Origin of the sequence: Bacillus cereus group sp. MYBK95-2, from assembly GCF_051915225.1 — a bacterium.
GTDB classification, from domain to species: Bacteria; Bacillota; Bacilli; order Bacillales; family Bacillaceae_G; genus Bacillus_A; species Bacillus_A cereus.
In genome coordinates, this window is record NZ_JBQAEH010000002.1 from 513,961 (window position 1) to 571,631 (window position 57,671).

The following is a 57,671-nucleotide window of genomic DNA, read 5'->3' on the forward strand; positions in this document are numbered from 1 at the left end:
TAGCATTTCCGATTGTACTTATGCTTGTGTTAGGAACAGCGTTAAGTAATGCATTTAATAGCGATAGTCATACTATTAAAGATATACAAGTGATATACAAAGATGAAGCAAATGGTACGTTTTCTCAATCATTTGAAGCATTTGCAAAAGAAGTAAGTAAATCTGGTATTCACTTTAAGAAAGTTTCTGAAGAGGTAGATGGAAAAGAAAAAGTAAAACAAAACAAATACGCTGCGTATGTAGAATTGAATAAGGACGGGGTAAAGTTTTACGGAAGTGATAGAAGTAGTATTGAAAGTAGCATAGTTGAAGGAATGATGACTACATTTGTTGATAAGTACAATGTAGTAGTTGAGATTGAGAAAGTAGACCCTAGTAAAATTAGCACAATAATTCCGAATGGAGAACGTAATGAGTATATTAAAGAAACGGCATTACAAGCGACTAAAAAACCAGGTTCTATGGATTACTATGCAATTGTAATGACAACGATGGTTGCTTTGTATGGTGCGATGGGAGCAAGTAATTTAATTAGAGGCGAACGAATACGTAAAACAGGAGATCGTCTCATTGCTGCACCTATAACGAAAGCGGAAATTTTTATCGGGAAAATATTGGGTAATATGGTGGCGAATGCACTGTGCATACTACTTGTCGTTTTATTTAGTAAATTTGTTTTTCAAGCTAACTGGGGCGATCATCTTGGAGTTGTCTTACTTATTTTACTAACAGAAGTCCTTTTAGCAACTAGCATCGGCATCGGCATCGGATATATTACAAAAACAGGTGAAGCATCTAGAGCAATTATTTTAGTTATCGTACAACTAGCTTCTATTTTTGGCGGGGCATACTTCGTAGTAGAAGAAAATTTCGTTACGAATTTATCACCATTAACGTGGGCAAACACTGCCGTTATGAAAATTATTTATGCAAATGATGTAGGGGCGGCACTACCAGTCATCTCTTTAAATATCGGAATCTCAGCACTCTTTTTATTCATATCGATTATCGCATTACGCAGACGGGAGGGGCTATAGTATGAAAGATATTTTATGGCTTATGCAAAAAACATTATCAGTCCTTTTGAAAAATAAAAAAGGGTTACTCATTATTATTAGCTTGCCGATAATAGGAACGTTAATCTCCTTTTCAATATATGGAAATGCGGGGCAAGGGACGTTAAATATCGGAGTTATAAATAAAGAAAATGAGTCGATAGCAAATGATACGGTGAAATTTTTAGAAGAAATCAATCATGTAAAAGTAAGTAAAGTGAAAGAATCTGAAGTAGAAGATAAACTCACTTCAAAAAAACTTGATGGAGTGATTACGTTACAGTCTGGTTTTTCAGAAAGTGTCCGAGAAGGAAAAACAAGCAATATTGAAATTTCATCGATTAAAGGTGATCAAGTAACAGCGTTTATTAAGTCATATTTGTACAATTATATTGATAATGTAGCAGCGATAAGTAAAGTAGCAGGAACAGATCAAAGTGCATTTGATACGATGTACGCAGGATATCAAAAAAGTTCATTTAAAGTGAAGACTGAGATGTTAGAAGATACTTCGAAAAATAAAGATATGACGAACCAAACGATGGGTTATCTTATTATGTTTATGTTATTTTCAGCAGTGAACTTATCAGGCTATATTTTAAAAGAAAAAGAGAATAGAACGTACTTTAGATTATTATCCACGCCGATAGATGGAAAGAAATTTATATTATCTAACGTCGGGGTAAATATGATTATATTAACAGTACAAATTATGATTACAATCCTATTCTTAACGAATGTTTTTCATACGAATATCAATATGCCCTTCATCGTTATGGTTGGTGTACTGATGATATTTGCTTTAATAGCGATTGGAATGTCGTTAGTAATTGTTGCTTTTTCAAAAAACTCATCATCGGCAAATGCGATGCAAAACATGGTCATTGTACCAACATGCTTACTAGCGGGTTGTTATTTCCCATATGACATTATGCCAAGTGCAGTACAAAAAGTAGCTAATTTTCTTCCACAGCGCTGGTTGTTAGACACAGTATCGAAACTACAACAAGGAATACCATTCTCGGAGTTGTATTTAAACATTTTAATTTTATTCGCTTTCGCAATTGCATTCTTCTTAATTGCTATTTATAAGTTTGGAAGAAATAATGATGCGAGAAATTTTGTTTAATGTGAAAAGGATGTGACGTTAAGTCACATCCTTTTTTGTATGAAGCATGAAATCTAAATTTGAATGACAAAATAGAAAGGTGGAAAGAAAATGATCGGAAGGAAATCAAAATGATTAAAAAAATATTGCGAGTTACTTCTATTGCTATTGCTATTTTCGTTTTTATTTTAATTTGGGTTCATATTGACGTTACACTCGGAAGAAAAATGGAAGCCGGGAAAAACATGCCGACAGAGTATGCGCCTCATTATAGTGACTTTCAATTATATGTAGAAGGGAAGTCTTTTTATAAACAATTATTTACTGATATAAGAGAAGCGAAAAGCTCCATTTACACGTATTTCTTCATTTTGTCGGATGATAAAAGTAGCCATACTTTTTTAAACTTATTAAAAGAGAAGGCAAAAGAAGGAGTAAACGTCTATTTATCCGTTGATCGCATTAATGATTTATCATTTGAAAGAAAGATGAAAAATGAATTGCAGGAAAATGGTGTGCATTTTACATATAGTAGAAAACCTGAATTACCATTCGGCTTTTATTCTCTTCATCATCGTAATCATCGCCGTATTACGACGATTGATGGGGAGATTGGCTATACAGGCGGATTTAATATAGGAGATGAGTACTTAGGGAAAGATAAGCGATTTGGATATTGGCGTGATTATCATGTACGACTTAAAGGAGAAGGAGCAAAAGATTTAGAACAGCAATTCGCTTTAGACTGGAAACGAGATACGAAAGAAGAGATAAAGAGAAGTACGAATAAAGCTAGTAAAGGGAATACATTACATACTATGACTAGTTACAATGGGCATTACGTTGCTGAAAAATATATAGAGCTCATAAAACAAGCTCAGCACTCCATTGTAATTGCAACACCGTATTTTATAGCGAAAAATAAAGAATCTATGAATGCTTTAATCGCGGCGCAAAAGCGTGGTGTTACAGTAAAAATACTTTGGTCATATAAACCGGATCTACCTCTTATAAAAGAAGCGGCGTATCCATACATACGTCAAGCTGTTAATAATGGGATTACTGTATATGGTTATAAAAAAGGAATGTTCCATGGTAAATTAATGCTTATTGATAATGAATTAACCGTTATTGGTACAACAAACTTTACTTCGCGTAGCTTCAATATAAATGATGAAATGAATTTTTATATTTATGGTGGTCCTATTGTAGGACAAGTTAATAAGGCGTTAACAGAGGATTTTCATGATTCGAAAGAAATGACGAAAGAGTTTTTTGAAAAGTTATCTTTTTGGGAGCGTTGTAAGGAGAAAGTGGCGGGATTGGTTGACTTCTATTTGTGATGATGAATTAGGAAAGGGTGCCTACAAAAGGCACCCTTTTTTGGTGGGAAATCATTATTTTTCATGCACCAGCATCGTAACATCATCATTAATCAACGTCCCCACATGTTCGCCTAAACATATTTTCTTCATGACACCAGGCTCATCAAAGTTAAAGACGTGTGCTGGTAAATTGTAGTCCCGGGCAAGCAGTAATGCCGCTTGATCCATGACTTGTATATTTTGTCTAACGACATCATTATAGTTTAGTTTGCTGTACATTTTTGCTGATTTATTATGCTTTGGATCACTTGTAAAGACGCCATCGACCCCTTGTTTTGCGACTAATATGGCATCACTATTCATCTCGATGGCTCTTTGTACACTTGGATAATCTGTCGTCACGAACGGTTGGCCGTTTCCGCCTCCAAAGATAACGATATAACCGTTATCTAAATGGTGGACTGCACGCAAGCGAATGTATGGTTCAGCTACTGCATTAAATGGAATGGAAGTCATAACGCGTACTTCTCTATTTGTTTTACTTGTTAAAACACCGCGAAGCATTAAGCTGTTAATGATTGTACCTAACGTACCGATATTATCAGCTTCTACTCGATCGATTCCCCATTCTTCAGCTAGATGCCCCCTAAAAATGTTACCGCCACCGATGACGATGGATACTTCTATACCTAAATCAACAATGGATAAAATTTCGTTTGCGATATGTTCTAATCGTTTGGAGTTAAAGCTATTTCCAGTTTGATCGGCAAGTGCACCGCCGCTTAATTTAATTAAAACACGTTTATATGGTCTCATAACAATTCCCCCTATATAGATCGCAATAAAAAAGGAACAAAGGCGAATGCCTTTGTTCCTTTTTAAGAAAATGAAAAAGAAAAGAAGAAGATAGAACGAATTGCTTTGTATAGTTTTTCATAACATCCACTCCTTTTCATTTTGATTTGTTTTAAGTATATATCTTTTTGATTATACGAAACAATCTGATTACTTATCAAGTTTATTTTATCGTTTTTTAACAAAATGGTGTCAATGAAAAAAAAGAAGAAAAATATTTGAATTTTTTGTGACGAACTTGTAGGTTTTTGTATGATTTTGTAGGTTCGCTTATAAGATGTGTGAGTAGCTTTTATAAATTCAAATTGAAAGCGTTCGCATGAAGGGGATGAACATAAATGAAAAAATTCGGATTGGCAACACAAATTTTTGTCGCGCTTGTTTTAGGGATTGTAGTAGGGGCAGTCTTTTATGGCAATAAAACGGCGATTTCTTATATCACACCAATTGGGGATATGTTTATTCACTTAATTAAGATGATTGTAGTACCAATTGTTATTTCAGCATTAATTGTTGCAGTAGCTGGTGTAGGAGATATGAAGAAGCTTGGGAAACTGGGTGGTAAGACAATTCTTTATTTCGAAATTATTACGACGATTGCTATTTTAATGGGATTACTTGCAGCGAATATATTCCAACCAGGTACTGGTGTTGATATGAGTAATTTACAGCAAAGTGATATTTCTTCTTATAAACAAACTGCAGATGCAACAGAGAAGAAAGGTTTTGCTGAGACAATTGTTCACATTGTACCGAAAAACGTATTTGAATCGATTGCACAAGGTGACCTATTACCGATTATATTCTTCTCAGTATTGTTCGGCTTAGGAGTTGCGGCAATTGGGGAAAAAGGAAAGCCTGTTTTTAACTTTTTTGAAGGCGTACTCGAAGCCATGTTTTGGGTTACAAATCAAGTTATGAAATTTGCACCATTTGGTGTATTCGCATTAATTGCCGTTACGGTTGCAAAATTTGGTGTAGCGACATTACTTCCGCTAGGAAAACTAGTGCTAGCTGTATACGTAACTGTTATACTATTCGTTGTGATTGTATTAGGTATTAATGCACGAATGGTTGGAGTAAACATTTTTACATTAATGAAAATTTTAAAAGAAGAATTGATTCTTTCGTTTACGACAGCAAGTTCAGAAGCTGTTTTACCTAATATAATGAGAAAAATGGAAGAGTTCGGTTGTCCAAAGGCAGTTGCCTCTTTCGTAATTCCGACAGGTTATACATTTAACTTGACTGGATCGGCTATTTATCAAGCGTTAGCGGCATTGTTTGTTGCACAAATGTACGGTGTGCACATGTCACTAACGGAGCAAATAACGTTATTATTCGTTCTCATGTTAACATCCAAAGGTATGGCGGGAGTTCCAGGTGCATCGTTCGTTGTTGTATTAGCAACGTTAGGTTCGATGGGGTTACCACTAGAAGGTATCGCGTTAATTGCGGGAATTGACCGCATTTTAGATATGATTCGCTCATCTGTCAATGTATTAGGAAATGCATTAGCGGCCATTGTTATGTCGAAGTGGGAAGGCGAATTCGATAATGAGAAAGCAAAACAATATGTAGAAACAGTCAAAGAAACAAAAGCAGCATAAGAAATCGTTAAGGAGTGAATAATCATGGCAACATTAACTGAAGTTAAAAATGGTGTTCGAATTGAAAAAGATTTTTTAGGTGAAAAAGAAGTACCAAACTATGCATACTACGGCGTACAAACAATGCGTGCAGTTGAAAACTTCCCGATTACAGGATACAAAATCCATGAAGGCTTAATTAGAGCGTTCGCAATTGTAAAAAAAGCAGCAGCGCTTGCTAATACAGATGTAGGAAGATTGGAATTGAACAAGGGTGGTGCGATCGCAGAGGCTGCTCAAGAAATTCTTGATGGAAAATGGCATGATCATTTCATCGTAGATCCAATTCAGGGCGGAGCAGGTACTTCAATGAACATGAATGCAAATGAAGTCATTGCCAATCGTGCTCTTGAATTATTAGGAATGGAAAAGGGAGACTATCACTATATTAGTCCAAATAGTCATGTAAACATGGCGCAATCCACAAACGATGCATTCCCAACGGCGATTCATATCGCTACATTAAACGCATTAGAAGGTTTATTACAAACGATGGGCTATATGCACGATGTATTTGAATTAAAAGCAGAACAGTTCGATCATGTAATTAAAATGGGTCGTACACATTTACAAGACGCTGTGCCAATTCGTCTTGGGCAAGAATTTAAAGCATACTCTCGTGTGCTTGAACGTGATATGAAACGAATTCAGCAATCACGTCAACACTTATATGAAGTGAACATGGGAGCAACTGCAGTTGGTACAGGCTTAAATGCAGATCCAGAATATATTGAAGCGGTTGTAAAACATTTAGCTGCAATTAGTGAACTGCCACTTGTTGGTGCAGAAGACTTAGTAGATGCAACGCAAAATACGGATGCATACACAGAAGTATCAGCAGCACTTAAAGTATGTATGATGAATATGTCTAAAATTGCGAATGACCTTCGCTTAATGGCATCAGGTCCACGCGTTGGTTTAGCGGAAATTATGCTACCAGCTCGTCAACCAGGTTCATCTATTATGCCAGGGAAAGTAAATCCTGTTATGCCAGAAGTAATTAATCAAATTGCGTTCCAAGTCATTGGTAACGACCATACAATTTGCCTTGCTTCAGAAGCAGGACAATTAGAATTAAACGTTATGGAACCAGTACTTGTTTTCAACTTACTTCAATCAATTAGCATTATGAATAACGGTTTCCGTGCCTTTACAGATAATTGCTTAAAAGGAATTGAAGCGAATGAAGATCGCTTAAAAGAGTATGTTGAGAAGAGTGTAGGAATTATTACAGCCGTGAACCCTCATATCGGTTATGAAGCAGCAGCTCGCGTTGCGAAAGAAGCAATCGCGACAGGGCAATCCGTTCGAGAACTTTGTGTGAAAAATGGTGTACTGTCACAAGAAGACTTAGAATTAATTCTAGATCCATTCGAAATGACACACCCAGGGATTGCAGGAGCAACTCTTTTAAAGAAAAATTAAAAGAAGAGGGGGGACAAGCCCCTCTTCTTTGTTTACAATATAGAAATGCTATATATGAATAGAGGTAGGGATGTTATGAGCAAGTTTACAGTAGCTTCTAATGGTGCATTAGAAACAACATTAAGAGGAGCAGAAGTATTATCAACACCACTTTTAAATAAAGGGGTAGCTTTCACACAAAATGAAAGAGAAGAGTTAGGTTTAAAAGGGTTATTACCGCCAGCGGTTTTAACGTTAGAAGAACAGGCACGCCGAGCATACGAACAATTTAGTTCTCAGCCGGATGATTTATTAAAGAATGTATACTTAACTGCGTTACATGATCGAAATGAAGTATTATTTTATCGTATATTAACAGATCATTTACGTGAAATGTTACCGATTGTATATACACCAACTGTCGGTGTAGCAATTCAAAGATATAGTCATGAATATCGTAAACCACGTGGCGTTTATTTATCAATTAACGATTCATCAGGTATCGAAGAAGCATTTACCAATATCGGTGCAACAGCTGAGAACATTGATTTAGTCGTTGTAACAGATGGAGAAGGCATATTAGGAATTGGTGACTGGGGCGTTGGTGGTATTAACATCGCAATCGGAAAATTAGCTGTTTACACTGCTGCAGTTGGAATCGATCCTAGTCGTGTATTACCAGTAATTTTAGATGTAGGTACAAACCGTGAGGAGCTATTAAACAATCCATTTTATATTGGAAATCGTCACCCTCGTATAACAGGTGAAGCTTACGATGAATTTATTGATACGTTTGTACAAGCGGTAAACAAACAATTCCCGAAAGCACTTTTACATTGGGAAGACTTTAGCTCTCGTAACGCACGAAAAATTTTAGATAAATATCGTCATGATGTTTGTACATTTAATGATGATATTCAAGGTACAGGTGCAGTTTCACTTGCGGCAGTATTATCGGCAGTGAAAGCTTCTGGTGTACCGCTAAGTGAACACCGCGTTGTTGTATTTGGTGCTGGTACGGCTGGAATCGGTATCGCAGATCAAGTTAGAGATGCGATGGTCCGCGTAGGCGTATCTGAAGAAGAATCATATAAGCGTTTCTGGTGTATTGATCGTAACGGGTTAGTTACAGATAATATGGAAGATCTTCTTGATTTCCAAATTCCGTACGCAAGAAAAGAAGCAGAAGTAAGTGAGTGGAAAGAAAATGATGTGATCGGACTTGCTGAAGTTGTGAAACATGTAAAACCGACAATTTTAATTGGTACATCTACTGTTGCAGGTGCATTTAAAGAAGAGATTATTAAAGAAATGGCTTCTCACGTAGAAAGACCAATCATTTTACCAATGTCGAATCCAACGCCACTTGCTGAAGCAAAACCAACAGATTTAATCGAGTGGACAGAAGGAAGAGCGTTAGTTGCAACAGGAAGTCCATTTGAACCAGTTACATATAACGGTGTAACGTATGTGATTGGACAATCAAATAATGCACTTATTTTCCCAGGGCTTGGTCTTGGAACAATTGTAGTACGAGCAAGCGTCATGACGGATGGAATGTTCGCAGCGGCTGCTGAAGCAGTTGCAAGTATGGTAGATACAAGTCAGCCAGGAGCACCTATTTTACCAGAGGTCGAAGAATTACGTAATATCTCAGAAATGGTTGCAATTGAAGTAGCGAAAGTTGCAGTTGCAGAAGGTGTTGCAAGAGTGAACTTAAGTGATAACGATATCAAGATGGCAGTGCAAGAAGCAATGTGGAAGCCAGAGTATCGCCAAATAAAAGCGGTAGAAAAGGTTAGAATATAGAAAAAAAGCCCGTTTATAACAATAAGCGGGCTTTCACTTTTACTACTGAAAAAAAGTATAGGAAGTGTCACCTTTGAATTGGAATCAATTATGGAAGAAAGATATGTCCCTTTTAATTATATTAATGGTCGTTGTTCCGATTGCTGGGGAGCTGAACTTTCATCCCTTTAATGATACGTTTCGAGTTAGCTTCGGTACACCGCTATTCTTCTTTTTATTATTATTTTTAAGAAGAGTACCAGCAGGAGTTGCAGGTATTCTTGTTGGTATATCTGTAGTCTTATTCCGAGTATGTCTTGACTGGATCATGCAAGGTTCATTTCATATGACAGAATCATTTTATTTGCGTTATCCTGTGTTCTTCTATTATTTTATTTATGGCAGTTTTTTTTCGCTTTGTAGGGTAAATAAGTTCCATCAGAAACCAATCATTATTGGATGCCTTGGAATTTCAATTGAAATTGTTGCAAGTATGTCAGAACTTGCGTTTTATCACATGTTAGTACTAGGTACAACAATAACGATTTCTGAAGTGAATAAACTTATTATTATTGCTATTTTTCGTAGTTTCTTTGCACTTGGTTTTTTAAATATGATGAATTTATATGAAACGAAATTAAAAGAATCGCAAGTTCGAAAAGAAAATGAAAATATGTTAATGCATCTTTCTAATTTATATGTGGAATCTGTTCATTTGAAAAAGACGTTACAAAATGCGGAGTTAATTACACAAGAAGCATATCAACTATATCGAAATTTACAAGTAAGCGCTGATTCAAGTAGTAAAACAGCATTGAAAATAGCGGGGGAAGTGCATGAAATAAAAAAGGATAATCAAAGGATATTTGCAGGATTATCTAAACTGTTATTAGATAAAAATGTGGCTGAATATGTAGAAGGACATGAGTTAGCAGAGATGATTGTTAGAATAAACGAGAAGTATGCTGAAATGCTAGAAAAGGATATACGTTTTTCTAAACATATAGAAGGTGAGCATGCTGCATACCACGTGTATACAGTGCTATCAATTTTTAATAACTTAGTTGCAAATGCAGTTGAAGCAATTGAAGATAAAGGTTTCGTTATTATTAAGCTATATAAAAGAAATCAGCATATATTTTTTGAAGTAATTGACGATGGGCCTGGTATTACACAAAAGTATAAGAAATTAGTATTTAAGCCAGGATTTACTTCCAAGTATGATCAAACGGGAACACCGTCAACTGGTATTGGGCTTTCTTACATAAATGAAATGGTAACAGAGCTAGGCGGAGAAGTGAAATTAGAAGACCGAGAAAATAAAAGAGGATGTAAGTTTATCGTTTGTTTACCAGAGGATAGTTTAAAGCAGGAAGGGGAATAGATTTGTTTTATTATATCGTAGACGATGATGAAGTTTTCCGTTCGATGCTTTCGCAAATTATTGAAGATGGAGATCTTGGAGAAGTAATTGGTGAGGCGGATGACGGAGCTTTTATTGAAGCGGATCAACTAAATTTTAAAAAAGTAGATATTTTATTTATTGATTTGTTGATGCCGATGAGGGACGGAATTGAAACAGTTCGTCACATTGCGTCAACTTTCACGGGGAAAATCATTATGATTTCTCAAGTGGAATCGAAGCAGCTTATAGGTGAGGCATATACACTTGGTGTAGAATATTATATTACAAAACCATTAAACAAAATCGAAGTTGTATCTGTTGTACGCAAAGTGATGGAGCGTATTAGATTGGAGCGTTCTATACATGATATTCAAAAATCATTGAATAACGTGTTTCAGTGGGAAAAGCCGCAATTGCGTACTGAACCAGTGCAAGAAGGAAAAAAGATAGGGGATTTAGGACGCTTTTTACTATCAGAACTCGGTATTGCGGGAGAGAATGGAAGTAAAGATTTACTTAGTATGCTGGAATATTTATATGGTCAAGAAAAGGCACAGACATTTGAGTTTGGCTTTCCTGCGTTAAAAGAAATTTTTCATCATATTACGATAAGGAAATTAGGGGATCTAGCTTTAGAGGCGGATATTGATAAAGAGAAAAAAGCGTCTGAACAAAGAGTACGTCGAGCTATTTATCAGTCGTTAAATCATTTGGCTTCTTTAGGATTAACAGACTTTTCAAATCCAAAATTTGAAAGCTATGCTCCAAAATTTTTCGATTTTACCGTAGTTAGAAAACGGATGACAGAAATGACGAAAGATGAACTCGCATCTTCTGGTCATACGCGAATTAATACGAAGAAGTTTATTCAAGTGTTGTATTTTGAGGCGAAGAGGTTGATGGAGATAGAGTGAAGAAGATGCTTATAAATAAGCATCTTCTTTTGTTAAATCAACATTTTATATTTTCTCGTGGAGCATGTAAAATGTTAAGTAAGAGAAAATGGTTTTATATTAAGGAAGTGTCAAAGCGATGAGTTTCACATTGAATAAATCGATTATTAAAGAAGTGTGCGGAGAGACCTCATATAAAAGAGGTGAAGCCTATTATAAATCAAATAAAGTGATAATAGATCATTACGATGAAAATAAAGAAATTTGTGAGGCGACAGTAAAAGGGAACGAGGATTTCCATGTTACAGTAGCAAAAGCCAAAAAGGGTGATGTTGTTGCAAAATGTAGTTGTCCTTCATTAGCGTCTTTTCAAACGTACTGTCAACATGTTGCAGCAGTATTAATACAAATAAACTATAATCAACAAACAGGTGGAATGAGCTCCACTAGTAGCAGAAATGATCAATTGACAAGTGGTATGTTTCAGCTGTTTGCAGACAAACCACTGAGGCCAAAAAGTAAACAACACCGTTTTGATACACGTGAAATATTAGATATTGAGTTTATATGTACACCAGTTGCTACGAGAAGTGGTGGGGCTCTTCTTGGAATTCAATTGAAACTTGCCAAAGTGTATTTCATAAATCATATTAGAGAATTTCTTTCTAAGGTGGAGAAAAGAGAGTCTTTTCATTGTTCAAATGAATTTACATATACACCAGATGTACATAGTTTTAAACAAGAAACGGATGCGATTATTCAGCAGCTCATTAAAATGTATCATAACGAAAAAATGTATGAAGATACGCTAGAAGTACATGCGAAACAAGATGAAAGTATGATATTTATACCACCAGCTTCATGGAAAGATATGCTCTTTTCACTTTCTAAAGCTGAATATGTACAGCTGAAACAAAATGAACAACTGTTTCAGGGATTACAAGTTTCAAAAGGGTTGTTGCCGTTACACTTTGAATTTACGAAGGGAAATAATGGCGGATTTACACTTCATATAGAGGGTTTAAATCGTGTACAAGTTATGGATATGTATAACAATGCACTTTACGATGGGAAATTATATCACTTACACATTGAAGATTGTATGCGACTTATTGAATTACAAAAGATGATGAGTCGCTCAAATAGTAATCAGTTTTATATTCCAGAAAGTAAGATGGAACATTTCGTCGCGAAAGTTGTACCAGGATTAATGAAGCTCGGAACTGTACACATTGATGAAGTAATATCGGATCGTGTTGAAACACCTTCGCTAAAAGCGAAATTGTATTTAGACCGCGTGAAAAATCGCTTATTAGCAGGTCTTGAATTTCACTATGGGAACGTCATGATTAATCCGCTAGAAGAGGATGGACAGCCGTCTGTTTTTAATCGTGATGAGAAAAAGGAAAAAGAGATTTTAGACATTATGAGTGAAAGTGCTTTTGCAAAAACAGAAGGCGGTTACTTTATGCATAATGAAGAAGCTGAGTATAACTTTTTATATCACGTTGTGCCAACATTAAAAGGTTTAGTTGATATTTATGCGACAACAGCAATCAAATTGCGAATTAGTAAAGGGGATGCAGTTCCTCTTATTAGAGTGAGAAGGAAAGAAAGAATTGATTGGTTGTCATTTCGTTTTGATATAAAAGGAATACCAGAAGCAGAAATTAAAGGTGTATTAGCGGCCCTTGAAGAGAAACGTAAATATTATCGATTGGCGAATGGTTCGTTTTTATCGCTAGAGAGTAAAGAGTTTAATGAAATTAATCAGTTTATAAAAGAATCAGGTATTCGGAAAGAATTTTTACATGGAGAAGAGGTAAATGTTCCGCTTATTCGGAGTGTAAAATGGATGAACGGACTTCATGAAGGCAATGTTTTAAGTTTGGATGATTCTGTTCAAGAGTTAGTAGAAAACATTCAAAACCCGAAAAAATTAAAGTTTGCTGTGCCAAATACTTTAAATGCAGAAATGAGAAAGTATCAAGTATATGGGTTCGAATGGATGAAAACACTTGCTCATTACCGTTTTGGCGGTATTTTAGCAGATGATATGGGACTTGGAAAAACGTTGCAAAGCATTGCTTTTATAGATTCTGTTTTGACTGAGATTCGAGAAAAGAAACTGCCAATATTAGTCGTTTCACCATCATCTCTTGTTTATAATTGGTTTAGTGAATTGAAAAAATTCGCCCCGCATATTAGAGCAGTTATTGCAGATGGAATTCAAGCAGAGCGCCGGAAAATTTTGAAAGATATAACGGAATTTGATGTTGTAATTACGTCATATCCATTACTGAGAAGAGATATAAGATTGTATGCAAGACCATTTCATACACTATTCCTTGATGAAGCGCAGGCGTTTAAAAACCCTACAACGCAAACGGCAAGAGCTGTGAAAACAATTCAAGCTGAATACCGTTTTGGGCTAACGGGTACACCTGTAGAAAATTCATTAGAAGAGCTATGGTCTATCTTCCATGTCGTCTTCCCAGAATTATTACCAGGAAGAAAAGAGTTCGGTGATTTAAGGCGTGAAGATATAGCGAAGCGAGTGAAACCATTCGTATTAAGACGATTAAAAGGGGACGTATTAAATGAGTTGCCAGAGAAAATAGAGCACTTACAATCATCGGAGTTATTACCCGATCAAAAGAGTCTTTATGCTGCTTATTTAGCGAAGTTAAGGGAAGAAACGTTAAAGCATTTAGACAAAGATACGTTACGTAAAAATAAAATTAGAATTTTAGCTGGTTTAACGAGATTGCGACAAATTTGTTGCCATCCTGCTTTATTTGTTGATGATTACAAAGGAAGTTCAGCTAAATTTGAACAACTGTTAGAGATTTTAGAGGAATGTAGAAGTACAGGGAAGAGAATATTAATTTTTTCTCAATTTACGAAGATGCTTTCCATTATTGGTCGTGAGTTAAATCGACAAGCAATTCCATACTTTTATTTAGACGGGAGTACACCAGCGCAGGATCGTGTAGAGCTGTGCGATCGGTTTAACGAAGGAGAAGGAGATCTATTTCTCATTTCTTTAAAAGCTGGTGGTACCGGACTTAATTTAACTGGTGCAGATACAGTAATATTATATGATTTATGGTGGAATCCAGCTGTTGAACAACAAGCGGCCGATAGGGCGTATCGAATGGGACAAAAAAATACAGTGCAAGTTATAAAGCTAGTAGCTCAGGGAACAATTGAGGAGAAAATGCATGAACTGCAAGAAAGTAAGAAAAATTTAATCGCTGAAGTGATTGAGCCGGGAGAAGAGAAATTGTCCTCAATCACAGAGGAAGAAATTCGAGATATTTTAATGATTTAATATAAAAAAGCTATGCCTTCAAATTTATGAGGGCATAGCTTTTTGGTTGTAATAATTATATTTTGTTTTGTACAAAGTAAAGAAATCAAATGTTATTTAAATTACTTCTTTGTACCTTTACTTTTGTAGGGTTTGGCAGCTGCCTTTTTCTTTGCACTTGATTGCCAACGGTTCCATCCTTTACTTCCTGTACCTTGTCCTACACCTTTTTTCGGTTTTGCTTTCGTTTTACTCATATGATCACTCCGTTATATAAAAAATCTTATTTAATAATAGCCAATGTTTTAGAAAAATATTCTGGATAAATGACTATGTTTGTTTTAAGTAAAAACAAACTGCTTGAATGCTATAGTATATCATGAAATTGCAAGTAAACTGAAAGGAATTATAAAGAAAATGAAAATAATAAGAAATACTGCGGATTCTATATTCCGAACGATCACATTAATTATTGTGTATACGTTAGTTTCGGTCAGTGAAACATTTTTTGGATTGACGAGGCAGAAAAAGTAAAGATGTTAAATTAACAACAATCAATAAAGCCGTAAAATAAAGAATTGAAAAATATTTTAAAACTTTTTGTTGACTTTCTTTATTTTTTGTATAGAATAATCATTAATAAAATGTTTCAGAGATGTGACAACAAAACGACTATGAAAGGACGAGTAGTAGTAGGACGTAGTTTAAGCGAGTCAGGGGTGGTGTGAGCCTGATACGAAGCCTATTATGAAGAACCTCCTGGAGTTGCTAACCGAAATCCTTTATAGGAAAGTAGACTTAGCCGGGAACTTCGCCGTTACAAGAAGAACAGTATCGAGATATTTCATCTCCGTATTGTATAAGTGAGCAACCTCTGTTGCTAATTTGGGTGGTACCGCGGAACCAAAGCCTTTCGTCCCAGTTTTTTGGGAAAGAAGGGCTTTTTTTGTTGGCTTCTTTTCACAACATCCAAACATTTTAGGAGGAAACCACCATGTATCAATCATTAATGACAGTAAGAGAGACTCAAATTGCAATTAAGGAAGTTAAAACATTTTTCGAGGACCAATTAGCAAAACGCCTTGAACTATTCCGCGTATCTGCACCATTATTCGTAACGAAAAAATCAGGATTAAACGATCACCTAAACGGTGTAGAACGTCCAATTGAATTTGATATGTTACATTCAGGAGAAGAATTAGAAATTGTTCATTCACTAGCGAAATGGAAACGATTTGCATTACATGAATACGGATATGAAGCTGGTGAAGGTTTATATACAAACATGAACGCGATTCGTCGTGATGAAGAACTTGATGCAACGCATTCCATTTATGTTGACCAATGGGATTGGGAAAAAATCGTTCAAAAAGAATGGCGTACTGTTGAATACTTACAAAAAACAGTACAAACAATTTATGGAATATTCAAAGATTTAGAAGATCACTTATTTGAAAAATATCCGTTCCTTGGAAAGTATTTACCGGAAGAAATTGTTTTCGTTACTTCTCAAGAATTAGAAGATAAATATCCAGAATTAACACCGAAAGATCGTGAACATGCAATTGCAAAAGAACACGGTGCAGTCTTCATTATCGGAATTGGTGATGCACTTCGTTCAGGTGAAAAGCATGACGGACGCGCAGCTGATTATGACGATTGGAAATTAAACGGTGACATTTTATTCTGGCACCCAGTACTACAATCTTCATTTGAGTTATCATCAATGGGAATTCGTGTTGATAGTAAATCACTTGATGAGCAGTTAACGAAAACTGGTGAAGACTTCAAACGTGAGTATGATTTCCATAAAGGTATACTAGAAGACGTACTACCATTAACAATCGGCGGTGGCATTGGACAATCAAGAATGTGCATGTACTTCTTACGTAAAGCACATATCGGTGAAGTTCAATCTTCTGTATGGCCTGACGATTTACGTGAAGCTTGCAAGAAAGAAAACATTCATCTGTTTTAATAGAAGTAAGGGAATAGCTTAAATATAGAGCTATTCCCTCTTTTTTATAAAACTTCACTTGCTTATTTATTACCGAGTTCTTCCGCCAAACCGATTAAAATTCCTTCGACTCCACGAATGTAGCAGAGACGATACGAGTTCTCGTACTGAACTACTTCGCCAACGAGCTCTGCACCATGCTTAGTGAGTCTGGATACCATTTCGTCAATATCCTCGACAGTGAACATGACGCGTAGATAACCGAGGGCGTTTACAGGAGCTGTTCGGTGATCTGCTATAGTAGGAGGGGTGAGAAATCGCGAAAGTTCAATTCGGCTGTGGCCATCTGGAGTGACCATCATAGCGATTTCTACGCACTGAGAACCGAGTCCAGTTACGCGACCAGCCCATTCACCTTCGACATTTGCTCGACCTTCGAGATTCAAGCCAATCTCCTCAAAGAAAGAGATTGCGTTATCAAGGGATTCTACAACGATGCTGACATTGTCCATTCGTAGTAATTTGTTTTTTGCCATAGTCTTATCTCCTTATGTATAAAAGTTTATTATTTAATTATCCTCATAATTATACTACTAAGTAGTTACAAATTCCTTTCAGTCAAAAACACCTTGTCACAGTATAGGAAAATGTGACAAGGTGTTTTTTAATATATCATATAGCATCTTGTTAACGAATAGCTTTTTATTTAATAGGAAGGAAGTAGATTAATATGTTTTTTTTATAAGCGTTACTAAACATATCAAATTAGCTCATTTGCACGAAAGGCTCAATTTTCGCCATAAATGATTGATGCAGCGCCTCAACGCCTGTTACTAAATGAAGGCGGTCAATAACGACAGACACTTTAATTTCTGATGTACTTACCATTTTAATATGAATATCTTCTTCTTTTAAAGTAGTGAACATATTTGCAGCGACACCTGGGTTAGATACCATGCCAGATCCTACGATTGATACTTTTGCTAAGTGATTTTCATGTTCTACAGATTCGTAGTGAAGAGTTTCTTGATTTTGTTCCAATACTTTTAATGTTTCTCTTAAATCATTCGAGTGAATGGAGAAGGAGAGATGAACAGTTCCTTCATTTGTAATACTTTGAATGATGATATCTACATTAATATGTGCCGCTGCTAATGTAGAGAAAACAGTTGAAAGTGAACCTTGTTCTAATCCTTTCACTGTGATGCGTGTAATATTATCTTCAAATGCAATACCTTTAACGATTGATTGTTGTTCCATGTTACATTCTCCTTTTACAATTGTTCCGTTTTCTTGTTCCATACTTGAGCGAACTTCTAAAACTACGTTATGATTTTTAGCAAACTCAACAGCACGCGGGTGTAATACGCCAGCACCGAGGTTTGCAAGTTCTAACATTTCGTCATAAGAAATTTCATCTAATTTATAAGCATCTTTTACAACTCGTGGATCCGTCGTATATACGCCGGTCACATCTGTGTAAATATCACATTTTTTTGCGTTTAGTGCAGCAGCTAATGCGACAGCAGTTGTATCAGAACCGCCTCGTCCAAGCGTTGTAATTTCAAAATCTTCACTGACTCCTTGGAAACCAGCTACAATAACAATCGTACCTTCAGCAAGATAAGATTGAATACGATCTGTATGAATGTCAGTAATCCGTGCACTACTATGTACAGATTCTGTCGTAATACCAGCTTGCCACCCTGTTAATGAAATTGCATGATAGCCTTTTGCTTGCAGTGCCATCGTTAATAATGAAATAGTTACTTGTTCTCCTGTAGATAGAAGCATATCCATTTCACGTTTACTTGGATTTTCTGTGATAGCGTTAGCGAGTGCGACAAGTTCATCTGTGCTTTTTCCCATTGCTGAAACGACAGAGACAATGCTATGACCTCGTTCATATTCTTCAATAATTAAATTTGCTACATGTTGAATGCGTTCGACGCTTCCGACAGAAGTGCCACCGAATTTTTGAACAATTGTTTCCATTACAGATTCCTTCTTTCGTCTATTTTTAAGAATAGATTAGGAAATATATAAATCCCAATACTCCTGTAGTTACCAGAAAGACAAACAAAAAACACCATCTCAAATAAGTGAGGATGGTGCTGTTACAGGAAAAGGGAAACAGAAAACGGAGCTAATAAAAAAACCGCCAAAAAAGGAATATCATAAAAAATGATATCTCTTTTTTGTAGATAGCTCTTCATACGTACACGTCTGTACATATGACAGTTCTGTTTCTATTCGAAAACAGCCCCAATTGATAAATGCAGAGAAACTTATCAATTTCGGCAATACTTCCTTTCATCTAAGTTCATAGACATCTCTGTGTCTCCATTAGAATACTCATAAGTATCGCAACCTCTATCTCACGTTTTAGGCGAGAGTGTTTGATTTATGAAGTTGTTGGTAACATTTGTTTTATAATAATTTAAATTTTTCGGGGAATCAAGTGTTTTATATATATTTTAAAAATTCTTTCTTTTTTCTGAGGAAGTTTGTGAAAAATGTAGCAAAATAAATTCATTGCATGTACATTAAACTTATAGTGCATAGGAGGTGGGAGAATGAAAAGGAAACAGCCTATTTATGTTGCGACAAAAATGAACACGACGATGGGAAAATTATGGGGATATACGCAAGAACCAGATATACATACAGAGTGGGATGCTCGCTTTACTGAAATTTCGTATTTAGAGAAAAAAGAAGGAGAACCACAGAAGTTTTTGTATAAAACAAAGATTGGATTTGGGTTTGAAATAGCTGGAGAAGGGGAATCAATAGGTGAAATAAGAAAAGATATTTTAACGCAGTTATGCAATTGGATGGAAACGAAAATGAAATTGTAGATTATTTTGGCGAACCACATTTACTCGTTTCTACACTGCATTTTCATATCGATGAGTTAGGGGCAATGCATATTTCTTCAAAGAAACAATGGTTTTATATGTTTGGAAGAAAAATGCCGTTACCAAAATTTTTGTATGGTGAAGCAAAAATTGTTGAAAGTTATGATGCAACACTACAGTGTTTTCGAATTCATGTACAAGTACGAAACCCGTTAATTGGCTCGCTTTTTTCATATAAGGGAACATTTGTGGAAAGGAAATAAACGATATGAAAAATATAATATTTGGGCTTGCTTGTTATGTTGTTTTTCTAATATATGAGTGGTCGAATATAAATCCTGTTGAAGCAATTATATTATTGTCTGTTTTATTATTTATACCAATGTCACTTTGTATTATTGATAAAAGAAAAAGAGATGGATCGTATTTATTATTTTATAAATTCGTATCGTTTTTATATCCAATCGCAGCAATTTGTGCAATGCTAGCTTTCGTCACAAATTACAATGTATTTGCGCTAGTTTGGTTTGTATATACAGGAATTGTTGCGTTATTTGGTGTAAGTAGATTGCTAGAAAGAGGATGGAAGCCGTTAGAAGAAATCGCCATAGATAGTGCGTTTATTTATTTGTTTTTAGGTGGTTTTTGGTTTTTTGCTTCAGTAGCAAAACTTTCAATTATGCATTTTAGCTCTGACATTGTTTTACTCACAGCAGCGCATTTTCATTATTCGGCGTTTCTATTGCCATTATCAGCTGGTTTAATAGGGAGAAAAAGAGAAAAGAGAAGTAAAGTATATGATGCTATTATGTTTATCATCATGATTTCACCTATGACAGTTGCAATAGGAATTACATACTCGAGAATATTTGAATTTTTTGCAGTGCTCCTATATTTATGTGCCATTTATGGATATGGATTTTACGTTTGGAGAGCAAAATTTAATGCTATCAGTGCAAAGATTCTTTTAATCGTTTCGTCTAGTACACTCATGGTTACAATTATGTCCTCACTTATATATTCATACGGAAATTTGAAGCATGTAATGACGATTACAATTGCTCAAATGGTTTGGATTCACGGTGTTGTCAACGGAATTGGAGTAGCGTTACCGGCATTTGTCGGCTGGATGATCGAAAAGAGTGTTCCGAATTATAAATACTATGGGAAACCAATGAGTAAATTAAGAGGAAGTGTGGCAATTGGTGAGGCTTTTTTATATAGCGGCAATTTAGTAGGCAGTAAGGAATACAACGGTTTAGTTGATCAAATAACTGATTTTCATAGTGAGTCATTTGACGTGACGAAGGTACCTTTAAGTATTATTCGTTTTTATGAAAATACAACAGAGTATGAGTTGCAATCAAATATTAAATGGGCTCGTTGGTTCCGCCTATTTGCATTTTGTTATGAGAAAATGAGCAAGCATGTAGGACAAATACATTTAGGGATGGGCGGCAATTGGGAAACGATGCATGGCTCTATCATTAGTGTAATAGATGAGAAAGATGGAAGAGAGAATGTAAGGGCTTGGATAAGGAAAAATGAAGCAGGTGAATCTATTTTTGTAGCTCTTTATTCAAAGCATACAAATAAGAATGAGACATATATGAATATCGCCTTACCTTTACCTTATTCGAATATGACTGGTATTTTGAAACTATATAATGATAATCATGATTTAATCATTACTAGTAAGTTAAGAGAAAATGGCCAGGGAGATGAGGGGATTTATTTACATACTCGGTTCTTAACAATCCGTTTACCGTTAGCAGAGACTTTCATCATTACAGAGGGTAAGGATAAAATGTTAACAGCTCATCATAGCATGTGGCTATTTGGACTTGAATTTTTACATATTCATTATAAGATTGAAAAAATTGCACAGAAGTAAGAAAGGCTTGGATGGGTTTCCAAGCTTTTTTATGTATGGGTAATTGTCATAGAAATTTGTTTATTTAGCTCATTATCCCAAACACGTTGAATTTCAAAAGTGCCTGTTTCAAAAAATAATGGGAATCTTTCTTTAAACCAAGTTTGCATAGGTAGCTTTAGTGCTGTATTGATTGGTATCCATAATAATTCACCCTCAGGAGGATTCAAAAGAAGTTCACCTTCAAATGAGTCTGTCCAATAGTTAAATACCATATATCGAACATTACCTTTCGGATTGACATATTCATCTAATCCTTTAAAAGTTAAATTGGAAACAAGTAATCCAGTTTCTTCTTTTACTTCTCTTATAGCGGCTTGAACGATACTTTCGGGGAAATCTACTTTGCCGCCAGGAGCGATGTAGCCAGGGAAACCTCGATGGCTGGGGCGTTTTATGAGTAAAATTTCATTGTTACGTTGGATCATACACATTGTATAGATCTGATGTTCGATGTTATGTGAATTTGGAGGCATAATGATGTATTCTCCTTTATATTTTTTTGATAATTTTACCATAACATAATTGTTTCTTATATAATTAGAAATGGAATGTTATAAATTTTCAGTTATATATTATAAATTCTATAGTCATTCGAAAAGAGGGGAGAGACATGCAAGGAGAAATACAAAAGGAGAAAAGTTTAGGTTATATTGGAAAATTATTATTACCAGTTAAAGTATCAACGCACTTTAAGTTTTTATGGATTGGACAATTACTCTCGGCCTTAGGTAGTTCGATAACTATGGTCATACTTCCAGTTGTTGTGTATTCATTAACTGGTTCAACAGTTGTAATGGGGATGACGATGGCAATGTACATGCTACCTAATATTCTTGCTTTACCGTTTGCGGGTTTAATTGTAGACCGAATTGATCGGGTTAGGTTAATGTTATTTACGGATATAATCCGCTGTATATTAATGCTATTACTTGCATCGCTTATATTTATGGATTTATTAACAATTACGATTTTATATATTCTCGTTGCCATATACGGACTTATGGAAGGGATATTCCAACCAGCATATTCTGCTGTAAGGGCGAAAGTATTCGTCCCTGAAATTCGTAATGCAGCTAACGCACTCACTCAAATGAGTAATCAAGGTATACGATTAATTGGGCCAGCACTTGGTGGGTTAATCGTATCGGTTGCATCTGCAGGGATAGGTTTCGGACTAGATGCAGCAACGTACTTATTATCATTTTTATGTTTATTATTTTTAAAAGAAATTAAGTTTAAAAAAGTAAAACCCATTGAAAAGAGTAAGCTTAATTACAAACAAGAGTTTATGGAAGGTGTTTTAGTTTTAAAAAGTCATCCGTGGCTGTGGATTACAATTTTAGTTTTTTCTTTTATAAATATTTGTTATGCCGGCATTATCGTCGTATTAATTCCATGGTTATTTAATGTTCATCATCATTTTGAAGCTTACGTGTATGGACTTGGCATGGCCTTTTCTGGTGGTGGGGCTGTAATTGCCGCATTAATATTTGGTGGGAAAGAGCTGTGGCATAAGAGAGGATTACTGGCTTATGGAGGTGTTTTAATGAGTGGCATTGCTTTATTAATTATGCCATTCATTTCTTGGGCACCCGCTTTAATATTCTTAATGGCAATTGAAGGATTTGGCATGATGATATTTGGACTCATTTGGGAAACGAGTTTACAGGAGCTTGTACCAGAAGAAGCATTCGGAAGAGTGGCAAGCCTTGATATGTTGGGTTCTTTTGCTTTATTGCCATTAGGATACGTAGTTGTAGGCTGGTTAGCTACTGTCATAGGTGGCGAGATAACTATTATAACACTAGCTAGTTTAGTAATTTTAACAATTGGAATAGCATTGTCTGTACCGAGTATTCGTCGATTTAATTGATTATATGGGAAAAGAGGGCTAGACCTATATAGAAAATAACTTAGCATATAATCAACTAGTATTAATAAAACATCTTTGTAATGAAAAGCCTTCCATACACATTTGGCACAAAAAAATTAGTATGGAAGCAACAAAATTAGAAATCACAAAAGAAGTGACGGAAGCGATACAAGCAGGTTTCAAAAAAGAAGACTAAGCCCTAAAGAAATTAGGACTTAGTCTTCATTAAATACAAATGTTTGTTTCATTTTTTTACCTTCATTTACCGGATGGCCGTTATAAGAGAAATTCTTTTCTTCCCAAGTGATTACAACTTTAAAATTATGACTATTAAAGTCTAATGGGAATACCATGTAGTCAAAGCTTGTATGACTTTTAGAAATATTTTCATTAGGTGTAGTAGGTTTAAAGGTAGCCTTAGAGGTAGGATTGTTATCAAGTATTTCCACAGATACATTTGATACATCATGACCGATGTTTTTTACGAGTAAACTATACGTATCAAATACACCTTGTTTCGGCTGGATTGCTTGCTTGTTTGAGTTATGAGATTTATCAATTTCGACATACCATTGTTTAGACTTTGACGCAATCGGTAGTGACTGAAATGTGTAAGCACTAGCTTGCATTGGTAGTGCTAAACATATAAGCGTAAAGAGAGTTAATATTTTTCGTTTCATTTTTTAAGAGCTCCCATTCTTTAATGGATTTACTTGTTATTATCTTCTTTTTACGAGTAAATATACCATATAATGTAAAGTGGTTATTGTGAGTAGTGAATTAATATATTATTCACTACTCTTATAGCTGGCATAATTACGTATGTAGTAAGAAAGAATAAATTTGTTTTTTCTATACTTAGATTGCTACCCTTTTTAAAAGGGCTATTTTTATGTTTTAATAAAAAGAATATACTAAGAGTTCCGTATAAATTATTTATTTTAATGTAGTTAAATGTGCTTGTATATGTGAAATTAGAGAGGGAAGCTGTGTAGAGATGTTTCTACACAGCTTTTTAGGATATGAAAAAATTGCCAAAAATATGTTAAAATAACATTGTCATACAACAAGGGGGATTTGTTTTATGGAAAATGGACATCTTGCTAAAGTAGACTTAACGAAAAAAATTGAATCAAAATCTAAGTACAATAAGAAACTCGAAAAATATCAAAGGCGCTTATTAGCATTACAACAAATTTTGAAAGAAGAAAAAATCGCGGTTATGCTTGTTATGGAAGGATGGGATGCGGCTGGTAAAGGTGGGGCAATTAAGCGGGTGACGGAACATCTTGACCCACGTGGGTTCCAAGTAGATCCAATTGGAGCGCCTGCACCTCATGAAAAACGTTACCATTATTTGCAACGTTTCTGGCGCAAAATTCCACAGTACGGGCAAATTACTATTTTTGATCGCTCATGGTACGGTCGTGTGTTAGTTGAGCGTGTTGAAGGTTTTGCTACAAAGGAAGAGTGGATGAGAGCATATGATGAGATTAATGATTTTGAAAAACTACTAACAGATGACCATTACATAATGGGGAAGTTCTTCTACCATATAAGTAAAGAGGAACAGTTAAAGAGATTTAAAGATAGAGAGAAAAATCCTTTGAAAAGATGGAAAATTACAGACGAAGATTGGCGTAATCGTGAAAAATGGGATGAATATGTTGAAGCGATGGAAGACATGTTTGAAAAAACAAGTAAGCCAAATGCGAAGTGGCATATTATTGAAAGTAACGATAAATTGTATGCTCGTGTGAAAACGTTAAAAATTATTATTTCATTCATTGAGGATTATTTCTTAGAACATGGTATAGAATTGCCTTCTTATTATTATGAAATGAAAGAGGATATTGAAGTTTTGCAAGATGTAGGTGTGAAAGAGTAAAAAAGAAAATGGCCCTGTGAATTGGTGAAACCAAATTATGGGGCTTTTTTATTTAGAAACATTTTACAATTAACAGAATAAGGTATATAATCAATAATCATATTAACGTTGTTAATATAATTATTGATTATATAATGTGTGGGGGTTTTACTTTGAAGGGAAGAGATGTTGTTTTAGGTTTATTAATGGAAAAGGAATTGTCTGGTTACGATATTAAAATTGTGTTTGAAGACGTATTTACTCATTTTTTTGATGGAAGTTTTGGAATGATTTATCCAACGTTACGACAATTGGAGAATGAAGGGAAAATAAAAAAAGAGGTTGTCATGCAAGAGGGGAAACCGAATAAGAAAATGTACTTTATTACAGATGAAGGACGTGAAGAGTTTTATCAATACATGCAGACGCCTGTAGAGAAGGATGTTTTACGTTCGGATTTTTTAATGAGAATGTATTTTGGTAACTATAGTGATGATGTAACAATAAAAAAATGGATTAAAGATGAAATTGAAAGAAAAGAAGCGTACATTGCAGATCTTCGATTGAAATATGAAAAGTGGAGAGTAGGTATTACTTTCGTCGAAGAAATTTCACTAGATGTAGGTATTGCATCGTATAGTGCACAAGTGGAGACTTTGAAGAAAAAATTAGAAGAGTTAGAGGCGAAAGAAAACAATAAAACAGAAGAATGAAAAACGCGTTCACAATAAATAAAGGGGTATATAAAGATGGAGCAATCAAAGGGTATTAAGATTGTCTTTTTAATGTGTCTAGGTATCTTTCTTTGTATGATTGATACGACAATTATGAATATAGCTTTACCGGCAATACAATCGAGTGTAAATACTTCGTTAGAAAATATGTCTTGGGTATTAAATGTTTATACAATGACGATTGCAGTACTTGCCATTCCGTTAGGGCGGATAGCTGATATCTTTGGAAAAGCAAAGATGTATATTCTGGGTCTGGTGATTTTTGGTGGTGGATCGGTACTTTGCGCTTTTGCTAATACAGGTGATTTTCTTATTTTTTCTCGTTTTATACAAAGTATTGGGGCAGCGATTTTATTTCCAACAAGTATGGTAATTGGTGTATCAGCTATGCCATTAGCTAAAAGGCATGTTGCGCTTGCGATTTTAGGAGTAACACAAGGATTGTCAGCTGCTATGGGACCAGTAATAGGTGGAATTATTACGCAAAATTTAGGATGGAGATGGGTGTTCTTCGTTAATGTTCCGGTTTGTATAATAGGAATCGTGTTATGTTGCATCATGCTACAAATAAAAAATGAAGAACGTATTATCTCAAAAATAGATTGGATAGGACTACTATTAAGTAGCACAGCAATTTTTTCATTTACTCTCATATTAGTAAAAGGTAATACATGGGGATGGCAAAGTAATATTGCTTTGTCTTGTTATGCAATTAGCACTATTTCTCTTATTCTATTTATTTTAGTAGAACGAAAGATTCATAACCCAATGGTGAATTTAAAGTTATTTCAAGATCGAATGTTTGTCGGAGCGTCGATCGTTGTTATATTGAGTAATTTATTTTTAATTGGAGTTACTGTATTGCTTCCAACGTTCTTGACGAAACTACAGGGTCGAACGGAAATTGAAGCGGCTTTTTTAGTGACACCTATTTCAGCAATGATATTTTTTGTCTCACCAGTTGCAGCAACTTTAATTAAAAAACTCGGAAAAGTAACTATTATTTTGTCAGGATTTCTTGTTATGGGGCTTTCCTACTATTGGTTGCAAATGATTGATGTTCATTCAACAAATATAGAAATTATTATTCCATGTATGATATTAGGTGTTGGATATGGTTTAGTAGTGGGGCCAATTACAGTTTTAAGTGCGTCTTCGTTTGAAGGAGAATTGTTAACTGCTTCTCAAAGTGTTGTATCAATGTTACGACAAGTCGGAATTGTATTGGCAGTCGCAATATTTGTCTCTAACTTAACTCACAATTTAACTGTAAATAAAGAAAAAGTATATCGTTATGCAGAAGAAAAGGTGCGTACTATTCATGTGAATAGTACTGGGCAAACTGAAATTTTACAAATGACTAAAGAGAAAATAGAGAATCAAAGTTTAGAGTCGAATATAAATAAGAAACAAAATGCAATGACAATGGGATTAAGTAAAGAGAAAAAGGAAGAATTGATTCGCGACAAGACGGATGAAATATTAAGAAAAGTTCCAGTAGAATATAGAGATGTAAAAAGAGAAGAAGTTATGAGGAAAGTGACAAAAGAAGTTGAAAAACAAGAGGAAAGTATAAAGAAAGAGGTACTCACATTTTCAAATGATGTGAATCATTATGCCAAGAATCAGATGGCTATGAGTTTTACAGATTTATATAAAGCAAGTGTGCCAATTATTTTAATTTGTGCTTTCGTAAGTTTGTCGTTTTGGGAAGGGAAAGCTTTGAGTAAAAAGAGAAGGGGAAGATTAGTAGAAGAAGCGTAAAGAAAAACAGGCTATAGCAGCCTGTTTTTTTCATTGTTTTCTCCTTGCATATTGTGAATGGTAGTATTTTTAATATAGCATGGGATAAGTCGAGTATGATTAGAAAGTTTTTTAGAATGAAAGGAAGGAATGGAAAATGCCATTGAATATGTAACGTTATACATAGTACATTAACAAGAGGGATTAATTTTAAAAGGAGGATGGGGAATTGCTAGATAAGGCAGGGGCTTTAATAGATAATCATGTGTACACAGAAGAAGAGCAACAAAAACTATACAAACGAACGTTAATAATCGTCAGCATTTCACAAATGTTTGGCGGTGCAGGACTAGCTGCTGGTATTACAGTGGGCGCACTTCTTGCGCAGCAAATGCTTGGAACAGATGCGTTTGCAGGATTACCAACTGCTATGTTTACATTAGGATCGGCATTAGCAGCTTTCATAGTAGGGAAGCTTTCGCAACGATATGGACGCCGGATAGGTCTTGCAACAGGGTTTATAGTAGGTGGATTTGGAGCAATTGGTGTTGTAATGGCAGCTTTAACAAATAGTATTATTCTTTTACTTATTTCTTTACTTATATATGGTGCTGGTACAGCCACGAATCTACAAGCTCGTTATGCAGGTACAGATTTAGCAGATAAGAAGCAGAGAGCAACGGCTGTTAGTATTACGATGGTAATGACGACTTTCGGTGCAGTTGCAGGACCAAATTTAGTAGGGGTAATGGGAAGTTTTGCTCATTCAATTGGAGTTCCTAAACTTGCAGGTCCGTTCATACTATCGGCAGCAGCATTTATACTGGCGGGTCTAGTTCTTTTTGTTATGCTTCGTCCAGATCCTTTGATTATTGCTAACATAATAGAAAGATATAAACAGGAACATACATATAAAGGACAACCAATAATAGAAGAAGCGAAAGAAAATAAACGAGGTATTACAGTTGGAGCAATCGTAATGATACTTACGCAAATCGTGATGGTTGCGATTATGACGATGACGCCAGTTCATATGGGACACCACGGTCACGGTTTAAGTGCAGTAGGACTTGTGATAGGTTTTCATGTAGGTGCAATGTATCTTCCATCTCTCGTTACAGGAATGTTAATTGATAAAATTGGCCGAACTACAATGAGCATAGCTGGTGGAGTGATTTTACTTGCAGCGGGTGTCATAGCTGCGATAGCGCCAAGTGATTCTTTATTATTATTAATCGTTGCTCTGTCTTTACTTGGGCTAGGATGGAACCTCGGATTGATAAGTGGTACAGCACAAATCGTTGATTCCACAACACCGTCTACACGTGCTAAAACACAAGGGAAAATAGATGTTTTTATTGCGCTAGCTGGAGCTTCTGGTGGAGCAATGTCAGGTATGGTAGTAGCGAATTCAAGTTATGCGGCATTGTCATTGGCTGGAGGCGTGTTAGCGTTATTACTTATTCCTGTTGTGATATGGTCTCGAAAAGGGGCAAGAAATTAAATGAAAAAGAGGTTCTAGTTACTGACTAGAACCTCTTTTTATACACTTAAATTAAATTCCACTCTACAATAAGCCCTAAATGCGTAAGTCCGCCACCAAATCCGTATAGTAAAAGTGTGTCTCCGTTATTTAATTTCCCTTCTTTTATAGCTAAATTTAAAGCGAGTGGAATGGTGACTGAAGAGGTATTCCCCATATATTCCACGCTCGTTAATGTTTTTTGTATTGGAATTTGAGATTTTTCGCAAATAGATTCGATCATTCGTAAGTTAGCGCTGTGGGGTATGAACCAGTCTATATCATCTACTTGCATATTTACGGTATGTAATAAATTTTTTATGCCTTTTGGTACTGTGCGTGTTGCCCATTTATATACTTCTCTTCCATTTTGAACGATTTTTTCATTTGTTTGCAGTGGTGTGCTATTCATAGTAGTAGATAAGTTTGTTCTATATAGATGAATGCCGCCATCACCGTTTGTTCCCATGTGAGCAGCGATAAAGCTTGGGGTGTTTTCATCTCTTTCTAATAAAATAGCTCCAGCACCATCACCGAATAAAATACAGGTCGTTCTATCGGTATAATCAGTAACTTTAGATAATGTCTCTGTCGCTACGACAAGTACTTTTTCATGTGATCCAGAAGTGATTAAGCTATTACCGACGTGTAGTCCATATGTAAAACCAGCACAAGTTGCATTTAAATCAAAAGCTAGTGTATGAGGTATGTTGAAGTATTGTTGTATTTGGCAAGCAACACTAGGGAAAACGTAATCAGCAGTAGTAGTAGCGACAATGATACAGTCGACATCTTCTAAGTTTTTCTTATATGTTGTACATAAATTTTCAATTGCTTTAATGGCTAAGTTTGAGGAGTATTCTTCGCCGCTAGCGATTCTTCTTTCCTTCATTCCTGTTCTTTGTACAATCCATTCATCATTCGTATGGACCATCTTTTCTAAATCGTTATTAGACAATATTTGATCTGGAACATAAGTACCAATTGCAGTAATACGAGATTTAGAATGCATAGGAACATCTCCTAACTTTTATTTTTATAACCTGATACTAATATTAGGTTATAAAAATGTCAATAAAGATTTTTTTTGTATTAAAACGATAATACTTAACTTACTATGAAGGAATTTGGCGAGTGCTGTAAAAATAATATACGAGAAGTTTCTAAAATTGATAATGAAGGGAGTTGAGCTCCTTGAAAAGGATTTTACACATGTTTCCTGTCGTTATCATTTGTAGCTTTATTCTTATTATTTTTCCAGAGAAATCTTATGCTTGTGATTGTATTAAAGTATCAACAGAAGATGCATTTCAAAAAAACGATGTAGTGTTTGAGGGAAAAGTAATTGAGGTTGGAAGGAAAGCAGGGGTTGGAACTGAAGTGTTATTTGAAGTGAAGAAAATTTGGAAAGGGACAACTTCTTCGCAAATTATCGTATATACAAAGGGTGGTGATTGTATGTTTCGCTTTGTAGAAGGAGGAGAGTACTTAGTATTTTCTACTCAAAGAGGATCAGAAAAACAATTACACACAAATAGTTGTAGTGGAACGAAGAGATTGGATGAGGCAGGGGCGGACAAAGCGGCTTTAAGTCAAATTGCAAAAGAGTCTGTTCCGACGAAGAAAGTGGATTTAAAAGGTGAGATGGTGAGCGGTTTAAATTGGCGGCAAGTTGCTATTATTTCCATTGGTTTGTTATTGATGATTGTTTTTGTTATTTTTATTGTGAGAAAAACTCGCAAAAAATGACGATTAAAGTAAAAATATAAAGATTTTCTTTCGTGTGATATAGGTTGTTAAACCTTGTGAAAGCGAATTACTTATGCTACACTTTATGTAACTTAAAATGAACGGAGGGGCTTCCTTTGATCTTAATCAGATTACGTCTCAATACTTTGTGCCAATAATTGAATAGCGCTCAAAGGCTCTGTCTGTGTACAGAGTGAACGGGATTGGTCTGCCTATTTTAAAGGAACCCTTTATTAAGCTTATATGTGAAAAAGAGGGAGGGACGAATACGCCCTCTTTTTGTTTTGCCTTTATAAATAGAATGGGGTTGTATAAGTGAACACTTACTGTGGATACGTATACAATCTTGGGACTTTTTGACTATAAAATAGGATGAAAGCATAGCTTTCTTCTATTTCTTTGGTGAACCCTTATCCGTTTACGAAAACACAGGCAGCGACCTGTGTTTTTTATTTTACGTAATCGAAATGGAGGAATAAATATATGGAAGAAGTATTACAAAGAGCAGTTTTAGTTGGAGTAAATGTAGGTAATGAAGATGATTTTGCATATTCGATGGAAGAGTTAACAAATCTTGCGGAAGCTTGTGATGTAGAGGTAATTGGGCAAGTAACGCAAAATTTACAACGAGTAAATCCATCGCATTATATCGGAAAAGGAAAGATTGAAGAAGTTGCAGCGTATGTACAAGAAATAGATGCGAATATGGTTATCTTTAATGATGAATTATCTCCTTCACAAATTCGAAATTTAGAAGAGGATTTAGATTGTAAGGTAATTGATCGTACCATTTTAATTTTAGATATTTTTGCGCAACGTGCGAAAACGAAAGAAGCACAGCTACAAGTAGAAGTAGCACACCTTCAGTATATGATGCCTCGTTTAATCGGTCTTCGTGAATCGTTAGGGAGACAGAGCGGCGGCGTTGGTACGAAAAATAAAGGTGTCGGTGAAAAGAAGTTAGAGTTAGACCGTCGTAAAATTGAAGAACAAATTTCAGTTTTGAATAAAGATTTAGAAGCGCTCGTTGCCCAGCGTCAAACGCAGCGAAAGCAGCGTAAGAAAAATGAAATACCTGTTGTAGCATTAGTAGGTTATACGAATGCAGGAAAGTCAACGACGATGAATGCAATGCTTGAAATTTATAATGGTACAGAAGAAAAACAAGTATTTGAAAAAGATATGTTATTCGCGACGTTAGAAACATCTGTACGAAATATTGATTTGCCAGATAATAAATCATTTTTATTAACAGATACAGTTGGATTTGTAAGTAAATTACCACATCATCTTGTGAAGGCGTTCCGTTCAACGTTAGAAGAAGTAGCGGAAGCAGACCTACTTATTCACGTTGTAGATTACGCAAATCCAAATTATGAACAATTAATTGATATTACAAATGAAACGTTAAAGAAAATTGGAGTAGAAAATATTCCAACGATCTATGCTTATAATAAATCAGATATGGTAGATGTTGAAATTCCGAAAGTGCAAGAAGATCGCGTTTATTTATCAGCGAAGAAACATGTTGGAATGGAAGAACTTGTAGAAATGATTCGCTCACACATCTATAAAGAATATACGAAGTGTGAAATGTTAATTCCATATGATCAAGGACAGGTAGTTTCGTATTTCAATAATCATGCACACGTTTTATCTACGAGTTACGAAAACGAAGGTACCAAATTACAAATAGAATGTAAGACGAGTGATTACGAGAAGTATAAGCATTTTGCAATTTAATGTAAGAGGCAACCCAGTATGTGATTGGGTTGTCTTTTTTTTTGTACTGTTTTACCGCTGAAAGTTACAAGGATGCAAGCCAATGACGGGAGTTAAGTTATATTTCTGGAAAAAGAAATGAAAGCAGTATAGAATAGAAATGTTTCAAAAGTCAGAATTTATTACACCTACTGTAATAAATATATATTTTGTACAGAAAGGGGAGATTCACATATGCAGGCAGTTTCACACAAAAAAACTGTAGAAACACCGACAATATATCGAATTTTATTTGCGATTAGCTTTGGGCATTTTTTAAATGATTCGATGCAAGCAGTTGTGCCGGCGTTGTTTCCTATTTTGGAAAAAACGATGAATTTATCCTATATGCAAGTAGGGTGGATTGCGTTTGCATTAAATATGACGTCATCGATTATGCAACCGGTGTTTGGTATGTATTCAGATAAGAAGCCGTCACCATTTTTATTACCACTCGGCATGTTTTCAAGTATGCTTGGAATGATTGGACTCGCGTTTGCACCAAACTTTATTATTGTTATTATTTCTGTTTTATTTATTGGTTTAGGTTCCGCAGTCTTTCATCCAGAAGGCGCTCGTGTTGCGTATATGGCGGCAGGTGCAAAACGAGGGTTAGCGCAAGCAATTTATCAAGTTGGGGGAAACACGGGGAATTCTCTAGCTCCTATTTTTACAGCGCTAATTTTCGTTCCACTCGGTCAAATTGGTTCATTAGGTTTTACAGCATTTGCAGCAGTAGGAATTGCATTATTAATTTTCGTATCGAATTGGTACAAAAATGAATTAGCAACCGGTGCTGTAAGAAGGAAGAAGAGGGCTGCACTTGAGGCGGAAAATGCAATTGTAAGTACACACATTAAATTCGTTATTATACTTCTTGTTTTTCTTACTTTTGTACGCTCTTGGTACGGTGCTGGTATCGGGAATTTCTATCAATTTTACTTAATAGAGCATTACGGTTTATCTATAAAAAATGCCCAGTATTTCGTATTCGCATTTATGATTGCTGGTGTGTTAGGAACTTTCTTCGGAGGACCATTAGCAGATAGATTTGGTAAGAAAAATATCATCGTATTTTCAATGTTAGGTTCAGCGCCACTTGCACTGTTATTACCACATGTCTCACTTGTGTGGGTCGTACCGTTATTTTTATGTATCGGTTTTATTAGTTCAAGTAGTTTTAGTGTAATTGTTGTATATGCACAAGAGCTTGTGCCTGGAAAAGTGGGAATGGTGTCAGGATTAATCGTAGGTCTTGCGTTTGGACTTGGAGCATTAGGTGCTGTAGTTCTTGGGAAATTAGCAGATATATATAGCCTGCAATTTATTATGCTATTATGTAGTTGTCTACCATTAATTGGACTCACTTCATGGTTACTGCCAAGTGATAAGAAAACGATAGAATAGGGGATGCGCTATGAAATTGTGTGAAAACGTTACGGAATTAATAGGAGATACACCTGTCGTCCGATTATCTAAATTTATTCCGGAAGACGCAGCAGATGTGTATGTGAAACTAGAAATGTTTAATCCATCGCGCAGTGTGAAAGACCGTGCTGCTTATAATTTACTTCACGTTGCAGAAGAAAATGGTCTCATCAAACCAGGAGATACAATTATTGAACCGACAAGCGGGAATACAGGGATTGGTTTAGCGATGAATGCAGCAGCTAAAGGGTATAAAGCGATTTTAATTATGCCAGATAATATGTCAAAAGAGCGTATTAATTTATTGAAAGCATACGGAGCAGAAGTAGTTTTAACACCAGCAGAACAAAGAATGCCAGGAGCAATTGCGAAGGCGTTAGAACTGCAAAAACAAATACCTAATAGTTTTATCCCGCAACAATTTGAAAATCCAGCTAATCCGAATATTCACCGTTATACGACTGCACTTGAAATTTACGAACAAATGGATGGAGAGCTTGATGCTTTTGTTGCAACGGCAGGAACAGGCGGAACGATTACAGGGACTGGTGAAACGTTAAAAGAGAAATTGCCAAACTTATATATTGCAGTAGTGGAACCGAAAGGATCTCCCGTTTTATCCGGTGGTGTACCAGGTCCTCATAAACTAGTAGGAACAAGCCCAGGATTTATTCCGAAAAACTTAAATACAGAAGTGTATAACGAAATTATTCAAATTGCAGATGAAGAGGCTTTAACGACAATGAGAAACTTAGCTAGACAAGAAGGATTATTAGTTGGGCCATCTTCTGGAGCATCTGTTTACGCTGCAATCATGATAGCGAAACGCCTAGGCGTTGGTAAAAAAGTTTTATGTATTGCGCCTGATACAGGTGAACGTTATTTAAGCATGGGATTATTTGAATAAAAAGGATAGAAACACCTTAATAGTGAGTAGCTGCTATTAAGGTGTTTGTTTTATGGAATGAAGAGGGGGAGAAGAACAATGAAACTATTAAAACCAATCCATGAATATAGTGAGCATATTACGGCGTATAGACAAGCGTTTTTACACTCAGGGGAACAACCACATGGAAGTAGTTCTTTACAAAACTTTGATTCTCTTGATGAATGGTTTGAAAAAGTGAGTAAACAAGAACTAGGAGAAAATTTACTAGCTAATCGAGTGCCGTCTAGTCAGTTTTTAAGTTTTGAAAAAGGGGAACTTATAGGTTTTGTGAATATTAGACATAGATTAAATCCAGAATTATTACGGGAAAGCGGTCATATTGGATATAGTGTCCATCCGAATAAACGTCGCCACGGTTACGCTACGAAACAACTACAACTTGCATTAGCTGAAGCGCAAAAATTAGGATTGCAGAAAGTATTAATAACTTGCGATAAATCCAATATCGGTTCTGCTAAAACGATTCAAAAGGTTGGAGGTGTGTTAGAAAATGAAGTAGTTTCTTCTCGTACTGGTGAAGTTATTCAGCGCTATTGGATACAAATATGATTAAGTAGGAATTTGAAAAGGTAATGCAAGCTGTAATATCGAAATAGATAAATGAAATATAGGGGATTACTGCAATTTTAGGGGGAAATGAAATGGGATTAAAAGAGAAAGCGATAGAGATGTCAGAGATTTATAGGAAAAATCCGAAAGTAGAAGCTATTATTTTAGCGGGTTCAGTAGCTAGAAAGCTTGAAGATGAACATTCAGATATAGAATTACATATTTTATGGTCAACACCGCCAGAAGATGAGGATCGTAGGGCCCCTATTCATCATATTGATGGGACAATATTATCGTATCATCCGTATGAGGAAGAAGAATGGTCGGAAACGTATTTAACGAAAGAGGGAATTAAATTAGAGATTAGTAACTTTTTAACAGAGACAGTAGAGAAAGTGATTTCGGATGTGGTGGATCAATATGATATAAGTTATGAAAAACAATGTATTGTATCATCCATTCATGATGGTGTTAGTTTGTATGGAGAAGTGAAAGTGAATGAATTAAAAGAAAAAGTAGCGGCATATTCAGATGAACTAGCAAAACGGATGATTTCAGAAAATCTATGGTTAAGTAATCGTTGGCACAATCGAAAGGCGCTTTTAAAACGGAAAGATTGGCTTATGCTTTATGACGTTATTTGCGAAGTACAAAGGAACATATTCGGTGTTTTATTTGGTTTGAATAAAATGTACGTACATCATCCAGCGTTTAAATGGATGCCTAATAATGTGGAACGAATGACTATTAAACCTGAAAAATTATATGAACGTATGGCGGACACATTAATAGGGAATCCAGAAAAAAGTGTGCAGGAGTTAGAGTTGCTAATAGAAGAAGTGTTGCAACAAGTTCATACATACGCGCCAGGAGTAAATGTGGATGAGCAAGAAAAATCTATTTTTTATTTTGTGAAATAGAAAATAGTAATAAGGGGGAAGTTATGGGGTTTTTTAATAGGTTTTTTAAAAAAGTTGAAAAAGTAAATGAGCAAGAAGCTACTCTTCATGAATTAAGTGAAGAATTGTATGTTGAATCACCGGTAGAGGAAGCGACTAGTTACTGGGTATCAATGGCACAAAATATAATTGTTAATGCTGTAAAAGCGGCTGACAATGATGTGGAACGTGCCTTCGTGTTATTGAATTTGAAGAAAGGTGAGGCTTCATTTGATATTTTTTATCAAATAAATGGGCAATTGTATTTCTGGGATCAGCTAGAAAATGAGACGATAAGAAATAGAATTCAGAACGAGTTGTTACCGCAAGCTCCAGAAGTTTCAAATGCAGTAAATGAGCAATTTCGTGGAGCTGATCACCCTATAATTTCGTTCGCACAATTGCAGTTTGAATGGGAAACGAAAGCCTGGTTCTCACATATAATTTGGGAAGATAGCCTTGCTGCTCAATTGCCCAAAAATCAAATTCTAAATGAATGGTTTCGTGTAATTAAAGAAGAAACGAAAAATAGACCACTGGATAGTGATGCGAAATTTTCTTGGTATCCATCAAACTCTTAAAAAATGAATACAGAGAGACAGGTTATGTTTCTAGATGATTTGTATTATTGAATAAGTATCAATAATACGTAATTCTTTTTCTATTGCCTGTTAGAATTCGTTATGTACTAAGCTACTTGTTTTCTAAACTAAAACTTATATTTCGAATTTTTAAATAGATTGTAATACATAAAAATTCGAAATATAAGTTGACACTATTTTTAATGTGTGATAAAAATGATAGTAATCAATTCGGAAAATAATATTTGGGCAATGAAAGGGTATAGTAGTGAATATCTCCCTATTTCAGAGAGCTGATGGTTGGTGTGAATCAGTATATAGATTATTCATGAAGTTCGTCCTGGAGCATCTTTCATAAATCTCATATTTTGAGGAAATGAAAGACGGTAGTTTATACCGTTATCAAATAAAGTGGTGAAGATTTTTTCACAACTAGGGTGGTACCGCGATATTTATCGTCCCTACGTATTTACGTAGGGACGTTTTTTATTTAGGTCCTAACTTTGGTGTGGCTTCATAACTAGGGTGGTACCGCGATATTTTATCGTCCCTACGTTTTTGCGTAGGGGCGTTTTTATTTAGGTGGTTTCTTAGTGTTCTTCACAACTAGGGTGGTACCGCGATAATTTTGTCGTCCCTACGTATTTACGTAGGGGCGTTTTTTTATTATTAGGGAGGAAGTGAACGTATTAGAAAAGAGTATTGATAGAACAATATAAATACCGAATTGTAACAAAGAAAAAGAGATAGAGAGGAGATTAACAAATGAATTCACAGCAATGGACATCGAAATTAGGTTTCGTATTAGCTGCAGCAGGTTCGGCAATTGGTCTTGGGGCGATTTGGAAATTCCCATATATGGCCGGCATTGGAGGAGGCGGAGCGTTCTTCCTAATTTTCATCGGTTTCACATTATTAATTGGTTTACCGCTATTATTAGCTGAATTTGTTATTGGAAGAAGTACACAAAAAGAGGCTGTCGATGCATATAGAGAGATTGCTCCTAAAACGTTATGGCCTTGGTTAGGTAAATTAGGAATTGTAACATGTTTCATATTACTTTCTTTCTACAGTGTTGTAGGAGGCTGGATTTTATTATATTTATGGAATGCAATTACAGGTAGACTATGGGAAGGAAATGGAGCATACGAAGCTACGTTTGGTGAAATCATTTCCAATCCATATTTAGCAGTTGGATCACAGCTATTATTCATCCTTATTACTATTTTCATCGTAAGTAAAGGTGTACAAAATGGTGTTGAAAAAGTAAATAAATATTTCATGCCAGCACTATTCGTTTTATTCTTTGTATTAATCGTTCGTGCACTTACGTTAGATGGTGCTGGAGAAGGCGTTCGTTTCTTCTTACAACCTGATTTCTCACATGTAACATCAGAAGTTATATTATACGCAATGGGGCAATCGTTCTTCTCATTATCTGTCGGGGTAGCCGTTATGGTAACGTATAGCTCATACTTACCGAAAGAAGAAAGCTTACCACGTTCAGCATTTTCTATCGTAGCCTTAACTCTTGTTATTACATTACTTGCAGGACTTGCAATTTTCCCAGTTGTGTTCGCATTTGGAATGGAACCATCTCAAGGGCCGGGACTATTATTTATCGTTTTGCCAGCTATTTTCAGTAAAATGGCGTTCGGAAAATTATTCTTCATCGTTTTCTTATTACTATTCTTCTTCGCTACGATTACATCAGCAATTTCGATGTTAGAAATTAGTGTTGCATCGTTAACATCAAAAGGTAAAGGGAAACGTGAAAAAATAGCCTTAATCGTAGGGTTATTAATCTTCGTTGTTGGGGTACCATCAGCATTATCATTCGGTATATTAAGTGATCTGAAGATTTTCGGGAAGACAGTCTTTGATTTAGCGGACTATGCAGTAAGTAACGTATTAATGCCACTTGGTGTATTATTAGTTTCTATCTTTGTTCCTTTAAAAATGAAGAAAGATGTATTAATGAAAGAGCTAGGTGTAAGTAAAAATAAAGGTTATAAACTATTCGTATTATGGTTATTCTTACTTCGTTATATCGCACCAATTGCGATTATTATCGTATTCTTAAATGTACTTGGCATTATATAAAAAGAAAGGTAGCGTATCATACAAAGATACGCTACCTTTTTATTTTGCTCTTTTTTGCAATTCATTTACTGTTACGAACTGATAGCCCTTCTTAGATAAAGAATCTAAAATACCTTCAATCGTTTGTAAATTTTCATTAGACTCATCATACATAGAGTGCAGTAAAATGATAGAACCTGGTTTTACATTTTTATTAACGTATTTAATTTTATCAGCCGCAGATTTATAAAAAGTATCGGGCTCAAGATCCCATGTGATTGTTTCGATATTGTTTTTATTTAAATAATATGGCAGCCCTATTAACTTCTTACCGTTAGGGGGCCTAAAATCAATTTCGTCTGTAAATCCTGTTTGGCGGATTAATGAATTCGTTTTTTCTATTTCATCTTTAATAAAAGAAGGTGTTTTGAAAACCATTCTATTATGAGAATATGTATGGTTTCCAAGTTGGTGCCCAGATTGCGCGATAGCTTCTCCTAACGATAAATTTTGCTCTAATTCATTTCCAATTAAAAAGAAAGTAGCTTTAGCGTTGTATTTATCTAGTAGCGGTAATATTTGTTTTACATTGTTAGTAGGGCCATCATCAAAAGTTAAAGCAATCACTTTTTCATTTGTTTCTACGCGTTGTGTTAAATCTCCAAATAATTGAAAGCTTCTTGCGTTCATCAATTTGTATGTTCCGAATAATGCCGTGATAATAAAGAATAGTGTAACGATTGTAATGATAATTTTTTTCTTCATAATGTAACCTCACAATGATTTTTAATTCAGTTAAAAAGTATTATATCAAACTAAGTAATTTCGTGCTTTAAGAAGGGTGTGGATGCAAGGAGAAGGAATTTATCATATAATAAAATGCAAAAGGTATATTAGGAGGTGTTTATATGGCGATTATAATTCAATTGCCAGACACTGCAACGTCTCATGCAAAGCCAAGTATGGAAATGGCGATACTTTGCGTGAGGTAGACAAGTAATATACAATCGCCTATATGAGCTCGTATCATTTTTTATATTTGGCTTTGCACCTTATTGAAATGGACCATAAAAAATAAGGGGCGAGCAGAAATGAAATACGTAAAAGCTAATGCTGTTTTACCAGAGAGTTTAATTACTGAAATTCAAAAGTATATACAAGGTGAAACAATTTACATTCCGAAACAAGAAACGAAACATTATAAATGGGGTACACGATCTGGCGGAAGAAAACAACTAGATGAAAGAAATAAAGCAATTAAAGAAGCGTTTAAAAGTGGGATTGCTATTCATCAACTTGCAGAAGAATATTTTCTTTCTGGGGAAACGATTAAAAAGATTGTGTATTCTAAATAAGAGGAAAAGAGTCTGATTCATATATTACTTTGAATCAGACTCTTTTTGTTTTATGTGTATTGGATATATGAGGTGTGAACGGGCATGATAATAGAAAAAATGTGCCGTTTTTTTATTAAATGGTATACAGAGCACTTGAAAAGTAGAAAGGTGAACATATATGAATCATATTGGACAAATAACGATAGAGCTTTTAGTTGGTTTTTTTGTTCTATTAATTGCTACAAAAATATTAGGGAAAACACAAATATCTCAGCTAACGCCATTTGATTTTATTTCTGCAATCGTCCTAGGTGAGCTCGTTGGAAATTCAATATATGATCCTAAAATTAAAGTATGGTCTATTTTATATTCAGTATTTGTTTGGGTAATTTTAATTTATACTATAGAAGTGATAACACAAAAAGTAAGAGGAACAAGAAGGTTTTTTGAAGGGTATCCTTCAATTATTATTCGTAACGGAAAGATTGATCGTGAACAATTAAGCGTAAATCATTTGGATATAAACCAATTACAACAAATGCTTAGGCAACAAAAAGATATATTTTCAATCCGAGAAGTTGAATATATGATATTGGAACCGAACGGAAACATAAGCGTTCTGAAAAAAAGTAAATACGAATCTCCTACTATAAATGATTTAAGTTTAAAACATAAGCCTGTATACTTACCAATTTCATTAATTAGTGATGGAAAAGTAGTTAAGGATAATTTGAGGGAAGCGGGGTTTGATGAAGGATGGCTTTATAAACAAATAAAGCAAAAAGGAATTACTAAATTTGAAGACGTATTATATGCGGAATGGAAAACAGATGATGGCTTCTTTTGTCAGGAAATGCAGCGGTAGAGAATAAGTGATATATGTAATGTTTGTTTCTAAGTTATCTTTTACATATCAAAAAACGTAATCATTGTATACAATAAAACTAGATCAACAATTTGTATGGAGTGATAAAGATGGAAGCGTTTATTAGAAGTGATCAATATAATTTTATAAAATCACAAGCTTATATTTTAGCAAACGGGCATGCAACGGCAAATGATAGAGGTGTAATTCAAGCGTTAAAATCGCTTGCGATTGAAAAGATAATACATGTATTTGAGAATTTAACGGATGAACAGAAAGAGTTAATTGATACGGTATTAACAGTTCAAAATAGAGAAGATGCAGAATCATTTTTAATGAAAATAAATCCGTATGTAATTCCGTTTCAAGAAGTTACAGCACAAACATTAAAAAAATTATTTCCTAAAGCGAAAAAGTTAAAACTTCCTGATATGGAAGAAATGGATATGAAAGAAATATCTTATTTAAGCTGGATTGATAAGGGGTCAAGCAGGAAATTTATTATAGCGAAAAATGATAAAAATAAATTTGTTGGTCTGCAAGGAACGTTCCAAAGTTTAAATAAAAAAAGCATTTGTTCGTTATGTCATGGACATGAAGAAGTAGGAATGTTTTTAGTTGAAATTAAAGGCGATGTACCAGGAACTTTTGTTAAAAAGGGAAACTACATTTGCAAAGATGGTGTAGCTTGCAATCAGAATATGAAGTCACTTGATAAATTACATGATTTTATTGAGCGATTGAAGAAATAACGAGAAAACCTCTAGTATTTAAACTGGAGGTTTTTATTTTTTGAAGAAGTAAAATAAGCTTTCTTTGTAAATGTAGATTTATAATGAAATTTGATAAAAATATCTATTATGATACAGTTGCTTATATGCAAGGAGGTAAAACATGGATTACCTTTTATCGAAAGAAAAAGTGAAGCGATGGCCCAAAGATATGATAGCGGCGGGGCGTTGTCATACAGTTGGCCTGAAATCGGATGGCACGGTAGTAGCGGTGGGCCGGAATAAAGAAGGGGAATGTAATGTAAGTGGCTGGCGAGATATTGAAGCAGTCGCAGTGGGCAATGTTCATATGGCAACGAACACGGGTAATGCTCATACAATCGGTCTTACATGTGACAGTACTGCGGTAGCACTGGGTTGGAATAAGCATGAACAATGTGATGTAAACGATTGGCATAATATTGTAGCGGTTGCGGCAGGGTGGCGTCGTACTATTGGCCTGAAATCGGATGGCACGGTAGTAGCGGTGGGCCGAAATAAAGAAGGAGAATGCAATGTAAGCAGTTGGCAAGGTATTGTGGCAGTCACAGCGGGTGACTGGCATACAGTCGGTCTTAAATTGGACGGCACATTGACGACTGTGGGGAATAATCGATATGGTCAATGCAATGTAAGTAGCTGGCGAGGTATTGTAGCGGTCAAGGCTGGGTATCTTCATACTGTTGGTCTTAAACGAGACGGTACGGTGACAGCAGTGGGGAATGATAAACATAACCAGTGTGATGTAAGTGGCTGGCGAGATATTGTAGCAATAGCGGCTGGTACGAATCATACAATCGGACTTAAATCAAACGGTACCGTGGTGGCAGTGGGTTGGAATGAGTATGGTCAATGTAACGTAAGTGATTGGAGAGATATTGTAGCGATAGCGGCTGGTTGTGCACATACAGTCGGACTAAAATCAGACGGCACGGTGATCGCGGTAGGTAATAATGAATTTGGCCAATGCGATGTAGTTAGCTGGCGCGACATTCGGTTACCTGGCAAATAGTCAATTTACAATAAATCATTAGTAATATTATTCTATTTTAGGAGTAATTATGGAATAGGATATGTAGAAAATAATTAAACTTAAATCTGCTGAATAAGAATCTCTTTTGAAAAGGGATTCTTATTATTTTTCATAAAATGAGGGTGTAAATGAAATTTTTGAACAAATTTTATTTCAAAATTACAGTAGAAGATATAAATTAAAAAGTATAGAGGAGATAAAGGAATGCTTAAAAGGTTTTTACTTTCTTTACCGGATGTTTTACTTATATGTATCGTTCTCTACATAATGTACACAAATTCTTTTAGTTTTGGACAGATGCTAGTAATTTCCATTGCAATCGGAATTATTGGTGGTCTTGCTATTAGAATTTGTAAGGATGTATTCACGTATATAAGATGGACAATTAAACAAAGAAAAAATTGAATATGTTTAATAGTTATTAGGAGGGAATGAAATGACTAAGAAAAAGAATAGAGTGAAAAACGAGATAGTACTTTGGTCACTAACAGCAATTGTTCTGTTAATTGTATGGTACTTTTATCAAAAATAAAAACGCAACGTACTAAAAAAGCACGATGCGTTTTTATTATTTTTTTTGCCAATTTTCTTTTATAAAGTCTTCACGCCCAGATTCTTTTTGCTCAGTAGCATATTTCTCTGGATTCTTTTTATAGAAATGTTGGTGGTATTCCTCTGCTTCGTAAAAAGGTGCAGCAGGACGAATTTCAGTCACGATTGGATCTTTAAACATACCGCTTTCTGCAAGAGCTTGTTTTGATTTTTCAGCAAGCCCTTTTTGTGTTTCGTTATGATAAAAAATAGCGGTACGATAAGATGGACCACGGTCAAAAAATTGTCCGCCATCATCAGTTGGATCGATTTGTGGCCAATATAAGTCTAGTAATTTCTGATAAGGAAAAATAGAAGGATCGAATGTAATTTGAACAACTTCTAAATGTCCAGATGTTCCAGCTTTTACTTGTTCATATGTTGGGTTTTCTACATGACCTCCTGCATAGCCAGAAAGTACTTTATGAATACCAGGAAGTTCATCAAATGGTTTTACCATGCACCAAAAGCAACCGCCTGCGAAGGTTGCGAGTTCGTATGTTTTTTCGGACATTGCTGTAATCCTCCTAAATGTATATGTTTTATATAGTATTATATAAATTGTTTTATTGCGCAATAAAAAAGATTTGAAAATATATGTTTTTTACAAACAAGATCCTCCGCTCACATCAATTAATTGTCCAGTAACCCAGCGGCTGTCTGGAGAAGCAAGGAATGCAGCAGTATCGGCAATGTCTTCTACTTCACCTAAGCGATTGAAAGCGGAAATAGTAGTAGCGTACTGCTTCATCATCGGGTCGCTCAAGAGTTCTGCATTCATATCTGTTTTAATAAATCCTGGAAGTATTGCATTCACCGTTATTCCTCGTGCTCCAAGCTGTTTTGCTAGCGTAAAAGTCATTGTATTAATAGCGCCTTTCGTCATACTATATGCAACAAAATCAGGTAAAGAAATGCGGGTGGCAGCGGATGAAATATTAATAATTCGGCTATTGTCACGTAAACGTGGTAGTGCTAGTTGAATGATAAAGAATGGAGCTTTTGCATTTACTGAAACCATTCTATCAAAAAACTGTTCAGTCGTTTCTTCAATAAAAGCACCAGGACCAATGCCAGCATTGTTTATTAAAATATCAAATTGTGTTTCACCAGTGCGCTTTTGTAATTCAGTATCTAAAGCGTTATAAAGGTTTTCTACACCGTGTAAGGATTCTAGATTTGCGCCGATAGAAAAAGCTTGGCCACCATCTGATCGAATTTCATGAACAGTTTCTTCAGCGTCATTTTTTCGACTACCGTAATGAACAGCAACCAATGCACCGTCATTTGCTAAACGTTTAGCGATCGCTCGTCCAATTCCTCGGCTTGCTCCTGTAACTAACGCTACTTTCCCTTTTAACATAGTTTCCTCATCTCCTCATAAACTTTATAAGTTTTTCTTTATGTAGTAATGCAAACATACTTAAGTAATATATGAGTGTATGTAAGTAATGCATTCCAATTTTGATTTGAGAAAAAATAAATAGAATGAATTTTGATTTTTTTGAAAAAAACATATTGACAACGAAAAGAACAACGTCCTATAATACGTGTAACAAATAAAAGTTAATTAAGAATTTTCTAACTTTATATGTTGTATATGCAAAGAAGAGGAAAGTAGATGATTATGATCGTTTCAGAGAGCTACTCCAAGGCTGTGAGGGTAGTAACAATCGAATCATTGAAGATCACCTCGGAGCATCGCTTGCGAAAGGGAAACTGAGTAGAGGGCGGCGGCATCGTCTCCGGTAAAAGGACGGAGGTCTGATTGGACCTACAAAGCTTATATTTCGTGAGAAGTATAAGGAAGCTGAGTGGTAACGCGAAACTCTCGCCTCAGCAATCAAAGCTACTAAATTGTAGTAGTTGATTGCTGAGGCGAGAGTTTTTATTTTTAAAAATAGAAGAAGAGAATGCGTAGAAGAGGAGAGTAAATGATAAAGATTGTTTCAGAGAGCTGCCCCGAGGCTGTGAGGGTGGTAACAATTCACTCATTGAAAATCACCTTGGAGCACTACTTTTGAAAACTAGTAAAAAGTAGCGGGGTTGTTCCCGATAGAAAAACAAAAGTCTAATTGGACTTGCAGAGCTTATATTTCGTGAGAAGTATAAGGAAGCTGAGTGGTACCACGATTCCCTCGTCTCAGCAATGGATTGCTACAAGTATGTAAGTAATCGATTGTTGAGACGAGTATATTTTTAAGGTTTATATACTGAATATTCTGTTAAGAATACTCATCTCAGCAATCGATGTAGAAATAGATTGCAAAAAATAGAGAAAAAAAGAGGAGCGATGTGAGATGGGAAACCAGTACATTTACATGAATGGGGAATTTGTAGAAAAAGAAAAGGCAGTTGTTTCAGTATATGATCACGGTTTTTTATACGGAGACGGTGTATTTGAAGGGATTCGTAGTTACGGAGGAAATGTATTTTGTTTAAAAGAACATGTGAAACGATTGTATGAATCAGCGAAATCTATTTTACTAACAATTCCAATGACGGTAGAAGAAATGGAAGAAGCAGTTTTACATACACTCCAAAAAAACGAATATACTGATGCTTACATTCGCTTAATTGTCTCAAGAGGAAAAGGTGACTTAGGGCTCGATCCGAGAAGTTGTGTGAAGCCGAGCGTAATTATCATTGCAGAACAATTAAAGTTATTCCCACAAGAATTTTATGATAATGGGCTAAGCGTTGTATCTGTTGCATCAAGACGTAATACGCCAGATGCGTTAGATCCACGTATTAAGTCAATGAATTATTTAAATAACGTACTTGTAAAAATTGAAGCAGCACAAGCAGGAGTGTTAGAGGCTCTTATGTTAAATCAACAAGGATATGTTTGTGAAGGTTCTGGTGATAATGTTTTCGTTGTGAAAGATGGAAAAGTATTAACCCCGCCATCCTATTTAGGAGCATTAGAAGGTATTACGAGAAATAGTGTTATCGAGCTATGTGAGCGACTGAGTATTCCGTGTGAGGAAAGACCGTTCACTCGCCATGATGTATATGTAGCGGATGAAGTATTTTTAACAGGAACAGCAGCGGAGTTAATTCCAGTTGTAAAAGTTGATTCCAGAGAAATTGGAGATGGGAAACCAGGAAGTGTAACGAAACAATTGACCGAAGAATTTAAAAAATTAACGAGAGAAAGAGGAGTACGTATTCCCGGGCTGACGGAAAGCTTAGCATAAATAAGGAGAGGAGTTAATGGAAATGAAGCAGCAGTATACAGCGTATGAGAAGTTACAGTATGAAGAAATGACAGGCGCTGGGCACGTGATTCAATGTTTGAAGAAATTGGGTGTAACGACCGTTTTCGGCTATCCAGGCGGAGCGATTTTACCAGTATACGATGCGTTATACGAAAGTGGTTTGAAACATGTTTTAACTCGTCATGAGCAAGCTGCCATTCATGCGGCTGAAGGATATGCGAGAGCTTCTGGAAAGGTCGGGGTAGTCTTTGCTACCTCTGGCCCAGGGGCGACAAATTTAGTTACGGGCTTAGCAGACGCTTATATGGATTCGATTCCTTTAGTTGTCATTACCGGGCAAGTTGCAACGCCTTTAATTGGTAAAGATGGATTTCAAGAAGCGGATGTTGTCGGAATTACAGTACCTGTTACGAAGCATAATTACCAGGTTCGTGATGTGAATCATGTATCACGAATTGTGCAAGAAGCTTTTTACATCGCCAAAAGCGGGCGCCCGGGACCAGTATTAATTGATATTCCAAAAGATGTTCAAAATGCAAAAGTCACCAGTTTCTTTAATGAAGAAGTTGATATTCCGGGGTACAAACCAGAATTTGTACCAGACAGCATGAAACTTAGAGAGGTGGCTAAAGCAATTTCAAAATCTAAGCGTCCACTTCTTTATATTGGAGGAGGTGTCATTCATTCAGGTGGATCCGATGAACTCTTCGAATTCGCAAGGGAGAACCGTATTCCAGTCGTTTCAACTTTAATGGGACTTGGTGCATATCCACCGGATGATTCATTGTTTCTAGGGATGCTTGGTATGCATGGGACATACGTTGCTAATATGGCGGTAACAGAATGTGATTTACTACTTGCATTAGGTGTTCGCTTCGATGATCGTGTAACAGGAAAATTAGAACTTTTTTCTCCAAACTCGAAAAAAGTACATATTGATATTGATTCTTCTGAGTTTCATAAAAATGTAACTGTAGAACATCCGATTGTTGGTGATGTAAAAAAAGCGTTACACATGCTGTTACATATGTCTATTTATACACAAACAGACGAATGGCTTCAGAAAGTAAAGACATGGAAAGAAGAATATCCACTTTCTTATAAGCAAAAAGAATCTGAGTTAAAACCACAGCATGTGATCAACTTAGTAAGTGAATTAACGAATGGTGAAGCGATTGTCACAACAGAAGTAGGTCAGCATCAAATGTGGGCTGCTCACTTCTATAAAGCAAGAAAACCTCGGACGTTCCTTACCTCTGGAGGATTAGGAACGATGGGGTTTGGTTTTCCAGCAGCAATTGGTGCTCAGCTAGCTAAAAAAGAAGAACTTGTCATTTGTATTGCAGGTGACGCTTCTTTTCAAATGAACATTCAAGAACTACAAACAATTGCTGAAAATAACATCCCTGTAAAAGTATTTATCATAAATAACAAATTTTTAGGGATGGTAAGGCAATGGCAAGAAATGTTTTATGAAAATCGTTTATCAGAATCAAAAATTGGATCACCAGATTTTGTGAAAGTAGCAGAAGCTTATGGAGTAAAGGGATTAAGAGCAACAAATTCAACCGAGGCAAAACAAGTGATGTTAGAAGCATTTGCTTATGAAGGTCCTGTCGTAGTTGATTTTTGTGTAGAAGAAGGTGAAAACGTATTTCCGATGGTTCCGCCAAACAAAGGGAATAACGAAATGATTATGAAGAGGTGGGAAGAATGAATCATACTTTTTCACTCGTTATTCATAACGAGCCAAGCGTCTTATTACGTATAAGTGGGATTTTTGCTCGGCGTGGTTATTATATTTCTTCTTTACATTTAAAAGAAAGAGATACTAGTGGTGTTTCTGAAATGAAACTCACAGCAGTTTGTACTGAAAATGAAGCGACATTACTTGTTAGTCAGTTGAAAAAATTAATTGATGTTCTGCAAGTAAATAAATTATAAGGAGTGTATGGAATATGAAAACATATTATGAAAAAGATGCAAATGTAGAGTTATTACAAGGAAAAACTGTTGCAGTAGTTGGTTATGGATCACAAGGTCATGCGCAAGCACAAAATTTACGTGATTCTGGTGTAGAGGTTGTAGTTGGTGTTCGTCCTGGTAAGTCGTATGAAGTAGCGAAAGCGGATGGATTTGAAGTAATGTCTGTTTCAGAAGCGGTTCGAACCGCACAAGTTGTACAAATGTTATTGCCAGATGAACAGCAAGCTCATGTGTATAAAGCAGAGGTAGAAGAGAATCTTCGTGAAGGACAAATGTTACTTTTCTCACATGGATTTAACATTCACTTCGGACAAATTAATCCGCCAAGTTACGTAGATGTAGCGATGGTCGCGCCAAAAAGTCCAGGTCATCTCGTTCGCCGTGTATTTCAAGAAGGAAATGGTGTTCCAGCATTAGTCGCAGTGCATCAAGATGCGACGGGAACAGCGCTACATGTAGCACTGGCGTATGCAAAAGGTGTAGGGTGTACACGTGCGGGGGTAATTGAAACGACATTCCAAGAAGAAACCGAAACGGATTTATTCGGTGAGCAAGCTGTACTTTGCGGCGGGGTAACTGCACTTGTGAAGGCCGGGTTCGAAACGTTAACGGAAGGTGGATATCGTCCTGAAATTGCATACTTTGAATGTTTGCATGAATTAAAGCTAATTGTCGACTTAATGTACGAAGGTGGATTAACGACTATGCGCCATTCTATTTCAGATACGGCAGAGTTTGGAGATTATGTAACAGGATCGAGAATTGTTACAGATGAAACGAAGAAGGAAATGAAGCGTGTTCTGACAGAAATTCAGCAAGGTGAATTTGCGAAGAAATGGATTTTAGAAAATCAAGCAGGGCGTCCGACGTATAACGCAATGAAAAAAGCAGAACAAAATCATCAATTAGAAAAAGTGGGAGCAGAGCTTCGTGAAATGATGAGCTGGATTCATGCACCGAAAGAATTAGTAAAGAAATAGAGTAAGAGAGTATAAATGAAAAATATGTAAGAGGGGATTTGACAAGATGAGAAGTGACATGATTAAAAAAGGTTTTGATAAAGCACCGCACCGTAGTTTATTAAAAGCAACTGGTTTGAAAGATGAAGATTTTGATAAACCTTTCATAGCGATTTGTAATTCTTTTATTGAAATTATTCCAGGGCATAAACACTTGAACGAGTTTGGGAAACTTGTAAAAGAGGCAGTTCGCGCGGCAGGTATGGTACCATTCGAATTCAATACAATTGGAGTTGACGATGGTATTGCGATGGGACATATCGGTATGCGTTATTCTCTTCCGAGTCGTGAAATTATTGCAGATTCAGTAGAAACGGTTGTAAATGCACACTGGTTTGACGGCATGATTTGTATCCCAAACTGTGACAAAATTACACCAGGTATGATGATGGCTGCACTACGTATTAATATTCCGACTGTGTTTGTTTCAGGCGGCCCGATGGCGGCTGGAAAAACGTCAAAAGGAGAAGTTGTTGATTTAAGCTCTGTTTTTGAAGGGGTAGGAGCTTATCAATCTGGGAAAATTTCAGAAGAAGAATTAAAAGATATTGAAGATCATGGCTGTCCATCTTGTGGCTCTTGTTCGGGTATGTTTACCGCGAACTCTATGAATTGTTTATGTGAAGTATTAGGTTTAGCTCTTCCTGGTAACGGGAGTATTTTAGCAATTGATCCAAGACGTGAAGAGTTAATTAAACAAGCAGCAGAGAAATTGAAAATTTTAATTGAAAGAGATATTAAGCCGCGTGATATTGTAACAGAAGAAGCAATTGACGATGCTTTTGCACTTGATATGGCGATGGGTGGATCAACGAATACAGTATTACATACGCTAGCACTCGCACAAGAGGCAGGACTAGATTATGATATGAACCGTATTGATGCAGTTTCAAGACGTGTACCTCATTTATGTAAAGTAAGTCCAGCCTCAAATTGGCATATGGAAGATATTGATCGTGCGGGCGGGATTAGTGCAATTTTGAAAGAGATGAGCCGGAAAGAAGGAGTACTTCATCTTGATCGAATAACTGCTACTGGGCAAACATTAAGAGAAAATATCGCTGAGGCAGAGATTAAAGATAAGGAGGTTATTCACTCTCTCGAAAACCCTCATAGTGAAGAGGGGGGCTTACGTATATTAAAAGGAAATCTTGCTAAAGATGGAGCGGTTATTAAAAGCGGTGCAACAGAGGTAAAGCGTTTTGAAGGGCCTTGCGTTATTTTTAATTCACAAGATGAGGCACTTGCGGGCATTATGCTTGGGAAAGTGAAAAAAGGAGATGTAGTTGTCATTCGTTATGAAGGACCAAGAGGTGGCCCTGGTATGCCAGAAATGTTAGCCCCAACATCAGCAATTGCTGGAATGGGATTAGGTGCTGAGGTTGCATTATTAACAGATGGACGTTTTTCTGGAGCTTCACGTGGAATTTCAGTAGGACATATTTCACCAGAAGCAGCAGCGGGCGGGATGATTGCACTTCTTGAACAAGGGGATATTGTATGTATTGATGTTGAAGAACGCTTGCTAGAAGTAAGGGTGAGTGATGAGGAATTAGAAAAGCGTAAAAAAGAATGGAAACGACCAGAACCAAAAGTGAAAACTGGCTGGCTTGGACGTTATGCACAAATGGTAACATCGGCGAATACAGGGGCTGTTCTGAAAATCCCACATTTTGATTGAGCCAATTTAAAAGAGATAAGGATGATATATAATGGTGCAAAAGGTAAAGGAGAGAGTGAAAATTGAAGACATCTTAATGGCCCATAATTGCATGAAAGATATCGTTATTAAAACACCGTTACAACGTGATACAGTTTTATCTGAGAAATATGATTGTGACGTTTATGTAAAACGAGAAGACTTACAATTAATTCGCTCTTTCAAAATTCGTGGTGCATACAATTTGATTCAAAGTTTACCGAAAGAAAAGTTACAAAACGGTGTTGTTTGTGCAAGTGCTGGTAATCATGCGCAAGGAGTTGCTTATACGTGTAATTTATTGAAGATTCCGTCAAAAATATTTATGCCCACAACAACACCGAAACAAAAAGTATCACAAGTACAATTTTTCGGTGGTGATTTCGCAGAGATTGTATTAGTTGGTGATACATTCGATAGCTCTTTCCAAGAAGCACAGTGTTATTGTGAAGAAAATAGAATGACATTTGTTCATCCGTTTGATGATCCGTATGTAGTTGCTGGTCAAGGGACAGTGGCAGTTGAAATTATGCATGATATGGAGAAACCGGTTGATTATATCTTTACAGCAATCGGTGGTGGTGGATTAGCATCAGGAGTTGGTACATATGTAAAAGGTGTTAGTCCTACTACAAAGGTTATTGGTGTAGAGCCAATGGGAGCTGCATCTATGAAAGAGGCTTTTCTTCAAAATGAAAATGTAGCATTGGAGAAAATAGATAGCTTTGTTGATGGGGCAGCTGTTAAAAAAGTAGGAAAGTTAACATTTGAAACTTGTAAAGATGTAATTGACGATATTATTTTAGTACCAGAGGGGAAAGTTTGTACGACGATTTTAGAACTGTATAAGAAAAATGCGATTGTAGCTGAACCGGCTGGTGCACTCTCTATTGCAGCGCTTGATTTATATAGAGATGAAATAAAAGGTAAAACAGTTGTATGTACGCTAAGTGGTGGAAATAATGATATTGATAGAATGCAAGAAATGAAAGAGCGTTCGCTCATTTATGAAGGACTGAAACATTACTTTATCATTGAATTTCCGCAGCGTTCAGGTGCGCTAAGAGAATTTCTTGATAAAGGATTAGGACCAGAAGATGACATTACGCGCTTTGAGTATATTAAGAAACATAATAAAGAAAATGGTCCAGCATTAGTCGGCGTAGAATTAAAACATAAAGAAGATTATGAGCAATTAATTACTCGCTTTAAAGAAAATAATATTCAATTTATGGAACTTAATAAAAACCCTGTTTTGTTTGATTTGCTTATTTAATAGAAGGAAAGAGTTAGAATGTAAATAAAAAAGATAGATACAAGCGAGGGAATATAGTGCTTGTTCTATCTTTTTTATAGTTAAACTAGGTACTCATTAAATTCAAGAAGAATAAAGCTAGCTAACCAAAAGAGTATCGCAATACGAATGATTACATACATTGTAAATTCAAAAGGAGTAAGATTTCTCTCTCGCTTTATTTTTTTAAATAGTCTCACAGAATAAAAGGAACATAAAAGCAGGATTGCTATAGACATTTTATAGATGTTTTCTAAGAGGTTTATATTTTCTAATAACTCTTTCAGCATGTTTATCACCTATTCTGTAAAGTATATTACAGAGAAATAGATCTTGAGCTGTCTAGTTTCGTTTGTTTTTTATTTTCCCTGTATCATCAATTTCTACATCAGTTGAAATTGTTTGTAAATATTGAAGAGCTTTTTTCTTTTCTCCTTCATTTACAGGGGAAACTTGGTTGTTGCGAATGATATAAGGATTGAATGACATTTGGACATCCTTTCCTTTAAAAGTTAAAGTTAATACGCCAGTTTCAGCGCTTTTCCCATTCACATAACTCGGGAATAAAAAGTTACCTAATGAGTAAGCGATAGGAACTTTATTATAATACTCAAACCCTTGTAACCAATGTGGATGGCTCCCGACAATTGCGTTAGCTCCTGCTTCAACCATTTTAGGTACATATTGCTTTTGGTATTCTACCGGACGATTTGATTTTTCAACGCCCCAATGCATATAGACGATTAAATAGTCTGCATCTTTCTTTTGTTCTTTAATTGTTTTTGTTACAAGATTTAAATCATAGCCATTCGCAACGCCAGGTTTATTCTCACCAGCTACCCAATTAGAATCAGGCATAAATCGAACGAAGGAAAGAAATTTAAACTTTTTCCCTTTTACGGTCATTTCTCGTGCTGTATATGCATCTTTCGCATTTTTTCCGGCTCCAATGTAAGGGAACTTTAATTTTTCTACGTGAGAAATCGTATCTAATAATCCATCTTGCCCATAATCAAGTGTGTGGTTATTCCCAATATTTACGATGTCATATCCAGTGTTTTTAATAGCTTGTAGTGTAGATGGATCACTTTTAATCCAAAACAGTTGCCCAGGTGCTTTCTTTTCTTTCGTTGTAAATGCCGACTCTAAATTCACAAAAGAAATATCAGCTTTTTTTATTTCTTCTTTTACATGTTGGAATGGGTAATCAGCCCCATTCTTTTCGATTATAGGACGTAATTGCCAATCAAACATTGTATCACCAGAGAAGGTGAGTGTGATTTCTTGGTCTTCTATTTTCTTTTCGCTTTTTGAAGCGGTTTTACTAGATTTGTTTTGCAAATCGGGTTTGTCTTTTGCTTTTGAAATAAAAGAGTAATTGATTAATAAAACAATCGGTGTAATGAAAAAGGCTATTAACAAAAATCGTTTTAGTAAAGTTTTCATATATACCTTCCCTTTTAATATTATCCCGCAATTAAATTAACACTGAATCTATTAAAGGTAATTAAAGTTACAAAAAATAGCGGGTTATGTAGTGGAAAACATTTGTTAATATTCTCAATATTAAGTTAACATATAGATAACCTGTAAATCAATGTATAAACCAAAATATAGAAATAAAGAATTCGAAGGGTGAAGAATGAGAAATGGTTATATTAGGAGCAGTTGTAAATGGAATTTGTATTATATTTGGTACTTTACTTGGTAAATTATTTAGTAGGATTCCAGAAAGTATGAAAGGGACGATAATGCACGCAATCGGTTTAGCGGTTACTGTGCTTGGGCTTCAAATGGCATTAAAAAGTGAAAACTTTCTTGTTGTCATACTGAGTTTAGTGATTGGTACGGTAATTGGAGAATGGTTACAATTAGAAGAAAAGTTAAAACATTTAGGGGATTGGCTAGAAAATAAAGTTGGATCGAAAGGGAAAGGTAGCATATCAGAAGGTTTTGTAACAGCTACTTTAATTTTTGCAATTGGCGCGATGGGGATACTTGGTGCACTTGACAGTGGGATTCGCGGAAATCATGATATTTTATTTACAAAGGCGATTATCGATGGATTTATTTCTATTATATTAACGACAACTCTAGGAATTGGCGTAGTATTTTCGGCGATTCCAGTTGTTTTATATGAAGGTGGTATTGCAGTTTTTGCAACACAAATTAATAGTTTTGTCCCGAAAGAATTAATGAACCAATTTATAGTGGAGATGACGGCTACGGGCGGCATTATGATATCTGCTATTGGATTGAACTTGCTTAGTATTATTAAAATCAAGGTGGCAAATTTACTTCCAGGTATATTGGTAGTGGGTGTAATTGTTTCAATTATTTATGGTTACGGTTTGTTAGTAAATTAGTAGAGGATGGAAACACATATGGAGGAATTTCAATTTACAAAACGTGTGCATAAAATATTGGAGATTGCAGCAAAAGAGAGTGAGTATAACATAATTCACCCAGTCCATCTGTTTATAGGTATGTGTAAAGAAGGTACAGGAGTTTGCGCTGAGTTATTTATGTATTTGTTTCACAAAGTCGGTCCAGATTTTTTAGAAAAACTTTCGTTACGAAAACAATTCGATTTACATAATCAAGAGTATAAAAAAATAGGGCAATATAAACTATCTTATAAGGCGATAGAAATTTTACAAATAGCGAAGAAACGTATGGAACGCTTTCAGCAAGTAGTAGTAAATGAAGGACATGTTATGTATGCATTATTTCGTGTAGATACAAATATTGGTGGATTTATACATACACAAATGCAAAAAGATATATTACGTATTACAGCTGCACCGAGAGACTTAGCGGTTGATTTAAATAGTTTTAAATCTATTTATAATACATTATTTTGTCATGTAAGAAGAGTTAGTCCTTCTGATTTTGATAAGTTATCACGATTTGTAGTGGATGAATTTGGTGAACGGTGGTTACAGTCGGTTGATTATGGATTTCGGACATATAACGAAAAGTTACCTATCTATATTGCACAGCAGGAGGAAGTAATAGTTGGTTTCGCCTGTTACGATGTAGTGAGAGGAAAGAAAGGCTTGTTTGGTCCAATGGGCATAGCGAAACAAAATCGTGTGAAAGGTGTAGGAAAAGAATTATTGCATCATTGTTTATATAATATGAAGCAAGATGGATATGAATATGCGATTATTGGACAAGTAGGTCCCATTGAGTTTTACGAGAGAAATTGTAATGCTCGTTTAATACCGATAGATAATAAGTAACCAACTTCATATAGAGGAGTTGGTTTTATTATGAAAATGATGTAGAGATGTAGTGTTTTTTACTAGAAAATAGCGGGTTTTGTAGTAAATCTTGCATATAAAGCAAATTACTAAACTTTTTACAAGAAAGGGTGTAGAATGGGTATCTAAAGAAAGAAGGTGTGAAAATGGCCAGCTGGAAACGGAATTTAATGATTTGTTGGCTAGGTTGTTTTACCACTGCAGCCGGTATGAGTTTAGTAATTCCTTTCTTATCTTTTTATATTGAGGAATTAGGAGTAACTGGCACTTCAAGCATTGCACAGTGGTCGGGACTTGCATTTGGTGTAACATTTTTAATGGGTGCGATCGTATCGCCAATATGGGGAAAGCTTGGTGATATACATGGACGGAAATTGATGCTTATTCGTGCTAGCCTCGGTATGGCGATTATTATGACGCTTATGGGGTTTGTAACGGATGTGTATCAACTAGTCGCACTAAGATTTTTAATGGGAGCAGTATCTGGTTTCCTTTCAACAGCGATGACATTTATTGCAGCAGAAACTCCGAAAGAACATTCAGGTTGGGCGATTTCCACAATTTCAACTGGTGGTGTGAGCGGTTCGTTACTTGGCCCGTTACTTGGCGGTTATTTGTCTGAGTTAATTGGAATGCGTCATGTCTTTCTTGTTACGGGAGCTTTTTTATTCCTTTCCTTTCTCATCGTTTTTTTCTTCCTGCATGAAGAAAATCACTCTGCTCAAGCAAAAAAAACACAGCCGAAAAAAGTATGGACGATGGTCCCAGCGAAGCATTTAATTATTAGTTTATTTGTAACAACATTTATTATTCAACTTGCTAATATGTCAGTTCAACCAATTGTTACATTGTACGTGAAAAATTTAGTAGGTCCTCATACTGCACATATTGAAACAATTGCGGGTGCAGTTATGTCAGCGACAGGATTAGCAGTTATTTTGGCAGCACCAAGACTAGGAAGATTATCAGATCATATCGGTCCTCAAAAAACGTTAGTTGTAGCGTTATTTGCTGCAGGAATTATTTTTATCCCGCAAGCATTTGTAACGTCAGCTTGGCAACTATTAATTCTTCGATTTTTATTAGGTATCGCACAAGCAGGATTATTACCTTCCGTACAAACTCTACTAAAACAACATACACCAACCCATGTTACGGGACGAATATTTGGATATAATCAATCATTTCAGTTTTTAGGAAATATGATTGGTCCAGTGCTCGGGGGACAAATTGCAGCGCATGCAGGTTTCCAATATGTTTTCCTCTCT

Annotated in this window: 50 protein-coding genes, 2 pseudogenes, 1 riboswitch and 3 other annotated features (2 of these 56 only partly in view); of the genes and pseudogenes, 40 read left to right on the top strand and 12 right to left on the bottom strand. The window is 35.6% G+C overall.

The genetic code is table 11. The features are described 5' to 3' along the window. From ACTFN4_RS09680 to cls, 3 genes are all read left to right on the top strand, one after another. Positions 1 to 1,037, top strand: the 3' portion of a protein-coding gene (locus ACTFN4_RS09680) for an ABC transporter permease (protein ID WP_439962241.1). The gene continues 73 nt to the left of window position 1, outside the view; only the last 1,037 of its 1,110 coding nucleotides appear in the window; its start codon lies off the left edge, out of view; the stop codon is at positions 1,035 to 1,037. Position 1,038: 1 nt separating this feature from the next. Then, positions 1,039 to 2,184 carry an ABC transporter permease gene (locus ACTFN4_RS09685; RefSeq protein WP_439962242.1) on the top strand — a complete coding sequence of 382 codons (1,146 nt, stop codon included), beginning with the start codon at positions 1,039 to 1,041 and terminating at the stop codon, positions 2,182 to 2,184. A 110-nt stretch (positions 2,185 to 2,294) separates the two neighbouring features. After that, a complete protein-coding gene (gene cls, locus ACTFN4_RS09690) occupies positions 2,295 to 3,506 on the top strand; it encodes a cardiolipin synthase (RefSeq protein ID WP_000591898.1) in 1,212 nt (403 codons plus the stop codon). 54 nt (positions 3,507 to 3,560) lie between these two features. Here cls and pyrH read toward each other — a convergent pair whose 3' ends face one another. Further along, on the bottom strand, positions 3,561 to 4,304 hold the full coding sequence (pyrH, locus tag ACTFN4_RS09695; RefSeq protein WP_001248059.1) for a UMP kinase: 744 nt from the start codon (positions 4,302 to 4,304) through the stop codon (positions 3,561 to 3,563). Between the two features lie 377 nt (positions 4,305 to 4,681). Between pyrH and ACTFN4_RS09700 the strand changes: the two genes are divergently transcribed. The 6 genes from ACTFN4_RS09700 (at position 4,682) to ACTFN4_RS09725 (ending at position 14,816) form a co-directional block, all read left to right on the top strand. After that, the gene (locus tag ACTFN4_RS09700) at positions 4,682 to 5,953 is read left to right on the top strand and encodes a cation:dicarboxylate symporter family transporter (RefSeq protein ID WP_439962243.1); all 1,272 of its coding nucleotides are present in this window, start codon (positions 4,682 to 4,684) and stop codon (positions 5,951 to 5,953) included. A gap of 24 nt (positions 5,954 to 5,977) precedes the next feature. Beyond that, a complete protein-coding gene (aspA, locus tag ACTFN4_RS09705; RefSeq protein WP_000224194.1) occupies positions 5,978 to 7,417 on the top strand; it encodes an aspartate ammonia-lyase in 1,440 nt (479 codons plus the stop codon). A 75-nt stretch (positions 7,418 to 7,492) separates the two neighbouring features. Beyond that, positions 7,493 to 9,205, top strand: coding sequence for an oxaloacetate-decarboxylating malate dehydrogenase (gene malS, locus ACTFN4_RS09710; RefSeq protein WP_439962244.1), 1,713 nt, complete (start codon positions 7,493 to 7,495; stop codon positions 9,203 to 9,205). Between the two features lie 64 nt (positions 9,206 to 9,269). Next, positions 9,270 to 10,568, top strand: coding sequence for a sensor histidine kinase (locus tag ACTFN4_RS09715; RefSeq protein ID WP_002023846.1), 1,299 nt, complete (start codon positions 9,270 to 9,272; stop codon positions 10,566 to 10,568). 2 nt (positions 10,569 to 10,570) lie between these two features. Beyond that, entirely contained in the window at positions 10,571 to 11,503 is a 933-nt protein-coding gene (locus ACTFN4_RS09720; RefSeq protein ID WP_000500302.1) for a response regulator, read from the top strand. 118 nt (positions 11,504 to 11,621) lie between these two features. Then, positions 11,622 to 14,816 carry a DEAD/DEAH box helicase gene (locus ACTFN4_RS09725; protein WP_000011041.1) on the top strand — a complete coding sequence of 1,065 codons (3,195 nt, stop codon included), beginning with the start codon at positions 11,622 to 11,624 and terminating at the stop codon, positions 14,814 to 14,816. A gap of 101 nt (positions 14,817 to 14,917) precedes the next feature. Here ACTFN4_RS09725 and ACTFN4_RS09730 read toward each other — a convergent pair whose 3' ends face one another. Continuing rightward, positions 14,918 to 15,052, bottom strand: coding sequence for a DUF3934 domain-containing protein (locus ACTFN4_RS09730; protein ID WP_000047588.1), 135 nt, complete (start codon positions 15,050 to 15,052; stop codon positions 14,918 to 14,920). Between the two features lie 408 nt (positions 15,053 to 15,460). Then, positions 15,461 to 15,719, top strand: a binding site (T-box leader). A 70-nt stretch (positions 15,720 to 15,789) separates the two neighbouring features. Here ACTFN4_RS09730 and asnA point away from each other — a divergent pair. Next, entirely contained in the window at positions 15,790 to 16,773 is a 984-nt protein-coding gene (gene asnA, locus ACTFN4_RS09735; RefSeq protein ID WP_000284917.1) for an aspartate--ammonia ligase, read from the top strand. Positions 16,774 to 16,835: 62 nt separating this feature from the next. Here the strand turns inward: asnA and ACTFN4_RS09740 are convergent, their stop codons facing one another. Then, on the bottom strand, positions 16,836 to 17,288 hold the full coding sequence (locus ACTFN4_RS09740) for a VOC family protein (protein WP_001107259.1): 453 nt from the start codon (positions 17,286 to 17,288) through the stop codon (positions 16,836 to 16,838). A gap of 229 nt (positions 17,289 to 17,517) precedes the next feature. Continuing rightward, positions 17,518 to 18,747, bottom strand: coding sequence for an aspartate kinase (locus ACTFN4_RS09745; RefSeq protein ID WP_439962245.1), 1,230 nt, complete (start codon positions 18,745 to 18,747; stop codon positions 17,518 to 17,520). 202 nt (positions 18,748 to 18,949) lie between these two features. Beyond that, a riboswitch (Lysine riboswitch) is annotated at positions 18,950 to 19,136 on the bottom strand. Between the two features lie 192 nt (positions 19,137 to 19,328). Here ACTFN4_RS09745 and ACTFN4_RS09750 point away from each other — a divergent pair. The 3 genes and pseudogenes from ACTFN4_RS09750 to ACTFN4_RS09760 form a co-directional block, all read left to right on the top strand. Further along, positions 19,329 to 19,607 (top strand): annotated as a pseudogene (locus tag ACTFN4_RS09750) (hypothetical protein); the annotation flags it as partial. Continuing rightward, positions 19,550 to 19,873, top strand: a pseudogene (locus tag ACTFN4_RS09755) (DUF4166 domain-containing protein); the annotation flags it as partial. The pseudogenes ACTFN4_RS09750 and ACTFN4_RS09755, both read left to right, overlap by 58 nt. Before the next feature lie 5 nt (positions 19,874 to 19,878). Further along, positions 19,879 to 21,504 (top strand): YndJ family protein, encoded by a 1,626-nt coding sequence (locus ACTFN4_RS09760; protein ID WP_439962246.1) that lies wholly within the window; start codon positions 19,879 to 19,881, stop codon positions 21,502 to 21,504. Positions 21,505 to 21,533: 29 nt separating this feature from the next. On the opposite strand, the gene ACTFN4_RS09765 is transcribed toward ACTFN4_RS09760, so the two are convergent. Then, positions 21,534 to 22,019: an 8-oxo-dGTP diphosphatase gene (locus ACTFN4_RS09765; protein ID WP_001134945.1), complete on the bottom strand. Its 486-nt coding sequence runs from the start codon at positions 22,017 to 22,019 to the stop codon at positions 21,534 to 21,536. Between the two features lie 137 nt (positions 22,020 to 22,156). On the opposite strand from ACTFN4_RS09765, the gene ACTFN4_RS09770 reads away from it, so the two are divergent. Next, positions 22,157 to 23,419: an MFS transporter gene (locus ACTFN4_RS09770; RefSeq protein WP_001161164.1), complete on the top strand. Its 1,263-nt coding sequence runs from the start codon at positions 22,157 to 22,159 to the stop codon at positions 23,417 to 23,419. Positions 23,420 to 23,634: 215 nt separating this feature from the next. Here the strand turns inward: ACTFN4_RS09770 and ACTFN4_RS09775 are convergent, their stop codons facing one another. Continuing rightward, positions 23,635 to 24,099 (bottom strand): hypothetical protein, encoded by a 465-nt coding sequence (locus ACTFN4_RS09775; RefSeq protein ID WP_000823336.1) that lies wholly within the window; start codon positions 24,097 to 24,099, stop codon positions 23,635 to 23,637. A 404-nt stretch (positions 24,100 to 24,503) separates the two neighbouring features. Between ACTFN4_RS09775 and ACTFN4_RS09780 the strand changes: the two genes are divergently transcribed. The 4 genes from ACTFN4_RS09780 to ACTFN4_RS09795 all read left to right on the top strand — a co-directional run bounded on the left by ACTFN4_RS09780 (position 24,504) and on the right by ACTFN4_RS09795 (position 29,267). After that, positions 24,504 to 25,307 (top strand): polyphosphate kinase 2 family protein, encoded by an 804-nt coding sequence (locus ACTFN4_RS09780; RefSeq protein WP_000427315.1) that lies wholly within the window; start codon positions 24,504 to 24,506, stop codon positions 25,305 to 25,307. A 152-nt stretch (positions 25,308 to 25,459) separates the two neighbouring features. Then, the gene (locus ACTFN4_RS09785) at positions 25,460 to 25,999 is read left to right on the top strand and encodes a PadR family transcriptional regulator (protein WP_000678333.1); all 540 of its coding nucleotides are present in this window, start codon (positions 25,460 to 25,462) and stop codon (positions 25,997 to 25,999) included. 36 nt (positions 26,000 to 26,035) lie between these two features. Next, on the top strand, positions 26,036 to 27,784 hold the full coding sequence (locus tag ACTFN4_RS09790) for an MFS transporter (protein WP_439962247.1): 1,749 nt from the start codon (positions 26,036 to 26,038) through the stop codon (positions 27,782 to 27,784). A 208-nt stretch (positions 27,785 to 27,992) separates the two neighbouring features. Then, positions 27,993 to 29,267, top strand: coding sequence for an MFS transporter (locus tag ACTFN4_RS09795; RefSeq protein WP_000884507.1), 1,275 nt, complete (start codon positions 27,993 to 27,995; stop codon positions 29,265 to 29,267). Between the two features lie 46 nt (positions 29,268 to 29,313). Here ACTFN4_RS09795 and ACTFN4_RS09800 read toward each other — a convergent pair whose 3' ends face one another. Beyond that, positions 29,314 to 30,297: a ketoacyl-ACP synthase III gene (locus ACTFN4_RS09800; protein WP_439962248.1), complete on the bottom strand. Its 984-nt coding sequence runs from the start codon at positions 30,295 to 30,297 to the stop codon at positions 29,314 to 29,316. A gap of 200 nt (positions 30,298 to 30,497) precedes the next feature. Here ACTFN4_RS09800 and ACTFN4_RS09805 point away from each other — a divergent pair, with 200 nt between their 5' ends. The 8 genes from ACTFN4_RS09805 to ACTFN4_RS09840 all read left to right on the top strand — a co-directional run bounded on the left by ACTFN4_RS09805 (position 30,498) and on the right by ACTFN4_RS09840 (position 39,343). Then, complete coding sequence (locus ACTFN4_RS09805; protein WP_002204811.1) at positions 30,498 to 31,034, top strand: hypothetical protein; 537 nt, start codon at positions 30,498 to 30,500, stop codon at positions 31,032 to 31,034. 483 nt (positions 31,035 to 31,517) lie between these two features. After that, positions 31,518 to 32,777, top strand: a complete 1,260-nt coding sequence (gene hflX / locus ACTFN4_RS09810; RefSeq protein ID WP_000393285.1) for a GTPase HflX — start codon at positions 31,518 to 31,520, stop codon at positions 32,775 to 32,777. A gap of 213 nt (positions 32,778 to 32,990) precedes the next feature. Continuing rightward, positions 32,991 to 34,202: an MFS transporter gene (locus tag ACTFN4_RS09815; protein ID WP_001149398.1), complete on the top strand. Its 1,212-nt coding sequence runs from the start codon at positions 32,991 to 32,993 to the stop codon at positions 34,200 to 34,202. Positions 34,203 to 34,212: 10 nt separating this feature from the next. Beyond that, a complete protein-coding gene (gene cysK / locus ACTFN4_RS09820; protein WP_000762273.1) occupies positions 34,213 to 35,130 on the top strand; it encodes a cysteine synthase A in 918 nt (305 codons plus the stop codon). A gap of 78 nt (positions 35,131 to 35,208) precedes the next feature. Continuing rightward, positions 35,209 to 35,721: a GNAT family N-acetyltransferase gene (locus ACTFN4_RS09825; RefSeq protein ID WP_000771271.1), complete on the top strand. Its 513-nt coding sequence runs from the start codon at positions 35,209 to 35,211 to the stop codon at positions 35,719 to 35,721. Between the two features lie 92 nt (positions 35,722 to 35,813). Beyond that, on the top strand, positions 35,814 to 36,641 hold the full coding sequence (locus ACTFN4_RS09830) for a DUF4037 domain-containing protein (RefSeq protein ID WP_439962249.1): 828 nt from the start codon (positions 35,814 to 35,816) through the stop codon (positions 36,639 to 36,641). A gap of 23 nt (positions 36,642 to 36,664) precedes the next feature. Next, complete coding sequence (locus ACTFN4_RS09835) at positions 36,665 to 37,240, top strand: hypothetical protein (RefSeq protein WP_000505543.1); 576 nt, start codon at positions 36,665 to 36,667, stop codon at positions 37,238 to 37,240. 243 nt (positions 37,241 to 37,483) lie between these two features. Then, positions 37,484 to 37,706: a binding site (T-box leader), on the top strand. A gap of 299 nt (positions 37,707 to 38,005) precedes the next feature. Further along, positions 38,006 to 39,343, top strand: coding sequence for a sodium-dependent transporter (locus ACTFN4_RS09840; RefSeq protein ID WP_153597927.1), 1,338 nt, complete (start codon positions 38,006 to 38,008; stop codon positions 39,341 to 39,343). 39 nt (positions 39,344 to 39,382) lie between these two features. On the opposite strand, the gene ACTFN4_RS09845 is transcribed toward ACTFN4_RS09840, so the two are convergent. Further along, a complete protein-coding gene (locus tag ACTFN4_RS09845) occupies positions 39,383 to 40,087 on the bottom strand; it encodes a polysaccharide deacetylase family protein (protein WP_000726858.1) in 705 nt (234 codons plus the stop codon). Positions 40,088 to 40,413: 326 nt separating this feature from the next. Here ACTFN4_RS09845 and ACTFN4_RS09850 point away from each other — a divergent pair, with 326 nt between their 5' ends. The 5 genes from ACTFN4_RS09850 to ACTFN4_RS09870 all read left to right on the top strand — a co-directional run bounded on the left by ACTFN4_RS09850 (position 40,414) and on the right by ACTFN4_RS09870 (position 43,732). After that, positions 40,414 to 40,677: a CD3324 family protein gene (locus ACTFN4_RS09850; RefSeq protein ID WP_000878325.1), complete on the top strand. Its 264-nt coding sequence runs from the start codon at positions 40,414 to 40,416 to the stop codon at positions 40,675 to 40,677. 160 nt (positions 40,678 to 40,837) lie between these two features. Continuing rightward, on the top strand, positions 40,838 to 41,524 hold the full coding sequence (locus ACTFN4_RS09855) for a DUF421 domain-containing protein (protein ID WP_001015543.1): 687 nt from the start codon (positions 40,838 to 40,840) through the stop codon (positions 41,522 to 41,524). Positions 41,525 to 41,634: 110 nt separating this feature from the next. After that, positions 41,635 to 42,276 carry a FusB/FusC family EF-G-binding protein gene (locus ACTFN4_RS09860; protein WP_000387072.1) on the top strand — a complete coding sequence of 214 codons (642 nt, stop codon included), beginning with the start codon at positions 41,635 to 41,637 and terminating at the stop codon, positions 42,274 to 42,276. Positions 42,277 to 42,418: 142 nt separating this feature from the next. Further along, a complete protein-coding gene (locus ACTFN4_RS09865; RefSeq protein WP_089607366.1) occupies positions 42,419 to 43,306 on the top strand; it encodes an RCC1 domain-containing protein in 888 nt (295 codons plus the stop codon). 225 nt (positions 43,307 to 43,531) lie between these two features. Beyond that, on the top strand, positions 43,532 to 43,732 hold the full coding sequence (locus tag ACTFN4_RS09870) for a hypothetical protein (RefSeq protein WP_000919314.1): 201 nt from the start codon (positions 43,532 to 43,534) through the stop codon (positions 43,730 to 43,732). A 163-nt stretch (positions 43,733 to 43,895) separates the two neighbouring features. Here ACTFN4_RS09870 and msrA read toward each other — a convergent pair whose 3' ends face one another. Together msrA and ACTFN4_RS09880 are read right to left on the bottom strand one after the other, a co-directional pair. Then, the gene (msrA, locus tag ACTFN4_RS09875; RefSeq protein WP_001291883.1) at positions 43,896 to 44,432 is read right to left on the bottom strand and encodes a peptide-methionine (S)-S-oxide reductase MsrA; all 537 of its coding nucleotides are present in this window, start codon (positions 44,430 to 44,432) and stop codon (positions 43,896 to 43,898) included. A gap of 90 nt (positions 44,433 to 44,522) precedes the next feature. Continuing rightward, positions 44,523 to 45,281, bottom strand: coding sequence for an SDR family oxidoreductase (locus ACTFN4_RS09880; protein WP_000911824.1), 759 nt, complete (start codon positions 45,279 to 45,281; stop codon positions 44,523 to 44,525). Positions 45,282 to 45,827: 546 nt separating this feature from the next. Beyond that, positions 45,828 to 46,067, top strand: a binding site (T-box leader). Positions 46,068 to 46,218: 151 nt separating this feature from the next. Between ACTFN4_RS09880 and ilvE the strand changes: the two genes are divergently transcribed. From ilvE to ilvA, 6 genes are read left to right on the top strand one after another with little or no spacing between them, the layout of a single operon-like run. Further along, positions 46,219 to 47,118: a branched-chain-amino-acid transaminase gene (gene ilvE / locus ACTFN4_RS09885; RefSeq protein WP_439962250.1), complete on the top strand. Its 900-nt coding sequence runs from the start codon at positions 46,219 to 46,221 to the stop codon at positions 47,116 to 47,118. 22 nt (positions 47,119 to 47,140) lie between these two features. After that, positions 47,141 to 48,856 (top strand): acetolactate synthase large subunit, encoded by a 1,716-nt coding sequence (gene ilvB, locus ACTFN4_RS09890; protein ID WP_439962314.1) that lies wholly within the window; start codon positions 47,141 to 47,143, stop codon positions 48,854 to 48,856. After that, positions 48,853 to 49,083: an ACT domain-containing protein gene (locus ACTFN4_RS09895; protein ID WP_439962251.1), complete on the top strand. Its 231-nt coding sequence runs from the start codon at positions 48,853 to 48,855 to the stop codon at positions 49,081 to 49,083. Before ilvB ends, ACTFN4_RS09895 begins: the two co-directional genes overlap by 4 nt. A 14-nt stretch (positions 49,084 to 49,097) precedes the next feature. Next, complete coding sequence (gene ilvC, locus ACTFN4_RS09900; RefSeq protein WP_000861143.1) at positions 49,098 to 50,105, top strand: ketol-acid reductoisomerase; 1,008 nt, start codon at positions 49,098 to 49,100, stop codon at positions 50,103 to 50,105. 46 nt (positions 50,106 to 50,151) lie between these two features. Continuing rightward, positions 50,152 to 51,825 carry a dihydroxy-acid dehydratase gene (gene ilvD / locus ACTFN4_RS09905; RefSeq protein WP_001255814.1) on the top strand — a complete coding sequence of 558 codons (1,674 nt, stop codon included), beginning with the start codon at positions 50,152 to 50,154 and terminating at the stop codon, positions 51,823 to 51,825. A gap of 31 nt (positions 51,826 to 51,856) precedes the next feature. After that, positions 51,857 to 53,119, top strand: a complete 1,263-nt coding sequence (gene ilvA, locus ACTFN4_RS09910) for a threonine ammonia-lyase IlvA (RefSeq protein WP_000250327.1) — start codon at positions 51,857 to 51,859, stop codon at positions 53,117 to 53,119. 80 nt (positions 53,120 to 53,199) lie between these two features. On the opposite strand, the gene ACTFN4_RS09915 is transcribed toward ilvA, so the two are convergent. Together ACTFN4_RS09915 and ACTFN4_RS09920 are read right to left on the bottom strand one after the other, a co-directional pair. Then, positions 53,200 to 53,427: a hypothetical protein gene (locus tag ACTFN4_RS09915; RefSeq protein WP_000910604.1), complete on the bottom strand. Its 228-nt coding sequence runs from the start codon at positions 53,425 to 53,427 to the stop codon at positions 53,200 to 53,202. A 52-nt stretch (positions 53,428 to 53,479) separates the two neighbouring features. Further along, entirely contained in the window at positions 53,480 to 54,583 is a 1,104-nt protein-coding gene (locus ACTFN4_RS09920; RefSeq protein ID WP_000854536.1) for a CapA family protein, read from the bottom strand. A gap of 203 nt (positions 54,584 to 54,786) precedes the next feature. On the opposite strand from ACTFN4_RS09920, the gene ACTFN4_RS09925 reads away from it, so the two are divergent. The 3 genes from ACTFN4_RS09925 to ACTFN4_RS09935 all read left to right on the top strand — a co-directional run. Continuing rightward, entirely contained in the window at positions 54,787 to 55,503 is a 717-nt protein-coding gene (locus ACTFN4_RS09925) for a DUF554 domain-containing protein (RefSeq protein WP_000236030.1), read from the top strand. Between the two features lie 18 nt (positions 55,504 to 55,521). Then, positions 55,522 to 56,382 (top strand): GNAT family N-acetyltransferase, encoded by an 861-nt coding sequence (locus tag ACTFN4_RS09930; protein WP_439962252.1) that lies wholly within the window; start codon positions 55,522 to 55,524, stop codon positions 56,380 to 56,382. A gap of 167 nt (positions 56,383 to 56,549) precedes the next feature. Then, positions 56,550 to 57,671, top strand: partial view of a multidrug efflux MFS transporter gene (locus tag ACTFN4_RS09935; RefSeq protein WP_000179303.1) — the 5' portion only. 93 nt of this gene lie beyond the right edge of the window; only the first 1,122 of its 1,215 coding nucleotides appear in the window; it begins with the start codon at positions 56,550 to 56,552; its stop codon lies off the right edge, out of view.

Coding starts and splice junctions, on each gene's coding strand:
- ACTFN4_RS09685 (WP_439962242.1), top strand. CDS start 1,039: ATGAAAGATATTTTATGGCTTATGCAAAAAACATTATCAGTCCTTTTG.
- cls (WP_000591898.1), top strand. CDS start 2,295: ATGATTAAAAAAATATTGCGAGTTACTTCTATTGCTATTGCTATTTTC.
- pyrH (WP_001248059.1), bottom strand. CDS start 4,304: ATGAGACCATATAAACGTGTTTTAATTAAATTAAGCGGCGGTGCACTT.
- ACTFN4_RS09700 (WP_439962243.1), top strand. CDS start 4,682: ATGAAAAAATTCGGATTGGCAACACAAATTTTTGTCGCGCTTGTTTTA.
- aspA (WP_000224194.1), top strand. CDS start 5,978: ATGGCAACATTAACTGAAGTTAAAAATGGTGTTCGAATTGAAAAAGAT.
- malS (WP_439962244.1), top strand. CDS start 7,493: ATGAGCAAGTTTACAGTAGCTTCTAATGGTGCATTAGAAACAACATTA.
- ACTFN4_RS09725 (WP_000011041.1), top strand. CDS start 11,622: ATGAGTTTCACATTGAATAAATCGATTATTAAAGAAGTGTGCGGAGAG.
- ACTFN4_RS09730 (WP_000047588.1), bottom strand. CDS start 15,052: ATGAGTAAAACGAAAGCAAAACCGAAAAAAGGTGTAGGACAAGGTACA.
- asnA (WP_000284917.1), top strand. CDS start 15,790: ATGTATCAATCATTAATGACAGTAAGAGAGACTCAAATTGCAATTAAG.
- ACTFN4_RS09740 (WP_001107259.1), bottom strand. CDS start 17,288: ATGGCAAAAAACAAATTACTACGAATGGACAATGTCAGCATCGTTGTA.
- ACTFN4_RS09745 (WP_439962245.1), bottom strand. CDS start 18,747: ATGGAAACAATTGTTCAAAAATTCGGTGGCACTTCTGTCGGAAGCGTC.
- ACTFN4_RS09760 (WP_439962246.1), top strand. CDS start 19,879: ATGAAAAATATAATATTTGGGCTTGCTTGTTATGTTGTTTTTCTAATA.
- ACTFN4_RS09765 (WP_001134945.1), bottom strand. CDS start 22,019: ATGCCTCCAAATTCACATAACATCGAACATCAGATCTATACAATGTGT.
- ACTFN4_RS09770 (WP_001161164.1), top strand. CDS start 22,157: ATGCAAGGAGAAATACAAAAGGAGAAAAGTTTAGGTTATATTGGAAAA.
- ACTFN4_RS09775 (WP_000823336.1), bottom strand. CDS start 24,099: ATGAAACGAAAAATATTAACTCTCTTTACGCTTATATGTTTAGCACTA.
- ACTFN4_RS09780 (WP_000427315.1), top strand. CDS start 24,504: ATGGAAAATGGACATCTTGCTAAAGTAGACTTAACGAAAAAAATTGAA.
- ACTFN4_RS09790 (WP_439962247.1), top strand. CDS start 26,036: ATGGAGCAATCAAAGGGTATTAAGATTGTCTTTTTAATGTGTCTAGGT.
- ACTFN4_RS09800 (WP_439962248.1), bottom strand. CDS start 30,297: ATGCATTCTAAATCTCGTATTACTGCAATTGGTACTTATGTTCCAGAT.
- ACTFN4_RS09805 (WP_002204811.1), top strand. CDS start 30,498: ATGTTTCCTGTCGTTATCATTTGTAGCTTTATTCTTATTATTTTTCCA.
- hflX (WP_000393285.1), top strand. CDS start 31,518: ATGGAAGAAGTATTACAAAGAGCAGTTTTAGTTGGAGTAAATGTAGGT.
- ACTFN4_RS09815 (WP_001149398.1), top strand. CDS start 32,991: ATGCAGGCAGTTTCACACAAAAAAACTGTAGAAACACCGACAATATAT.
- cysK (WP_000762273.1), top strand. CDS start 34,213: ATGAAATTGTGTGAAAACGTTACGGAATTAATAGGAGATACACCTGTC.
- ACTFN4_RS09825 (WP_000771271.1), top strand. CDS start 35,209: ATGAAACTATTAAAACCAATCCATGAATATAGTGAGCATATTACGGCG.
- ACTFN4_RS09830 (WP_439962249.1), top strand. CDS start 35,814: ATGGGATTAAAAGAGAAAGCGATAGAGATGTCAGAGATTTATAGGAAA.
- ACTFN4_RS09835 (WP_000505543.1), top strand. CDS start 36,665: ATGGGGTTTTTTAATAGGTTTTTTAAAAAAGTTGAAAAAGTAAATGAG.
- ACTFN4_RS09840 (WP_153597927.1), top strand. CDS start 38,006: ATGAATTCACAGCAATGGACATCGAAATTAGGTTTCGTATTAGCTGCA.
- ACTFN4_RS09845 (WP_000726858.1), bottom strand. CDS start 40,087: ATGAAGAAAAAAATTATCATTACAATCGTTACACTATTCTTTATTATC.
- ACTFN4_RS09850 (WP_000878325.1), top strand. CDS start 40,414: ATGAAATACGTAAAAGCTAATGCTGTTTTACCAGAGAGTTTAATTACT.
- ACTFN4_RS09855 (WP_001015543.1), top strand. CDS start 40,838: ATGAATCATATTGGACAAATAACGATAGAGCTTTTAGTTGGTTTTTTT.
- ACTFN4_RS09860 (WP_000387072.1), top strand. CDS start 41,635: ATGGAAGCGTTTATTAGAAGTGATCAATATAATTTTATAAAATCACAA.
- ACTFN4_RS09865 (WP_089607366.1), top strand. CDS start 42,419: ATGGATTACCTTTTATCGAAAGAAAAAGTGAAGCGATGGCCCAAAGAT.
- ACTFN4_RS09870 (WP_000919314.1), top strand. CDS start 43,532: ATGCTTAAAAGGTTTTTACTTTCTTTACCGGATGTTTTACTTATATGT.
- msrA (WP_001291883.1), bottom strand. CDS start 44,432: ATGTCCGAAAAAACATACGAACTCGCAACCTTCGCAGGCGGTTGCTTT.
- ACTFN4_RS09880 (WP_000911824.1), bottom strand. CDS start 45,281: ATGTTAAAAGGGAAAGTAGCGTTAGTTACAGGAGCAAGCCGAGGAATT.
- ilvE (WP_439962250.1), top strand. CDS start 46,219: ATGGGAAACCAGTACATTTACATGAATGGGGAATTTGTAGAAAAAGAA.
- ilvB (WP_439962314.1), top strand. CDS start 47,141: ATGAAGCAGCAGTATACAGCGTATGAGAAGTTACAGTATGAAGAAATG.
- ACTFN4_RS09895 (WP_439962251.1), top strand. CDS start 48,853: ATGAATCATACTTTTTCACTCGTTATTCATAACGAGCCAAGCGTCTTA.
- ilvC (WP_000861143.1), top strand. CDS start 49,098: ATGAAAACATATTATGAAAAAGATGCAAATGTAGAGTTATTACAAGGA.
- ilvD (WP_001255814.1), top strand. CDS start 50,152: ATGAGAAGTGACATGATTAAAAAAGGTTTTGATAAAGCACCGCACCGT.
- ilvA (WP_000250327.1), top strand. CDS start 51,857: ATGGTGCAAAAGGTAAAGGAGAGAGTGAAAATTGAAGACATCTTAATG.
- ACTFN4_RS09915 (WP_000910604.1), bottom strand. CDS start 53,427: ATGCTGAAAGAGTTATTAGAAAATATAAACCTCTTAGAAAACATCTAT.
- ACTFN4_RS09920 (WP_000854536.1), bottom strand. CDS start 54,583: ATGAAAACTTTACTAAAACGATTTTTGTTAATAGCCTTTTTCATTACA.
- ACTFN4_RS09925 (WP_000236030.1), top strand. CDS start 54,787: ATGGTTATATTAGGAGCAGTTGTAAATGGAATTTGTATTATATTTGGT.
- ACTFN4_RS09930 (WP_439962252.1), top strand. CDS start 55,522: ATGGAGGAATTTCAATTTACAAAACGTGTGCATAAAATATTGGAGATT.